The sequence below is a fragment of the Flaviaestuariibacter flavus genome (assembly GCF_004337505.1).
Taxonomy (GTDB): Bacteria; Bacteroidota; Bacteroidia; order Chitinophagales; family Chitinophagaceae; genus Flavisolibacter; species Flavisolibacter flavus.
Window position 1 is genome coordinate 115344 of sequence record NZ_SJZI01000052.1, and the last position, 57671, is coordinate 173014.

The window sequence follows — 57671 nt, forward strand, 5'->3', positions numbered from 1 at the left end:
CTTCAGTTCCTTCAAGGGGGAGGCGCAGGGGAGTATCATCCGCATCCGGAAGCCACCGACCTCTTTTACCCTTGCCCTCCGGGCACCGGTGCTGCAGGGAGCGCGGCAAGGCGAGCGCGTGCAGTTATACTGGGAAGCCTCCGGTGCCGGCAGCGGCAGCACGCAGGAGCTACTGCGCTCGGAGGATGGTCGCCGCTTTACCGTTGTGCACCAGCTCCGCGGCATTGATGGGCAGGCACGGTACCAGTTCAATGACCGGGCGCCAGGGGCCGGGCCGCTGTGGTACCGGCTTACCCTGACGGAAGCCTCGGGGCAGCAGGTGAGTTCGGTTCCCGTAGAAATACGGGACGGCGGAAGCCGGTCCGCGGGGCTGTTTCCGAACCCCTGTGCCGAACACGTACGGGCAAGTCTGCCGGGCGAATATTCGGGTGCCGTCTCGGTGGCAGTGACAACCGCTTCGGGTGCTCTTCTTGCGCCGATACACCTGCAGGCACGGGCGGGCGCGGTGGAGATTCCAACCCAAACGCTCGCAGCAGGCATGTATCTGGTGGTGGTGCGGGACGCGCGCGGCACGGTGCTTTGCTCGGGGGCGGTGTTACGGGCGGGACGCTGAAAACCACTGGCGGCACGTCTTTTACGATTCACATGTCCCGTCCGGCCGTTCGCAGCATCGCATTTGTTGTACAAACAACTATTTAGCTTCTTTGTTACAGAGAGCGTTCACACACTGTCACTCCCTATGAAAACTGCCGGTATCCTATGAAACCGATCCGATCCTTTGAAAGACCAGAAGATCATTCTATCCAGGAAAAACCACAACAGCCACCATTGCTTGCTGCCTTGGCCATACTCCTGACAGGATCCTAACTGAAGAATGATTTTTGAAGAAGCACCATTTTGGTGCTTCTTCTTTTTAACCCCCGATCCACTTTTTGAAATCAGGCACTTTGTCGCGGCTTACGAATACCTCTTCGCGGAAAGGCGGCGTCAGGTTGAGCCGCAGCCGGTTGGAGTAATGCAGCGTGATGCCGGAAAGCGAACGGAACGATACGAGGTGCGACCGGTTGATGCGGAAGAACTGCTCCGGGTCGAGCAGTTGCTGCAGGTCGGTAAGCGAAAACTCCACGATGTAGCGCTTGTCGTCCCAGGTTTTGATAAAGGTGATATTGTTGTCGACGAAGAAGTAGGCGATCTCCTGCGCTTCCACCGGGATCAGCCTTTCGCTGATGCGGATGAGAAAACGTCGCTTGAATTGGTCCGCGACGGGACGGCCCGTAGCCCGAACGATCTCTGGGTGTTCCATGGTGGTGGTCTTTGTTAGCTGGTGCAATATGCGATAAATGTCAGGCATCCCTCCGGTGCCGTGGCTGTACTGTAAAAGGACAACACTGAATGGCCTTTTTTGAACCATGAACTGCAGGAATCGCACCGGCAACAATGCGATCGCGAGCTAACGTGCCCGCACAAACGAAAAATCCCCGCACAAGGCAGGGATTTTTTCTATAACCCGAAAAACGAAACTTATTGGGCGCGTTCCACCTTGTTTTGGAGCTTCGGTACCGTCTGCAGGTAGGCCCAGATGGCGCGTACCTCGCTGTCGGTAAGCATTGCGTAAGGGGTCATCGGCTCACGAAGCGCACTCTCGCCGTGCGGCAACTGCCCGGTCTTTACCGCCTTTATGAAATCGTCCTCGCTCCAGCGGCCAATACCGGTTTCTTCGTCCATGGTAATATTCAGCGACACGATCTTTTTGCCGGATGAGTTCGCCATCTCGTTGCCGCCGCCGAAAAAGCCGGGCGACTTCTCCGGGTTGAAGTAGTCGTTCTTCGCGAAGTCGCGCGAGTGACAGGCAAAGCAGTCCAGCTGCCCGAGCGCGATGTATTTACCCCAGGCCACCTTGTTGTTGGTGTCGGGCAGCGCAATGGGTTGTTTCGGGTAAGGGAAGGGCTTCATCAGCCCGAGGCCGGTGATCATCTTGGTCAGGAAGGAAGGGGAGGAGGGCGGCACCACGGTCGGGTCGGCCTTCACCCAGGGATGCTCCGAGCGCAGGAAGGCAATGATGGAGTAAAGGTCTTCGTCGGCGAGGTGGGGCAGCTTGGGCATATAGGGCGGCAGGTAGGTGCCGTCCGGCTTCAGGCCCGTGCGGAGCAGGTAGGCGATCTGGCCGTCGGTCCAGTTGCCGATACCATGCTGCTTGTCTCGCGTGATGTTGCGTGCGTAGATGGTGCCGAACTGTGGTATGTCGTCCATCCGGTGACCGGTAAAACGGCCCGTGTTCTGGTCGAAATGGCAGTTGCGGCAAAGCATGGTAGCCAGCTTCTGGCCCTGTGCAATGCGTTCGGGAGTGGCGCTGACCGCGAGCTCGATCTTTTCGGCTTTGTAGGAAGGAATCCCCCGTACCGCGATCACGGCGGCGAGAATACCTACCAATACGATGATCACCAGCACCGTGATCCCGAGGTAGCGGAATACTTTTTTCATGACAGTAGTTTTCGGTTGATTTACACAGTGAAACTAGCGTTTCCGGCTACCAGCCGTCGACGGGGCTGCATGAACTGCGATATTTCGTGCCGCAAATGAAAAAAGCCCCGAACGGGGCTTTTTTCATTTGCTTAGTGAACCAACAGGATCCGGTCGATCCGCTTTTCATTATTAACCCATGTTTCGAGGTAGTATACCCCATTGGCATAAGGCTGCAGGTTGAAGCTGCGGCTTAGCGTTCCGGTCGCCTGTTGCGGTAGCGTTTGCTGGAGCAGCGCACCATTACCGTCGCGCAGTACAAAAGAAACGCGGCGCATCGTGGCAAGACGCACACGCACAGTGACGAGCCCCCGGCTCGGGTTCGGTGCAACACTCATTTCGTCCACGCCGCTGATGCTGCTCACAGCGGTGGTGATGCAGCTGACCGTCGTGCTCGCGGAGCTTACCGAGGCTGGGGTGGCACAGGCGGCGGAGGAAGTCAGCTGCACCTGCACCTGCATACCGTTCACGGCTGCCGGAATGGAGTAGGTAGGGCCGCTTCCAGCCTGGGTACCGTTGAGCAGCCAGGTGAATGACGGGCTGCCGCCTCCGTTGACCGGATTGGCGGTGAAGGTGAGATTTGCCGAAGGACAGCCACTGGCCGTAACCGTTACCGAAGGGATCACGGTAGGAATGACCGTCAGGGTGATCGTACGGGTAACACCGCAGCCACCGGAAGTGCTGGTCACCGTATAGGTTGTAGTCGCCGCCGGAGTTGCGGTTACGGTCGTGCCGGTTGTGGCACTGAGACCGGTTGCCGGCGACCAGCTGTAGGTGCTTGCACCGCTGGCCGTAAGCGTGGTGCTGCTTCCGGAGCAGAGCGTACTGCTTCCCGCGCTGACATTCAGGTTCACTCCGTTGACGGTAAGCGGCGTTGGTACCATAAAGATGTTGTTCACTTCATTGCTTTCCGTTACCTCCGAAGCGCCATCGCCTGCATAGAAAACATAATAGCTGCCCGCGGCAACCGTACAGGGCACCGTAACCGAGTAGTTGGTAGCGGTCGCGATAAATCCCGGTGACAGCGAAAAGGAATTGTACTGGCCGATCAGGAGGTCGCCGTTGGCACCGGGTGTGAGGTTGTTGTCGGGAGAAAGGTAGATATACACCTTATGTGTTCCGGTAGCCACCCCGCCCTGGTTGATTTCCGAAGAGGTGGTGCTGAGCGGGCTGCCGGCATTGACCGAGGCGGGGCTGAAGCTGCCGGCGCGGAGCACGATGTCCGGCTGGATGCCGCTGCAGCTGCCTGCCGGCAGTACGGTGATCTTCACCGAGTCTTTCACGCTGCACACGCCCGAAACCGGATGCGAGCGCGAGGCGGTAACATAGTAGGTTGTCGTAGTGGAGGGAGTAGCGGTAACCAGGGTGCCGAAATTGTCACTTACCGTGGGGTTCCATACATAGAGCGTGGCGTTTCCCTGCACCTGCAGGTTCACCGTTGTGCCGCTGCAGATGGTGATGGGACCTTGAAGGATATCAGCCACCGGGGTGGTGCCTACCGTAACGTTTCGGGTCGCGGTTTTGGTGCATCCATTGGCGTCGGTGCCGGTAACCACGATGCTAAAGGTGCCTGCAGTGGCAGGTGTATAAATTACGGGGTTCCCGGTAGCAGCGCTCAGGTCACTGCCGCTCCAGGCGTAGGTGCTGGCGCCGGCTGCAGTAAGCGTGTAGGAACTGCCGACGCAATAAGTGGACGTGGCGGAGCCCAGCGTAACATTCGGAAGCGTATTGACGGTAACCACCTGGCTTGCGTTGCTGGTGCCGCAGCCATTGGTGACCGTGGCTGTATAGGTGCCCGCGGTGCTCACGGTAATACTGCTGCCGCTCGCGCCGTTGCTCCAGGTTACTACACAGCCCGCGCAATTACCGGTGTTGGCGGTAAGCGTAACGGGCGTGCCGGCGCATACGGTGGCCGAGGGACTTGCCCCGATGACCGGGGCCGGCGGCGTGGCGCTACCGGCCGCTACGGTGAAGGCTACCGGCCGGCTGTTATTCGCCTCGTTGATCTCGGGGATCGCGGCCGCGGCATCGGTAACCACAAAAAGTGTGTAGTTGCCGGCAGCCAGCGCGCAGGGCACATTGAAAGTACCTGTAACCGGCGCCGAGGTGGCACCGGCGGCAAGCGCGCCGGCAATGTTCACCTGGCCTGCCAGTACATCGCCGTTGGCACCAGGCGTCAGCACGTTGTCGGTGGAAAGGTAGAAATACACCGCATGCGGGCCGGCCGCGGCCGTGCCGTTATTGGATTCGGTAAAGGTGACCACCGCGGGACCATTCGGCGCCGCGCCGGCAGGGTTCACCGTTGCCGATGCCACTACGAGGTCAACGAGCGGCGCAGCAAGGCGGGTGCCACCTGAGCCGCCACCGAAGTTGCGCACATAGTATTCGGCGAAGAAGGTGCTTGTATCGGATTGCGTCCAGGTCCAGGTGCGCAGCGTTGGCGTGCTTCCGTGATTGAGCCCGTTCCATGCAGTGGCCGGGATGCTCCCATCGAAGGGTGCCTGGCTGTTGTTGTTGGCGAAGAACTGCAGATCTGTGTGGGCGCCCAGCGCCGGGTTGCTGCCCCGGAGGTCGCTCCAGTCGCGGCTGCTGTAGGGGAAACGCACGAGGATGGAGTCGGGTACCGCGGTGGTTGGTGTGATCTGGAAGAAGCGGTTCATGGCCACGAAGGGCGTACCCGCGCTGTTCCAGGCGGCGCCGGTAAGATCGCTGCCCGCGCCGGAAGACCACGAAGTAGTGGTGCCCACCTTTACCCGGAAGGTTCCTGATCCGACGGTGCCGATATTGCGGCCGTTCTTCCTTACCGAAAGCAGGTACCGGCAGTCCTGGTAGTAGTGGGTCCAGCCATCGGCGGTGGTATACTCGCGGTTGGCGATGAGCGAGTCGTTGGCGTTGAGCAGGAGCGGCATGCCGGCCGGGTTGCCGTCAAACTCGTAGGCACCGAGGTCGGGCTTGCTGCCGATGGTGCGCGGGCCCGACAGCAGGTCGGTGGGGTTGCCGGTGACGGCGCTGGTGAGGCCGATATTGACCAGCGGCGAGCAGGGCTGAAGGCGCAGGCCGTCGTCGGCCGTACCCCATTCATCATCCGGGCCGTCACCATCATTCTCATTCACGAACAGCGGCTCGGAGCGGAAGTTGACATCGCCCGAATAAAAGAAGAAGGGCTGAACGCGGTTGTACGTGATCGAGCTGCGCGGGCATCCGATAGCGGTAGATACGCAACCGTCGTCGTAAATGTCGCTCCAGTAGCGGGCCGTGTCGCGGCTGTTGCCTTTGAAGATGTTGTTGGTATACTTCAGTAATGAAGAATTAATCGAGGTATTCAGGCGCGCGTAGATAGCAGAGCCGAGCGTGTCGCCGGCCATGTTCTGAACAAAGGTGCTGTTGCTGATATTCATGTCCGATGCGACAAAATAGCCATAGACAGCCCCGCCGCCGCGACGTGATTCGTTCTTATAGAAGACTGAGTTCTCAATGCGGACACCACCGCTATAGGCGAAGATGGCGCCCCCATCGCCGAAGTTGCCGCTGTAGGCGCGGTTGTTGGCAAAGATGCAGTTCCGGAAAGTATTGCCCTGGTTGTCGAGCCGCGAGCACACCGCGCCACCCCATTGTCCTGCCCAGTTATTGAAGAAGCGGCAGTTGTCGAAGTTGACGCGGCTGTTCTGGTAGTAGACGGCACCGCCATTCAGGTCGGCACCATTTTCGGAGAAGGTACAGTTCCGGATCGTTGCTTTCGCGTTGTAGATATAGATGCCACCTCCATTGGAGGCAGCCGCCGGGAAGTCTGTCGTGTTGGTGAGCGGGATCCAGAAGGCCTTGCCGCCGCGTACGTGGAAGCCATCGAGCACCACAGCGGTATCGGTGCTGAAGATCTTCACCACACCGGAAATATTATCACTTGTATCACCCACGACGCCGATATCACCGTCGAGGATGGTCTTGTAGCGGAAAGGGGCGCGCTGTGCGTCTGTCGGGTTGCCCGTAGCCGGGTAGCCGCCGAGCAGCACGCGGTTGCGCTGCAGGAAGAAGCCGCTGTCGCGGTTGTGTACCGCCGGCTTATACACGCCTTCAGCAACCTTGATGGTATCGGAGCAGGTGTTGTTGATGGCACTCCAGAGCGAAGTGTAGGCACTGTTCCAGGAGCTGCCGTCATTGGCACCGGTGGCCGCCGCGTTTACGTATACGGTACGGGTCTGGGCCGGCGCGCCCTGGAACTCGTAAGGACCCATATCAATCGTGCCCGAGCTGCGCGGGTTGGCCATGATGTCGGTCGGTTCGGTATTGATGCCGGCCTGTCCCGCGTTGATGGCGGGAGAGCAGGGCATGAGGCGGATGCCATCGTCGGATGTCATCCAGATATTATCGGGGCCCGCCGGGCGGTAGTAGTTCACCAGGCGCGGGTCGCTGCCTTTGAGGTTGCCGTTGACGCCGGCGGTGCCGTAAAACTGGGTGATGCTGTTCTGCAGCACCACTACCGAGGAGTCGTCGGCCTGGGCGCCGCCCAGCTTTTCAATTTCCACAGGCGGCGCATTGATCGCCCACAGGTAGTTGGCCCAGAGAATGCTGTTGCGCAGGTAGAGCCGCGCGCTGTCGGCATTGCTGATCACGCGGTCGGTGCCGCCCGCCTGGAAGACATCGAAAACGTTGTTCGTGGTGTAGTTGCGGACGATGGTGCAGTTAAGCAGGTCGGCAATGCTGTGCCGGTTGCGGAGCACCGTGCCGCGGTTGCTGGCCAGCACCGAGTTGGTGAAGTTGAGGGTACTGTTGTTGCTGATATAAAGCACCGGCGCCTGGCAGCTGTCGAACACGCAGGATACGAAGCTGGCCTTGCTTGCGTCGCTCATGAAAGCGCCACCGCTGTTTGTGTTGGCGCTAAGCTTCCGGAAGGTGGTAAAGCGGAAGGTGCTGTTGCTGTTATTGAACTGGTAGAAGTTCTCGTGATCGCCGCCGTTTACACTGTCGCGGAAGCTGCAATATTCAAAGGAGGCCGTGCAGGAATCGTTGTAGAAATCCTGGGCGTGGCTGCCAGCATTGTTGTGGTAGACGGCGCAGTAGCGGAAGGTCATCCTGCTCTTCGCGGCAAAGAAGGCGCCGCCATAATAGTTGGCGCGGTTGCTGCGCACCAGCACCGAATCGAAGCTGACATCGGCACTGCGCAGCACGGCACCGCCGCCATTGTAGCCTGCGATGGACGCATCGATAGTTGTACTGTTGTTGCTGAGCGAGCCGCGCCGGAAGCGCAGCGTAGACGAATCGATGAAAAAGCCGGTGCCGGTATTGCCATCCACGTAGCTATCCGTGAGCAGAACGCTGCTGCCGCGACGGGCAGTAATGCCGCTGCCTTCATTGGCAGTGATGCTACAATTGCGTACCCGGAGCCCGGCTTTCTCGGCCAGGGCGATACCGCCTACGATCACATTAATTCCTACCGCGCTGCTTTTTGCATCGCGGATTGTGAAGCCGTCAATGATGGTGCTGGTATCGCTGTTGCGCGTTAGGATAACGGCGGCACGCACCGATGTTGCTGATTCGCGGCCGGAGAGGATCGTTGGGTTGGCCAGCGGTGCGCGTTGTGCGTCGGTGGGCGTGCCGGTAGCGGGATAGCCACCCAGAAGCACCCGTCCCTTTTCCAACTGGAAGCTGGTGGAATAATATCCTGCGGGAACATAGGTGCCGGCGGAAATCTTGATGGTGTCGCCGCAGGCATCGAGTGCCTTCTGCAGGCTCGTGAAGGCATTCGTCCAGCTGCTGCCGTCGCCGCTGCCGGTGGCCCCGGCGCGCACATAAATGGTATTCGGTGCCGTGCCGGTGCTTCCCTGGAATTCATAAGCGCCAAGGTCGGGAAGGCCGATGCTGCGGGGCGCACCGGTGATATCGGTGCTCAGCCCGTTCAGGAAGGCGCTGTTGCCTGCGTTGAGCGCAGGGGAGCAGGGCGCCAGCAACTGGAGGCCGTCATCAGCAGTGAAAAAGAACCCGTCGGGGCCGGCCAGGTTGGCCGTGTCGCGGAAGCGCGGGTTTACCGAGATCTTCAGGGCGGTGCCCGGATGATCCACGTCGAAGAGCGTGTTCGCGATCACCGCGGTGCTGCCAGCCAGCTGTATGTTCTGCTCCGAATTGAAATAGCCCGGCGTGAGGCCCAGCCCGTTTTCATAAAAAATCGAGTTGCGCACCTTGAGTGTGGCGCCGCCCTCCGCACGAACCGTGTTGCTGGCATTGTGGAGGAAGGTGCAATGCAGCACTTCGGGGCTGCCGCCGTTGATGGCGATCGCGCTCCCGGTCCAGTCGTTGCTGTTGGTTTTGGCAAATACGCAGTTGCGCACTTGGGGACTGCTGCCCGTGGTAACAAGTGCTGCCTTGAAATGGTTCCGGAGAAAGATGATGTTTTCCAGCACAGCGTTACTGCCGTGCAGCGAAACACCGCCTTCGTTATTCCGGATGATGAAGTTGCGCAGCGTTGCCTGGCTGGAACGAAGGGCGACGGGACCGGTGGTAATGGTGTCGCCGCCTTCGCAATCCTGCACCACGAAGCCGTCCCATACGGTGCTGGCGTTGCTGCCTTGCCCATACAGGATGGTGGCGATGCGCTGGTGCGGGCTGGAGTTGCCGGTGATGCCGCTCAGGATCGAGGCATTGCGGCGCCAGTCGCGGGCCTGCAGGGTGTCGGTGGCCGAATAGCCGCCCAGTACCACCGTGCCGTTGGGCATAAAAAAGCGTGAGGAAATAAAGATGCCCGGGACATAGGTGCCGGCGGCCACGCGCACCGTGTCGCCCGCAAGGGCCACATTCAGGCCGGCTGTAAGGCTGGTGTAAGCGTGGAGCCAGGAGCTTCCGTTATTGTTCCCGGTGGCATTGGGACGGACGAAGATGGTGCGGGCCTGAACGTTCAGGAGCAGCAGGCAGCCAAGAAGGCTCGCCAGAATGCGGATTTTCATGCAGTCAAGGTTGATACTGCTAAAATAACGCTTCCGGGGCCAAGTTGAGCTGCCTACGTAGAAATACGATAACCTAGGCGGCCTGGGCCAGTTGTGTCTCGGCGCGGGCGATCCGGATCACGCCGAAACGGGCCAGCATCCGGATAATCGGGTAGCAGGGGTCGAACTCGCCTTTGTTGGTGGCGAAGTTGGGACGCGAAGGATGTACGTGGTGGTTGTTGTGATAACCTTCGCCGAACATCAGCCAGTCGATGCGGAACAGGTTCTTCGAGGTGTTGTCGGTCTCGAAGTTGACATGGCCGTATTTATGGGCGTACCAGTTGATCACCACACCATGCAGGGGGCCCATTATCGCGTGGATGGGCACCAGGAGCAGCCACCAGAGCGAGGGGGCAAACATCACGTACAATGCCGTATAAATGCCGATCCAGAGCAGGCGGGAGAAGCCCGAGGAAGCAAAGCGGTCGAAACCGCGCCATTCCGGGATATTCTTTTTGAAGCGCTCTTCCACCGGCACTTTATCCTCGAGGATATTGGTGAAGATGGTCTTGGTGCGCCACATCATGGCAAACAGGTTTTTATCGTAGGCCGGGCTATGCGGGTCGAGCTCGGTATCGGTATAGGCATGGTGAATGCGGTGCATGATGCCATAGGCACGCGGGCTGAGGTAAGACGAGCCCTGTGTGAGCCACGTGAGCACAAAGAAAAAGCGCTCCCATCCTTTGCTCATCGTAAAAGAGCGGTGGGCGGCGTAACGGTGCAGGAAAAAGGTCTGTGTGAAAAGCGACAGGTACCAATGTGCAATAAACAAGAGAACAATAACAAGAACAGCCATGAGCGATACTTAGATTTAATGAGTCTGACGCGCAAAGATCGGGTAAAAAGGCGTTTGCGACCCGATGAGCTGGGCGCATTAGCGTGGATTTAACGGCCCTGCCGGAAGGTTGGCGGTGCGCAAATGCACCCTTTTCGGAAGCGCATGCAGGTCGGGCCAGGGGCCGGTACTGGCTGTGAAGGCAAGTACAGCCCGTTTCCAGGCTGGCCGGGTCCTACTTTTGGCGAACCCATTTTTCACCCAAGACCTTACACCATGACCCGTTTGTTTTTCCTGCTTTTCCCGGTATTGGCTGTCGCCTGCGGCAACAACACGGTAGCATCCGGCGGCTCCTCGTCGGGCTCCGGTACCAGCGACACCACCGGTGCACCGGTAGAAACCCGCAGCCCCAACACGGATTACCGCCCGGCATTCGCGGGGCAAACCCGTGTGCGCGGCGTACACACAGCTACTGCCTGGGAAGGGCGGGTGCTCAGCCGCGACCTGAAGCGCCCCTGGGGCATTGCCACGCTGCCCGATGGCCGGCTGCTGATCACCGAGAAGGGCGGCACCTTCCGCATCGCAAAGACCGACGGGACGCTCAGCGGCGCTATCGGGGGGCTGCCCCCGGTGAATGCGTCCGGGCAGGGCGGGCTGCTCGGGCTGGCCATCGACCCCGAATTTGCCAGCAACCGCACGGTGTTCTGGGTATTCTCGGAGCACCTGCACGAAGGCAACCTGACGGCCGTGGCCCGGGGCAGGCTGTCGGCCGACGAGTCGCGGATCGAAGGCGCCACCGTCATCTACCGGGCCACGCCGGCATACAATGGCAACCTGCATTATGGCGGGCGCATCCTGGTGGACCGCCAGGGCTATCTTTTTATTAGCACCGGCGAGCGCTCCGACCTCGTTACCCGGCCACAGGCGCAGCAGCTCAATTCGGCCCTGGGCAAGATCCTGCACATCACCAAAGACGGCAAGCCGGCACCGGGCGGACCCTTTGCCGGCCGTGCCGACGCCCGTCCCGAGATCTGGTCCTACGGGCACCGCAACGTGCAGGGCCTGGCCTTTCATCCCGTCACTGGCGACCTGTGGGAGAACGAGTTCGGGCCCCGCGGCGGCGACGAGCTCAACCGCATTGAGGCGGGAAAGAATTACGGCTGGCCGATCATCACCTACGGTTACGAATACAGTGGTGCCCGCATCGGCGAAGCGCTGACCGGGAAAGCCGGGCTGGAGCAGCCGGTGTATTACTGGGACCCGGTGCTGTCGCCAAGCGGCATGACCTTTTACAGCGGCGCCGGCATTGGCGAGTGGAAGCACGACCTGTTTATCTGCGGCCTGAACAGCAACCACATTGCGCGCCTTGTTATCCGCGACAACCGTGTGACCGGGGAGGAGCGCCTCCTGCGGAGCGAGGGGCAGCGCTTTCGCGATATCACAGAAGGAAAGGACGGTGCGCTTTATGCCGTTACGGACGAGGGCAGGCTTTACCGCATCGCGAAAAAGGGTTAACCGTATAAATACGTAATCAAAAGGCGGCCGCATGCGGCCGCCTTTTGATTTTCAAATCGGCTTGTTAGTGAACGATGCGGAAGCGCGCTTCGCTGCCGCGGCCCTGGAGCAGTATCAGGTACTCGCCTGCCGGCAACCCCGACAGCGGAAGGATGAGACTACGCTGGCCCGTGATGTTTCTTATGAGAATTGTACAGCCATCAGCTGAAAGTAGCTTCAGGTGCTCCCATTTGTCTGAAAGACGCAGCCCGGACATATTGAGCTGCGTCCGCGCCGGCACGGGATACCACGAGATTCCGTATTCCGCGGCTGGTATGCCCGGGAGCGCGGTGGTGCTGCCAACGATGAAAGTGAGCGTATTGCTGTAAACCGTCGCCGGCGATGCGCAGGTCGCATTGCTGGTGACCCGGCAGCGCAGCCGGGCGCCGTTGACGGCGGGCGCATACGTGACCGACGCAGCCGTGGCTCCGCCTATGTCGTGCCAGCCGGTCGCGCTCGTGCTGTCCGACCATTGGTAGGCCGGCGAAGTGCCGCCGTTGACCTGTGCGGCGCTGATGAGCGTGCTATTGCCCGGAGCCACCGTGGTGTTGCCGGTGATGGTGGCCGCCAGGGGCTGCGTTGGATTGATGGTCATTACGATCCGCAGGCTCGTGTCGCGCGAGTACGACGTGCAGCGAAACGAGTCGTTGTTCGTGATCTGCGCTTGGATGATGGCGCCGTTGCCCAGGCTGCTGGATGAAAATACGGGGCTGCCCGTGGAGACATAGTTGCCGTCGACAAACCATTGGATGAAGGGGTTGCTGCCCCAGTTGCTGCCGGAAGCGGTAAAGGTGACGTTGCTGCCCGAGCAGGCCGTAGTGGCGCTCGCGCTTACCGTAACTGCCGGCACCGGGTAGGTCCGGAGAGCGAAACGGGTTCTGGCGCTGTAGCGGCTGCCGTCGACCAGGCAACGGAAGCGGGCGCCGCCCCAGGTCGCGGGGAAGCGGGTGATCGTAAGCGTCCTGGCGGCAGTGCCGGTAACGGTGGCGCTAGCCGGCACGTTCGCATAACCCGAACCGCTATCCACCTGCCATTGGTAGCTCGTGCCGGTGAGGTCAGAAAGGAGTTCGGCATACCCGTTCACACACAGCTCGCGTTCGTCTACCCCGTTGAGGTTGTTGGTGAAGATCGAAAACCGCTGCTCGGGCGAGGAAACGCCGATGTCGATATGGCCGTCCAGGTTGAAGTCGGCGGCGCAGATATCGTACATCGCGGTATTGTTCGGGTATGGTTCGGTGATGGAGACCGTCGGGTCGACGCTGATTTGTCCCGGGGTGGAAGTGTTGCGCACCAGGAACAGCGTGCGTCCGCCCCAGGAACAGACGGCCAGGTCAGGCTTGCTGTCGCCGCTCAGGTTCTCCACCAGGCCGCGGTTGAAGGAGCGGGCATCGTTGACGTGGAAAGCGCGCGCGAACGAAAGGGCACCGGCGGTGCTGGTGTTGCGGAAGATGGTGATGCTGTCCGACCCGTTCAGGATAATGTCTTTTTTTCCGTCGCCGTCGAAATCGGCGACGTTGATGGTGCGGCCGTTGCCGGTCCAGTCGTTGATGCCCGGCAGGTCCAGGCGGGTGGCGAAACCGATGTTTCCAGTCGTGCTGGTGTTGCGGAATACCGAAACCACCGTCACCAGGCTGTTATCGCTCATTACCACCACATCCGGCTTGCCGTCGCCGTCCATATCGTCCGTGGCGAGGCCTACGCCCGGCCCGGGAAGCACAAAGTTGCCCGGGGCGCCGAAGGAGATCCGGCCGGGGGCGCTGGTATTGCGCAGCACCGACAGCCTGGAGTCGCTGAAGCAGGCAATGGCCAGCTCCGGACGGCCGTCGCCATCCAGGTCGATGGCGTCGGTGCCGTGCGTGGAGGTAGGCGTGCCGAGGTTGAGCGGCTCGTCGAAGGCAATCGTTCCCGGCGTGCTGTTGTTCCGGAATACGAGAACGGAGTCGGAATTGGTGGGCGAGATAAGGTCTTGCCGGCCGTCACCGTCCACGTCGCGCAGGTAGAGATCGCCGAAGTTGAAGGCCAGGCTTTTCCGGATGAATACCGGCGGCGCGAAGTCGAAGTTGCCCCCGGTGCTGCGGTTCCGGTAAACGAACAGGGAGTCCGGTGACGACTTCAGGGTCAGCAGGTCGGGCTTTCCGTCGCCGTCCACGTCCCCGGCCGCGGCGCCCTTCGAGCCGATAGGGTAGGGGAAGCTGAAGCCGTAGGCATACCGGAAGGATTGTGTATTGAAATTGCTGCTGTCGGGGCGGGTCACGGCAAAGCGCTTTTCGGTACGGGTTTGTAGCCCGTTGAGGGTGTTGAGCACCGTGATCGGTCCGAAGGAGGCACTCACCGGTACCTGGCAAACGATCTGCGTAGCGGTGGCGGCGCTCACCGTGGCCTTCATGCCGCCGAAGTAAACGATGTTCCCCGCAGGCGTGGGCGCAAAATTATTGCCGGTGAGGGTGACCTGCGTGCCGACGGGGCCCGAGGCCGGGCTGAGGGCCGTAACAACCGGGGCGGCCGCCGATGGCGGCGCGATATAGGTAAAGCCCGGCGCGCTGATCGTCCCGTAGGCATTCACCAGCGATACGTTGCCGGAGCTGCCCCCGGCGACGATGGCATCGATGGTATTGTTGTTGAGTATCGTGAACGAGGTGGCGGACAGCCCTCCGAAGCGCACCGAGGTTACCGTGTTGAAGTTGTCGCCCTGGATCCGGACCCGTGTGCCGGTGCTTCCCGAGGCCGGGCTGAAAACGGTGATAAAGGGAATCGGCGGTACGTAGAAATACAGGATCTGCTGCAGGGTGTCGGCCTTCTGGCCGTTGCTCACGATCAGCTGCACGGTGTCGGAGCTCCGCGCCACGGCATGGCTGTAGGTGGTGTTGTACGAGGTGCTCACCTGCGTGCCGTTCACGATCCAGCGGCTGGTGTAAAAACGCTTCGAGTAATTCTGGAGCCGCACGATGCCCGTCGACAGCACGCCGAGGGTATCGGCAGTGAAGGCCGCGCGCGGCAAGGGCGTGCCGCCGCCGTTGGTGCTCAGCTGCAGGTGATCGCGGCCGCCGCCCACCCAGAACTGCTGGGGCGTGAGGCATTGGACGTCGTTGTTGCCGTAGCCGAGGTAGGAGAAGTTGTTGTCGCGGGGCAGGGGTTCCCATACCTTGCCCGAGTCGCTGGTGCGGTACACATCGTACATATACAGGGCATAGCCGGTGCTGTCGTTGACGAACTCGAACTTGCCGCCGTGGAAGGGCGTCACCAGCTCGTTGTTCTGAAGCGTCCAGCTGCTGCCCCCGTTGCCGGTGTAATACACAAGCCCGTTCTGGTTGTAGTTGTACACGCTCATCCACCCCTTCTGGGCGGTCAGGAAATGAATGTACCCGAGCTTCGAGGTCGAGTTGTTGTTGTTGGGAATCGTGAGCGCGGAGAAGAATTGTCCCCCGTTGGTGCTCCGGAAGGCGCGGCTGTCGCCATACACCTTGTTGAAGGCGATAACGGTATTGGCATCGGGCGCTTCGAGGTGCTCGAGGTAAAGACCCGCCGTCACCTGCGCCGTGCTCCAGGTCTTGCCCCGGTCGGTGGAGCGCAGGATGCGGTCGGCGTCGACGGCAATGCCGGTGCTGCCGCCGCCGGGAAAGATCATGTCCATCACCCCGGTGCGCAACTGGAAGTTGTTGAACTGCGAATGGTAAACAAGTTTGAAGGTGTTGCCCCCGTCGACCGAGTAAAGGATCGCCGGGACGAGGCCGTAGTCGCCATAAGCGATCACCGTATCCTGGCTGAAGGCATGCACCCCGTTGACCGTGAAGCCGAAGGTGAGGTTGACGGGATACCCGTTGAAATCTACGTTGGTCAGGGTGATGGGCTTGCGTACGAAGCTGTGTCCGCTGTCGGTGGTATACCCGATCCAGTCGGGCGCGCCCGACGAGGCGATATAACCTTTGGCGGGCCCGAAGAAGGAGAGCTTGGAGATGTTATTGTCGGTGGTGGACAGGTCAACATAAACCTGGCGGAGCTGGGCCGCCGCCGTCCCGGCCGCCATTACGAAAAGCAGCAGGAGGGCACTACGAAAAAAGCGCATAAGGATTGTGTTTTGGTCAGCATCGTGCAGCTGGTCGTATAAAATTAAGGAATCGGGGCGAATGCCCCCACTCCCGTACCCGGAAGCGGCAGTCCATACCGCCTCCTGCTCAACTAAGGCAGAAGCCCCTGGCCCCGGCGCGGCTATGTATACTGGAGCAGGGGCTGGCACCGCCTGGAATGACGAACCGCAAGGAGCCTGGGCCGCCTGCTATACTGTGTTTTCCGGCGCCCTGATGGGAGCTTCGGAAGAGGCCATAGCCGCCTGATCGGGCAGATTTGCTATATTTAGCCAAATTATTGCATCATGAAATCGCTTTCCAAGCTGGCGCTCCTGGCCCTTGCCCTGTATACCACCGGAGCCGTCCAGGCCCAGGGCACTGCCCGCAAAGCGGCCCCGCAGGCCGCCGCCGCTCCCGTAAAGAGCCCGGTTAAGAATTATTATGTGGTACAGCTCTGGAATCCTTCCGAGCCGCCCACTGCGCAGGACGAAGCCTCCCTCAACGCCATCCGCGCCGCCTATAAAGGCAAGAAGGTGGAAGTATTTTCGATGCGCTGGAGCAGCGAGCCTGAACTCCGCGGCATCCTCGGCAAGTTTTTCGGAAAGAACGTACAGGTGGACGCCGGCAACGAGCACAGCTTCGTACTCAACGGCGTTCCCTTCGACATGCACAGCCTGAAGGCCACCCTGCTGATCGGCGACGATAAGCTGCTGGTGTCCAATGTCGGGAAGAGCGACGAGAGCATCAGCAACTACCTCAAGACCGCCGTTAAATAATTGATCGGTTCCGTATTGCAGCCCCGCATCCGCGGGGCTTTTTTGTGTGCCATCTCCCTGGCGACATTTGGCACTATTTTTACGACATTTTTCCTAACTTTGGCGAAACGCACTGATATGGCACAACGTTCATCCGCGGGCCGGCGCAGCAAAGGAGCCTGGTATTCCCTGCTTCCGATCAAAGGCGGCAAGTCGCCGGCTGACGGCACCATCGCGCACCTGTCGGACGATGATAAGAACCTGCTGGCCATCATTGAGCTGGTGCGGGCGGGCGTATCGGTGCATGATTTCAACGAGATCTCCAAGATCACCCCTTTTTCTCAGGCCGAGTGGGCGGGTTACCTGCAGGTGTCGGAGCGCACCATGCAGCGCAACCAGAAAGAGCAAAAGCCCTGGCCCGCCATTCAATCGGAACGCATTATCGAGCTGACGATGCTGTATCAATACGGTGTGTCGGTATTCGGCGACCAGGACGCGTTCAATACCTGGCTCGGTGAGCGCAATATCGCGCTCGGCGGTTATGTGCCGAAGGAATTGCTGGATACCAAATTCGGTGTCACCCTCGTTAAAGACGCACTCGGGCGCATCGAACACGGCCTCTTCGCATGATCGTTTACCGCCTCAGCAAGGGTGCTTTCAAGAACGACCTTTCGGGTAAAGGCGCAGAGCTTTATGGCGGTCGCTGGAACAGCCGCGGAACGGCGCTCCTGTACACCGCTTCCTCGCGGGCGCTTTGCATGGCCGAACTCGCTGTAAACCTGCCCTATGGGATCGTGCCGAAAGATTACCACATGGTCACCATCCAGTTTCCCGACAAAGCGGCAATTCATGAAATCGACCCGGCGACGCTGCCCGCCGGGTGGAACGACTTCCCGCATGCCGACGCGACACAACGGGTGGGAGACGCCTTTGCGCGCGAAGGCAGGTTCCTGGTGTTGCGCGTGCCATCAGCGGTGGTGGAAGGTGATTTCAACTACCTCCTCAACCCGGCGCATACCGACTTCGGAAAAGTGATCGTAAAAGCCACGACGCCGTTCTCATTCGACAAGCGGCTGTTCCGGAGGTGACATCCGCACGGAGCGGTCCTCATTCTATGCTAACCCAAATCAGTCCTTGATCTCGATCCATACCGGCGCATGGTCCGAGGTCTTTTCCCAGCCGCGCACATCGCGGTCTACACCACCGGATTTCAGTCGTTTTACCAGGTCTTTGCTGAGCAGGAAATGGTCGATCCGGATGCCCGCATTGCGCCCGAAGGCGTTGCGGAAATAGTCCCAGTAAGTATAGATCCCTTCTTCGGGGTACAGGTGCCGGAGCGCGTCCGTCCAGCCGCTTTTCAGCAGGGCGGCATAGGCCGCGCGCGATTCGGGAAAGAAGAGTGCGTCGGTAACCCAGCGCTCGGGGCGGTAAGCATCGATGTTTTCCGGGATCACGTTGTAGTCGCCGGTAAGCACTACCGGGCCGCCCTTTTTCAGCAGACTTGCCGCATGTTGGTGGAAGTGCTCCATCCACGACAGCTTGTAGTCGAATTTGGGCCCGGGTGCGGGGTTGCCGTTCGGCAGGTAGAGGCAGCCGACCGTGATGCCGCCAACTTCCGCCTCGATGTAACGGCTATGCTCGTCTTCGTCGTTTCCGGGAAGGCCTTTCCGTATTTCTACAGGATCGCCGATGCGGGAGAGGATCGCCACCCCGTTCCAGCTCTTTTGTCCGTGCCACACGGCGCTGTAGCCCGCGGCGCGGATTGCTTCTTCCGGGAATTTTTCCTGCGGTGCTTTCAGCTCCTGCAGGCAGGTGATATCGGGTGCCGTTTCTTCCAGCCAGCGCAGCAACACCGGCAGGCGGGCGGAAATCCCATTGACATTGTAAGTAGCGATACGCATGGTCGGGTTTTCTTAGGCCGACAAGCTAGCAATTTTTCGCTTGCGGTCGACAGTCGGGTATTTTGTTTACTATATAAATTTTGTAGACTAAAAGGCCTGTCTTATTTTCGGCGCCTGTCGGGCGATCGCCGTCGCCTGATTATTACCGTAGAACTACAATACTCGTTCAAAAGTGCATAAGCCGACAAGTCCATCATCGCCCGCAGGCAAAAATCCCTGGCAGCTACTGGTGCAATACCTTTTGGTGCTCCTGCTCATTGGCCTGCTGCTCCTGATCGGGGCGCCGCTCAACCTGCTCAAAGCCTGATGCCGGCGGTCGCTTGTTAAAGCCGTCGCCCCGGGTCGTACCCGCAGCCGGTGGATGGGGACCATGAATATTTCGGCTTTATCTGAAAGAATGTGCCGGTAATGGCGGATGTCGCAGCAGGCTGCCAGCCGGTTTGCAGGGTGCCGCTTCATTTTAAGAATCTCTTTGCATCTCCTGTAAAATAAAAGCGCGCGAATCGGGTTATAAGCCTAAATCCTTCCTGATGAAAAGAACCTCCCTGCTGTTGCTGACCGCCCTGGTCGCCTTTTCTTCTGCATTTGCCGCTCCCCGCAAGCACAAGACGTCCGTACGAACGGGCCGGACCGCTGCCGTGGTGTTCCCGGTAGCCGGTAAAAAAAGCATCATCCGTGATAAATGGGGCGCAAGCCGTGATGGCGGTATCCGCCGGCATAAAGGGATCGACATTCATGCCCGGAAAGGGACGCCCGTAGTGGCGCTCACCGATGGCCGGATTGTGGAGCGGGCACAGATGCCGATCGGCGGGAAAACGCTTTGGCTCAAGTCGGCCCACCAGGGATGGACCGCTTACTACGCCCACCTCGACAAGCAATACGTGCGCGAGGGGCAATGGGTGCACAAGGGCCAGGTGATCGGGACGGTAGGCAACACCGGCAATGCCCGCACCACGCCGTCACACCTGCATTTCGGGGTTACGAAGGGCAGCCATTGGGTAAACCCGCTGCCTTATGTTAAGGGCGCACCAAAAGTGCTGGCGGCTGCACCATCCTCCAAAAAGAAGTCGAAAAGAGGTCAGGCCTGACCCGATAAAGGAAAAACGAATCAGCGAAGCCGGCAGAAGTTGCCGGCTTCGCGTATTTTGGAGCCGGAAGGCCACCCGGGCGATGCTGCTGCCGGCATCGATGTAGGGAGGCGCCTGCGCCGCATGAAAATCTTCAAAGTCCTTTATATACAGGTGTTGATCGGCATTGCCCTGGGCATTCTCACGGGCTGGCTTTTCCCTTCCTTCGCACCGGCGGCAAAGCTGATCTCCGAAACTTTCATCAACGCGATCCGTATGGTGATCGCGCCCCTGATTTTTATTACGATCGTACTCGGTATTGCCGGGGCGGGCGACGTGCGGAAGGTGGGCCGCGTTGGCCTCAAGGCGCTGGTGTATTTCGAGGTGGTCACCACCCTGGCGCTGCTTATCGGGCTGGTAACGGCCAACTGGATCCGGCCCGGCGCGGGCATCGCCCCGCCCCATGCGGCGGCTGCCGCTGCAACTGCCGTAAAAGCGGGCGCCGATATGAACTGGGGCGAGTTCTTTTCGCACATCGTGCCGGCAAACATCGTCGAGGCCTTTGCCAAGGGTGATATTCTCCAGGTGCTGTTCTTCAGCGTGCTTTTTGCTCTCGGTCTGCGTGGGCTCGGTCTTGCCGGGCAGCCGGTGCTGCAGGGCTTCGAGCTCATCAATAAAGTGCTTTTCAATATCCTGAAGATGATCATGAAGGTGAGCCCGCTTGGTGCCTTTGGCGGGATGGCCTTTACGATCGGCAAGTTTGGCTTCGGCACCCTGGCGGTGCTGGGCAAGCTGCTGCTGACCTTTTATGCCACCGGCCTGCTGTTCATCTTCGTGGTACTGAACCTCGTGTGCCGGTATTACCGCATCAGCCTCTGGAAGCTGCTGGTTTATATAAAGGAGGAGATCCTGATCGTGCTCGGCGCGTCCAGCAGCGAGGCCGTGCTGCCATCGGTAATGCAAAAGCTGACCGACGCCGGCTGCCGCAAAGACGTCGTGGGCCTGGTGATCCCGACGGGTTACAGCTTCAACCTCGACGGAACGACGATCTACCTGAGTATGAGTGTCATCTTCCTGGCGCAGGTCTTTGGCGTCGACCTCAGCATTGGCCAGCAGGCAACGGTTATCGGGATCCTGCTGCTGACGAGCAAGGGGGCCGCGGGGGTTACCGGCTCCGGGTTCATCGTGCTTACCTCCACGCTGGCCGCACTCAAGGTGGTGCCGGTAGAAGGCGTGGCGATGCTCATCGGTGTCGACCGCTTTATGAGCGAGGGCCGCGCCCTGATCAATTTCATGGGCAACACGGTGGCCACCGTTGTGATCGCCCGGAGCGAGAACGAGGTAGACCTTGTGCGCTACCGTGCCGTAGTGGAAGGGCACCGGCCGCTAAGCGATACCTATAGCGATGCGGCCGCGCCTCCGGGCGGACCGGTTGTATAGCAAAATGACGGAGCGGCTTTGGCCGCTTTTTTTTTGACAGCGGTGAGTAAACAGAAAAGGCAGCCCGACAAGGCTGCCTTTTCTGTTGTTGCGCTGCATCTTTATTTCCGGTCGTCGGAAGGGGTGCGCTTGCCCTGGTGGGGCTCCTCATTGAAGCCCCTGCGATGCGTGCCGCCACCGCTCTGACCGCCGGTCTGCGTGGTTTTCGGCGCACCTTGGGTGCGGCTCTTCGTTGACGGCTTGCTGCCTTCATTTTCACGGCCCGGGTTGTTGCCGCGGTTGTTATTATTTGCCATAAATGGTAGTTTGGGAAAACGGCGCGAAAAGAATGCCATAAGTGCCGCGAAATTTTTTAACCACCCCGTGTTAGGGAAGACGGCGCGGCAATAGCCCGAGCTCGACCGTGAAGACGACCCGGTGCGCGCGATGGATCGCTACCTGGATTTTCGCACCCGCTTCATCCTGAAGTATCACCAGTTATTGGAACACCTCAAATCCTTTACCCCTCAAAATATGCCGGAGCAAGGGCACGGCTTCTGATTTACAAGCGAACTCCTTTGAATGGCTGAAGTAAAGGAAGGTCCTGCTGATAGATGAAAAACACGAAGGGAAGCTACGGCTTCCCTTTCTTGTTGTGTACAGTAACTGCGATGCTTATTGCTTGCGCACGTTCATAGCCAGCAGGCCACGATCACCCATCCGCTTGAGGAAGGTAACCTTGTCGCCTTCCTGAATGGGGAAATTGCACTGGTCTTTGTGAACGAAGATGCGCTCGCCGGTGGTGCTGTCTTCGATAAAGCCGAAGCCTTTCGATTTTCCGAAGTACTGCACGGTGCCGTTGTGCAAGGAATCGTCCGCGAAGAACTGCTCTGCCTTGGGCACAGCATCGGGGATCTCCTCGAGCTTGTACACTTTTTTCTTTTTGTAGTCGATCGGGGTAGTAGTGAGGTTGCCGTTCTCATCGAGGTAGGCAATCATGTCGTCAAAGGATTTTGCGGGCTGCTCTTTGCGGGCTGCCATGCGCTCCTTTTTTTCCTGGCGCTGCTTGCGCTTTTTGTTTTCTACTTCGCGCTTGCTGAAGGTTTCTTTTGATCTTGCCATTTATTGTTTTTAGAGGTGACGGAAGTGCCGGTTCAAAAGGGCCGTACGCTCCCGGTTATTGTTTAAAACAGAAGGCCTCCCGCAGGAGGCCTTCACGGGTATCTTACCAGCGACCACCGCGGCCGCCGCCATTGTTGCTGCGCTCCGGGCGATCTTCTTTCGGACGGGCTTCCATCACGCGGATGGTGCGGCCGTCAACAGAAGCGCCGTCGAGCTCGGCGATCGCCTTGCGGGCGGCTTCGTCGTCGCTCATTTCAACGAAACCAAAGCCTTTGCTTTTGTTCGTGAATTTGTCCATAATAACTTTTGCAGAGCTCACTTGGCCATAAGGCGCAAAAAAGTCTCCCAGATCTCCATCCTGGATGCCGTAGCTCAGGTTTGAAACGTAGATGTTCATACGTGTAGTGTTGAAAATTCAGAAAATTATCTGAGTAAGGCAAGGAGTAAGTGAATAACTAAATTGCGGAGGCAGAGGCTGCGTTGCAGGATAATTAGCCGATACTAGATGCGAGGCTCAAATTTTAACCCTGTAAAGGTACGATTTTACCGGCAGAATAGTGCCAATTATTTGCAAAGGCTCGGGCCTTGCCGGGGTTGTTCAACACTTTCGAACCGGCTTCCTGTTCCTATCTTCGGCGCCAATCACAGCCATGAGGCGATCGAGGGACTTTTTTCATAATTTCTTCCACAGCGAGAAAGTGGCGGGCGGGCTGCTCGTCGTTTGCACCCTCGTTTCCCTGCTTATCGCCAACGGCCCCGGAGGCGCAGGGTATATTCATTTCTTTCACCAGGAACTGGGTCCCGCCGGCGCAAAGCTCCACCTCAGCATAGAGCACTGGGTCAACGATGGGTTGATGGCGATCTTTTTCCTGATGGTGGGCCTCGAGGTGGAACGGGAGCTTTATGTGGGTGAGCTGGCCAGCCTGCGCAAAGCCGTGCTGCCGCTGGTCGCTGCCGTCGGTGGTATGGTGGTGCCGGCGCTTATCCACTTTGCACTGAATCGCGGCACATCCACCCAGTCGGGCTTTGCCATCCCGATGGCCACCGATATTGCTTTTGCGCTCGGCATTCTCTCACTTGCGGGTCGTCGCGCACCCGTCGCCGTGAAAGTGTTCCTGGCAGCCCTGGCCATCATCGACGACATCGGTGCCATACTGATGATCGCTTTCTTTTACACCAGGACGATACAGTTGGCCTACCTGTTAGGAGCACTTGGCATTTTCGCCGGCCTGCTGTTGATGAACCGGCTCCGCGTACGGCAACTGCTGCTGTACCTGGTACCCGGCGTGCTGCTGTGGTATTGTCTCCTGCAATCCGGGGTGCACGCCACTATTGCCGGTGTGCTGCTGGCCTTTGCCATCCCGTTTCACGAAGTCGATGACCGCAATATATCGCTCCGGCTCCAGCACTTCCTGCACAAGCCGGTGGCCTTTTTGATCCTCCCGGTATTTGCGCTTGCCAATACGGCGATTGCGCTGCCCGCCGATATCATGGCGGCACTTTCCGGCCGCAACTCGCTTGGAGTTATCCTCGGACTGTTCGTAGGAAAAGTGACCGGTATCCTGTTCGCGTCCTGGCTTGTGTTGCGGCTGCGTATCGCCGACCGGCAGGAGGGGCTCGGCTGGCGCGCACTGACCGGGGCGGGCTTCCTGGGCGGTATCGGTTTTACGATGTCGATGTTCATCGCCAACCTCTCCTTTACCGACGGCGCGCTGGTTACCGCGTCGAAGCTCGGCATCCTGCTGGCTTCCACATTGTCCGCACTTATAGGGCTCCTGGTTTTCTACCTTCGGAAGCCCGCGGCTGCAGCCTGATCAGGCATCACCGGCCCGCTGCAGCAGCTGCTCTTCGATCACCTGCTGAAACGCATTTTTGGGAATGGCACCTTTCTGCATCATCGGTGTCCCTTCGGTCGGGATGAACAGCAGGGTAGGGATGCTCTGGATTCCAAAAACAGCAGAAAGCTCCTGCTCGGCTTCGGTGTCTACTTTATAAATCAGCAGCCGGCCTTCATATTCCGCCGCCAGCTCTTCCAGCACCGGGGCAATGGCCCTGCAGGGACCGCACCAGTCGGCGTAAAAGTCGATGATCGCCGGTAGCGCGCCCTTATACTCCCACTCTTTGTCTTCCTCGTAATTGAATACTTTATCCTTGAAATCCTGCGTGCTCATCCGGATCGTTGCCATAGATACTTTTTGTGCAACAGAAACGCCAAGGCCGTGCCAGTTCCACGGAGGGAAACCGGCACGGCCTTGCGCGTCTTCGTATTATTTTTTTACAAGAACGACAATACCCATGGGGGCAACCCGGGCGGTGCGGGCAGCTTTGCCGTTGAGGGCATCGCGGAAGCCACCGCCCGCGATCCGCGGATGGGTAAATTCTACCGGCTTTGCACCGCGGTTGACGGCCACCACCACTTCTTCATTGCCCAGCTTGCGGCTGAAGGAATAGACCTGTCTTGCATCATCCGTAACCAGGGTTTCATAAGAGCCGGTGCGGATCGCCGGGTATTTCTTGCGCAGGCCGATAAAGCGCTTGTACCAGGAGAAAAGGTCCGCATCGAAGGCCACCGCATCGGGGGCATGAAGACTCTGGTCGGGGTTGTGCGTTTCGGGTGAATAAGAAAGCTCTTTCCAAACCATGGGCTTGCGGCAGTCGGGATCGTTGGCGCCCCACATGCCGGCTTCGTCGCCGTAATAGATCATCGGCGCGCCCAGGTAAAGCAGCTGAAAGGCCGCGATGAGCTTTTGCTTGCGGCGCTGCTCCGGGGTAGGCTTGCGTGCGTTGTAGCCCTTATTGTTGCTCTTCTGGCTCCAGTTGAAATACTTGCCCCAGTCGCCAAAGCGCCTGCCGTCGGGGTTGGCCACGGCGCTCGCGATGCGGGTGGCGTCATGGCTGTTCATGAGGTTTTGCATATTCAGCGCAACGCCGTTTCCGAATGCTTCGCGCAGGGCCTTCAGGCGCTGGTCGAAGGCACTTGCTTTGATCGCCAGGCTGTCCTGCACAAAAAAGTCGTGCATGATAAAGGCGAAGTTGTAGTTCATCGTCGCGTCGAATTCATCACCCTGGAGGTAGGGCCGTGTTTTTTCGATGGGGTCTACGAGCTCAGCGGTCATATAGGCCTGCGGGTTGATGGAGCGGACGTGCCTGCGCCAGTCTTTCCAGAACGCATGGCCTACGTCGTAGGCCACGTCGAGACGCCAGCCGTCGATGCCATGGGCGATGCCCTTGTTCATCGGGTTCATCCAGCGTCGCGTGGCGTTGAAGATGTATTGCTTCGGACCGGCCACGATGCCGCCGCTGTCTTCGCGGAACTCGGGCAGCGTGCGTACCCCGAACCAGCCTTTGTAGCGGAACGGTGTGCCCTTGGCCGAGTCGCGGAAGCTTTGTACGATGAACCAGTCTTTGTAGGGCGAGGCCTCCTGGTTTTTCTCCAGGTCCTGGAAGGCGAAGTTGCGGATGCCCACGTGGTTGAACACCCCGTCGAAGATGATCCGCATGCCTCGGCGATGCACTTCATCAATGAGGCGCAGGGCAAGAAGGTCGGCCTTTGTCCAGCTCCAGGAGGCTGTGTCGAGCGGGTTCTCCCGTGCGATAAGCTTTTTGTCGCCTTCGGGGTCGGGACCAAAGGTGGGGTCGATATGGTGGTACATCAACGCATCGTATTTATGCGATGAAGGCGACCAGAAAAGCGGCGTTGTGTAAATAGCTTCCACGCCCAGCGTCTTCAGGTAATCGAGGCGGTCGATCATGCCCTGGAGGTCGCCGCCATAGCGGCGGCGCTGGATGTTGAACCAGATGTCCTTTCCGTTGGCTTTTTCGTAGGGTTGCAGTTCATACCAGTCGCTGGTCCACGGGTGGATGCTGAAGGCCGAGGTGTCGTCGAAGGGATAGGCGCCGCCAAGGTCGGCCCTGGTGGGGTCATTGCCCCGGTCGCCGTTTCGGAAGCGTTCGGGAAAGATCTGGTACCATACAATGCCCTTGCTCCAGCCGGGTGTATGGTCGGCCTGCGCGGTGGCAGCAGAAACGCCGGCCACCGACGCCAGTGCAGCGAGAAGAGCGCGTGAAATAATTTTCCGGATCATGATTTCGATTAAGGTTTGAAGCTTTTACAAGCGAAGCGGTGGTTATTGATTTTTCAGCACGAGGTATTCGTAAGCACCGAGCGATACAGACGGCGGCAGCGGCACTGCTGCGCCGGTGAAGGCATTGATCCAGTTGCCGGCCAGCGCCGCCGGAACCGTATAAGTACGGGCACCGTTGCGCAGGTTGGCGATCACCAGTACGCGCTCCGTGCCCTGTTCGCGGGTGAAGGCAGCCACGTCGGTGCTATGATAGGTGCTGAGCGTGCCGCGACGGAGCGCGGCGCTGCTGCTGCGGAAAGCGAGCAGTTGCTTGTATTGCGCCGTCACATCGGGATTGATGCCCCAGGTGATGGTGGGGCCGGTGAACGGGAAGGTGATCCGGTTGGGGTAAGCGGCTTCCTGACCGTTGTAGATCATCGGAACGCCTTTCATATAGGCTGTCACCACAAAGGAAGCCAGCGAGCCAGGAATGCCGCCAAACAGCTGCTGCGGTGTGCCGTCCGACCCGTTCACGTCGTGGTTGGTGAGGTAGCGCACTACCTGCTGCCCGTTGGTGGCGCCGGAATATTCTGAGCTATTCAGGTTATCGAGATTCGTTACTGGCTGCCCGCCCTGTACGATGCTTTTAAGGCCGCCATAATAGCTGAAGCCGAAGATATAGTCGAAGCCGGAGGCGAAATGGTCGGCGCGGTTGCCTTCTGCAAGCAGCAGCAGGTTGTGCGTGGTGATGGCGCGGAGGCTGTCCACGGCCTGGCGCCAGAAGGTAGCCGGCGGGCCGTCGGCATAATCAAAACGGAAGCCGTCAACGTTTGCGGTATACACCCAGTATTTCATGCTGCGGATCATCTCCAGGCGCATGGCGGTGTTGTTGAAGTCAAGTTGCGCCACATCGTTCCAGCCGGTGCCGGGCGGGCTTACGATTGCGCCGCTGCCGTTCTTCAGGTACCAGTCGGGGTGCGCCGAGATCCAGGGATTATCCCAGGCCGTATGGTTCGCCACCCAGTCGAGCAGCACGGTCAGGTTGCGGCTGTGGGCGCCGTCTACCAACGCGCGCAGGTCGGTAAGCGTGCCGAACTCGGGGTTTACAGCGCGGTAGTCGCGCACTGCGTAGGGTGAGTTCACCGAGTTGACGTTGCCTACCGGGTAGATCGGCATCAGGTAAACCACGTTAACGCCCAACGCCTTGATGGAATCGAGGCGGGCCAGCACGCCCTGGAAGTTCCGCGTGCTGCTGAAGGCGCGCATATTCACCTGGTAGATGACCGCGTCGCGGCGGTCGGGCACCGCCTGGAAGGGCGTTCCGTACTGGGTGAAGTTGGGATCCTCGTTAACGGCCAGCGGCACCGAGCAGGACTGGGTGCCGAATACGATATTGAAATAGGCGAGACCTGCCGACGATGGCGTGCCGGTGATATTGAATACCAGGCTGCCGTTTCCGCTGGCCAGGGTACCCGCGGGCAGCGTGGCACTCAGCCCGGTGACACCGGTGGAGGCGATGGCCGTGCCGGCCGGGTAGGCCAGGCCGTTGCCGCCGCTATAGGGCATCGTGATTGTTCCCGTGTAGGAAAGACCGGCGGTTGCCGCCGTACTCACCGCGGCCGACGAGCAGCCGAATGAGCCGACTGCCGCAGCGGTCGGGGAGGGGGCCACGGGCGTCGGGGTGGGCGTTGGCGCCGGCGATTCTTTTTTCGAGCAGGCCGTGAGGCAGAACACGAGCAGCAAAGAGAGCAGTTTGCTGCGCAGGAGTGCAGATCGGGACATGGATACGTTTTTGGGCGGGTTGATTACCGTTGGTTTCGCAATGTGTACTTAGTACAAACTTAATTAATATCCAGCGCTCCCTTCCGATTCATTTGTGTCCCGGTGCGCCCCCCATCGCCTCCTCTTTTTCCGGCCCGGGATCGGGCAGTTTCTTTTCAAGGCAAAGCTTTTGCTAGACGTGCGGGTATGCAACAGGCGCGCGCAACCGCATTTTATTCAGGCACCAGCAATATCCTGGTGCCGCTCAAGCAATCCGAATTTCCGACCAGCTTCGAAGGCGCGAGCCGGCTTACCTATTATGCTTCGCTTTTTACGTCGCTGGAGGTCAACTCCTCGTTCTATAAGTTGCCGCGGCCGGCCACGGTAGCGAAGTGGCGCGACAGTGTACCCGAAGGCTTCCGGTTCACCTTCAAGGTTCCGAAGTCGGTCACCCATGCAAAGGGCCTGCAGTTCATTAGTGAAGATGTAGCGCGCTTCGCCGAAGCGGTTGCGGAGGCCGGCGATAAAAAGGGGTGCCTGCTGGTGCAGCTGCCGCCCTCGCTGAAACGGGATCATGAGGAAGAACTCGAGGGACTGCTGGAAACCCTTGCGGGCGATACTGCCGGGTGGCACATCGCGGTGGAGTTTCGTCATGTTTCGTGGTACCACAGGGAAGTGTACCGGATGCTGCAGCGCCACGGGGCAGGTATGGTGGAGCAGGATATGCCCGCCTCGGCCACGCCGCCCGCAAATGTGTCGGAGCGCTTTGCCTACCTGCGCTTTCACGGTCCGGGAGGGCGCTACCGCGGCAGCTACGACCATGAAGTGCTCGAGGCATATGCCGCCCGCATTGCCGGCTGGCTAGGGGCGGGGAAGGATGTGTATGCTTATTTCAACAACACCATGGGCGACGCGCTGGCCAACCTGCAAACGCTCAACGGGCTCGTGGAGCGCAGCCCCGGAAAGAAATAGCGAAGCGTTTTTGCAGCCCTTTGGATTTCAGTGTCCTGGCTATGTTATGCACACCCCTCCTTACGCGGCCGTAGCGCGTTGAAGAAACGGGAGGCGGATAAGTAAGCTCCGAAAGCCGCTATAAAAGCCGGTAACTTACCATCGTGCGCAGAAACGTCGGAACCGGAAAGGTTATTGAAAGAGCAGGCCGTAACGGGCAATCTCCTATTTGAAACCACTCCCCGGCAGTGGTCGCATGCAGCCCGTCACAAGTCACAGCGACCACTTCGGGGTTTTATCAGAAGTCATCACCGTTCGCCCGCATCTGCTTTCATTGAATCGTAAAGAAATGATGCAACTACTGGGCTATATCAGTCTTTTTTTGGAGGGCGCGGTTGTTCCGTACAAGTTGTATTACCATCCTTCCGACCGCAAGTATCATTTCCGGCCCGAGGCCGGCATCACGCGTTTCCCCTGCGTGGTAGCCTGGCAGCTCGAGTGCAGCTGGATCTTCGAAGGTGCCGTTCCCGAATCGCTGCGGCAGCAGCACTGTTCGCACCTGGATGCCATTTTGCTGAAAAATGCCGGTCCGCTGCTCTAGGCGTTCAATGGCGCACCGCTCCCGTTGCTTCCGTGTTGTTGCCTGCCACCCACAGCACGGCCGCCACATTGCCTTCTTCGTCGGGCACCGGCACGAGCGCGATATCAACCGGGTGTGCGGGATCGCCGTCGCCGGAAAGATGCACCGTCTCGCCCTTCAGTGCCCGCTTGAATTCCTGGTAGCCCGGGTCGTCGATAAAGCCGGGTGCTACCTCCAGCAGGTTGTGGCCCAGCACCGCACCGCGGGAAAGGCCGTAGTGTTTTTCGCAGGCTTCGTTCCATACCTGGTAGTTCATATGCCGGTCGAGCACGATGATCCGCTCGGGCACCGCGTCGGCCAGCTTTTCGGCCAGTTGCACGCCGCCGGCTTCGGCAGGCGGAGACGCTTCGCGCAGCAGGTGCAGCACCGCCGTCACGCAGCCCGACCCGTCGGCCACGGGCACCACATGATGGGTGCCGCCCGCGTCGCCCGGCAGCAGCGAAGGCATGGCGCCCGAAACGCCTTTGAGTGCGCGGTTCAGCAGTTCCTGGAAGCCGTGCGCCCTGAGGCGCGGAATGACCTCGAAGAGGTTTTGTCCCACCGCGTTTTTCCCGCGACCCTGCAGCCATTTCTGCGCCCCGTCATTGATCCGCGTGATGGTGTGGGCCCCGTCGGTAATAAGCAGCTTGCCGGTGAAGGTGTTGGCCAGCACCGCCAGGAGGCGCTCGCGTTCGGCCCCGGCATGCTGCTCTTGGCGCAGTGCCGTCTCGTCGTGGAAGGTGGCAACGAAGTGGGCGCCGGCAGTCTCCCGCAGCACCTGGAGATGTACGTTGAGGTAACGCAGGCTGTCTTTGGTCTGGAGCCGCAGCTGCAGGTCGGCGGCGCCCTTGGTTTGCAGTACCGTATTGACGTGTTCGCTGAATTTCTTGCGGTCGTCGGGGTGCAGGAAGCTGCTCAGCAGCTTTTGCGTCAGCGGGAGCGAGTTGGGTTTGTAGCCGAGGAGCTCGTAAAAGCCCGGGCTCCATTCCATCTTGTCGTGCCTGATGTCCCAGGTCCAGGTGCAGCCGGCGGCGGCGCGTTCGCCGAGGTGCTGCACCTCCTCGCGCAGGGCCGCCGTTTCGCGCCAGCGGGCTTCCCGCCGCTCCAGGGCATGCTGCAGGGTGATGTCGCGCACACTCCCGATCAGCAACAGCTCGCCCGAGGGCAGCAGCGCGGTGCGCCCGCGCAGCTGCAGGTGCCGCACCTGCCCGTCGTTGCGCAGGGCGCGGTACTCGAGCTCGGGGCTCACATGCTCATCCTCGAAGCGGCGGCAGGCTTCGGCGAGCATTTCGCGGTCATCGGGGTGAACGTATTGCAGCAACAAGGCGTCCGAAGGTTCCACCGAGCGCGGCTGCAGCCCGAGGAGGCGGTAATAGTGGTCGGAAAAACTCCATTTGCCCGTGTGTGCATTCAGCGCCCAGCTGCCCAGGTAGCCGAGGCGCTCCGCGGCGCACAGGGCTTCGTGCCTTTCCTGCGCCCGGTCGTTGGCTTCCGCCAGCTGCTCTTCCAGCGCCGCCTGCTCCGAGCAGTCCTGCAGGAGGGCGTATAAAATGTCGGCGCCGGCCTCGTCCTGGCTCCACGACGTGCACAGGCGGATGGAGCGCTCCTGGTGGCCCGCCGTCTGGATGCGGTAGGTGATGTCGAGGGGCAGGCGCCGCCGGTAAGCGCGGTCGAAGCTGTCTTCCACCGTGTGCGCGTCGGCCGGGTGCACATAGGCGGCGAAGGTGAACAGGTGCGCGTTGCTGCTCTGGGGCTGCAATCCGTGAAGGCGGTAGCAGTTGTCGGAATACCAGGCTTCGCCGGTGCCGGCGTTGTAGTACCAGGTGCCGGTGCCGCTTTGCCGCTCGGCCAGGTCGGCGGCGGTGGCGCGGTAGCGCAGGCGCGCGGCTTCTTTCTTTTCCGTGCTTCGTTCTTCCGCTTCGCGCCAGGGCGGCACGGGCTCCGGCGATTGCTCCTGCCCGGCTGCACTTGCGTTGACGGAAACACCTTCCACCGGCAGCACGCTGCCGTAGGTAGTGATGAGGCGGAAGCGGACGCGCAACGGCTTCCCGTTTGCCAGCTCGAGGGCGGTGCGCAGCGAAGCCACATCGTCGGGATGAAGAATGCCGCGGGTGCCTTCGAAAAACTCCGGCGCTTCGGCGGCAACGTCGCTGCCGAAGAGGGCCGTGCTTGCCGCAGGCCATTGCCAGCGGCCTTCCAGCTTCCAGGAATGGTCATCAAGGAACAGGTATATAACGCGGCCGGCGTCGGAGTCGTTGGACGAATGGGAATGATGCACAGGCTGCTGCTTTTCCGGTAAAAGAGATAAGCTAGGCTGTAGATGCGTGGTGAAAAGACACTCCTTTCAGATCTACACTTTTCGTGCCGCCCTGCCTCAGGCCCGGGCGTCCGGGAAGGTGTTCAAAACCCAAATGAGGCGCATGCTGCGGGCTTTTCCTAAATTGCAGGGTTCACCGCATGGCGCATTAATTGGGCACAAATGAACATGGAGAATACGGCTTCCGCACCCCCCCCGGTACCAACATCGAAACCCTACCCGATTGTAGCCATCGGCGCTTCAGCAGGAGGTATCGAAGCCATCAAGGAGCTGCTGGCCTACCTGCCTCCGAAGACCGGGATGACTTTCGTGTATGTACTGGATGTGGAGGAATACCTCGAGCAGAAGTAAGTGATCGTTTGGCAGTGGCGATTGTGATGCGTCGGGCGGCAGCCCCGTTAACCGCGCCTGCGCTAACCCGATAGATCCCGATGCGGGCATCGGGATGACAAATCCTGGGTATTTCAGTGGGCGGCCCGGGCGGCAGTTGCGCGGCCGGGAGGCACACTACGGGCCGCCCCGTTATCTCTTTCAAGCCCCTGTCATCCCGATCGCAAGCGATCGGGATCTTATTTTTCGCTGCTGCGAATACACTTAGAAAGGATTCCTGGCAGGAAACCGGGATTATTTTTCAGCGCTATAGTCCGTTATGCTTCGCGTCTTCGTGAAAAGGGGCGCCAGCCCCGCAAGCCGCGCCTGCGCGGCTCTTATTACCTGGATAATACGTATCACTACGGGCGGTAACGACGCCTTCCGCAGCTTGTCATCGGGGCGGCCTTCGTCGGCGGCCGGCTGCCCGGCGAAAAGGATCTCCTTGAGGCGGTCGATGTGCGTCCGCATCTCGGCTTCGCGCTCGCGCTTCCGGGCGGCGCTGCGCGTCCAGCCTTGGCTTCTTCCTCCTCCGCCATTTTCTTCAGCGGCAGCCGTCGCACCTCCATGATCGGCAGGGCCACCAGAGCGTGCCTTCGAGCGATTGGGTCATGGTGAACAACAGGTCGCCCTCGGTAAAGGAGTGCCCCACGTGTCCCGAATGCCCGTTTCCTGGTTTTCTTTTTTTCCGAAAGGAGTATTATCTTGTTGCTACCAAAACCAACGCGCTATGCCGCAACCACCCGCAACGGCAACACATCGCAGCTTATTTCATCAACCCGGTGCTTCCGGCCCGCCGGCGGACACATCCACATCCGAAAGAATCATCCCGGCAATTTCTTTACTGCCGGCTGCGACCGCAGAAGGTCTTCCCGGAAATCCCGGAACCCCTTCCGCGACCAAAAATTGCTTTTCCGGAAATCCCGGAAGCCTCCCTGCGCCCGAAACAACCCTTCCGGCATTTCCCGGACGCCTCCCTGCGTCTGAAAAGACCTTTCCGGGAATTCCGGCTGGCCTCCCGTCGCCCGGATCCACCCTTCCCGGAATTCCCGCAATCCCTCGTGCGTACGCGGGCACCCTTCCCGGAATTCCCGCGGCACCTGCCGCGTTCGTGGCTCCCGATCCCGGATTTCCCGTAAGGTTCCGGACCGGTAAAACACCCGCTCCCGGCGAACCCCTGGCTCCGTCCTGATCCGTTCAACGCACTGTTATCATTCTTTAACCCACAAATACCAAAACGATGAAAAAACAGTATTTCTTTTTCGGGAACATTTTCGCCACCTCCGCCGCCCTGCAGCTGCAGAAGTTCGGGCGGAGCTCGATCGGCCGCCTCGCTGCCGATCACCCGGCGCGCTCGGCCCGGCTGAAGCCAAAGCTGGAGGCCTTTGAGCAGGAGGCAGGACTGGGTGACAGCGCCGAGCGCGACAAGCAGGGCCATGTGGCCTCGGCCGACGAGCAGCTGGCAGGCTTCCGCAAGTACGTCAAGGTGGCCGAGGGCGCCATCCGCTACGCCGCCGGCGAGGGCTGGAAGAAGTCGGAACTGTACCGCGACTTCTTTCCCAACGGCATGACGGAATATGGCGATGTGAACAAGACCACCATGGCCGGCCTCGCGGAGCGCCTGCGCCTGGGGGCGGTAAAGCACGCGGCGCTGCTGCCGGCGGAGGTAACCACGCGCCTCCAGCGCATGGGCGCCGACTGGGCAGCCGCCTTCAACCGCCAGGAGAGCGGCAAGGAGCAGGTGGAGGAGCAGAAGGCCGAAACGGGCGCCGCCCGCGCCGCCCTGGAGCTGGCCCTGCTCACCGAGATGCACGAGGTGGCGGCCCTGCATCCCGGCGACGTGGCTGCTTGTTCAAGGTATTTCGACCTGCGCCTGCTGAAGGCGCGTACGGCAGCTTCCGAGGCGGCGGGTGCCGCGCCGGCGGTTTGACGCGGTTGTGCGCTGACGGTAGCTCCGCATTATGAAAGCCCCGATCGGGGCTTTTTGCGTCCGGACCCATCCCCCGGCGCCTTCGCAAGGAGAAGGGAGCGATACCGCCCGGGAAAGGCAGTTGAACTTTAAAAACCAATGATTTGGTATGGATACCGGGATAACCCCGGGGCGCACTCATCCTGCGGCAGGCCGCCAGCGGGCTCCGTGATAAAGAGCTGTTCGCCGTCTGCGATCATATTGAAAAACACTCGCAGCGACAGGTTTCCTGGCTGCTCACCCGCATGAAGTCGGCTGCGCCGCAGACACTCATCGCTGCGTAAGTATTTTTTTGGTATAAAGACAACCCGGCTGACCGCTTGTTTGTTCACCCGCCGTCCGCATTCCGGAAATCAATCCGTAAATTTTCAGGCAATTGCAAAAACAGAAAAGGAGCGCGAAGCTCCTTTTCTTTTCGGCGCCTGGAAAGGCGCTGTAAACCAAAACAACTGCTGATGAGAAAACGGTTGATTAAAACGCGTACTTAAGACCGACTTCCAGGCCGGTGGTCATGTTATAGGTCTTTGCGCGGCTGCTGTTGTAGCCGGGATAGGAGTCGCTTTCTGCGTTGGTAAAGTCGTGGTCGAAGCGCGCAAGCGTGTTCAGCGAAAGGCTCTTCGACAGGCGGAAGCGCACTCCGGCGGCGGCGGCGGCACCAAAGGTGGTGTTTTCAAAAGCTCCTTTCGTATCGGAGATAATGTCGTTGCCGTTGCCATCGGTAACCTTTGACCCGGTGAGGATGCCCAGTTGCGGGCCAACTTTCGCGGTGAACGAAATCGCGCTGGCGGGAGCTGCTGTGTACGCGAAGTAGACGGGGATCTTCACGTAGTTCACCTTCTGGAAAGCGGTATTGTTGCCGCTCTCGTACTTCTGGCCCTGGAGCCCGTAAAGCAGGTCGAGGCCGATGCCATACCTGTCGCTGAAATTATAGCCGCCCGAGATGCCGAAGGCAGCGTCGAAGGTAGCCTTGCGGTTGATGCTGCTGTTGTCGTTGTCGTTTTTGTTCTGGAGAAAACTGAACTGGGGAACCGCGGTTACGCCGAGCGAAAAACCTTTCTGGGCGTGGGCGGAGGAGGTGCCGAGGATCGCTGCAAAGCCAAGTGCAGCCACTATTGTCTTTTTCATTTCCTGATGTTTTTTGATTGTTCTTGTTTCGGTTTGACAGGGCAAAATTGGCTGCGGGGCAGCGCGGGGGCAATGTCCATACGGCTCCAAAACATACCTGATTTTCCCTTTTGAAGGGAAGCGGCATTTTTTCAATGTACCGGAAAAGAAAAGCGTCCGGAAAGGGACGCTGTTGATGACTTCGTATCAGTTGCTTTCGCGGTAACCGGTGGGCGCGATGCCGGTTTGTTCCTTGAAGAATTTGCTGAAGTGAAACGGGTTATTGAAGCCCAGCCCGTTTGCTACCTGCTTGATGGAGAGATCGGGATCGTCGAGCAGTGCCTTCGCTTCCTGGATGACCATCCCGTCGATGATCGCGCTGCAGGTATTGCCGGTCACTTCCTTCACGCAGCGCGAGAGGTATTTGGCGCTCACGTTAAGCTGCGCGGCATAGAATTGAACGCTGCGTTCGCGGAGCACATGGGCCGGCACCAGTCGGAGAAACTGGTAGGTGAGGTGCTCATTCCGGTGGGAGGGATTGACGTCGGTGCCGCTGCGGCGGCCCAGGCTGGCCGCCACCTCGAAAACGAACAGGGCGAAGGCATGCGCAACCGCTTCTTCGTAGTAAGGCGAGCGCTGCGGCATTTTACTTTTCTCCTGGAGTATGTCGAGCACGTTCTGCATCGTGCCCGCTTCCGACGGGTCGAGCTGGATCACCGGTGCCGCCTGCGCCGATAGAAAGGACAGGGCTTCCAGGTGCTTTTTGTGAATGGAAGAACGGCTGATCAGCTCCTGGGTAAACCCGAAAACGCGCACCCGGCAATCGGCGCTGAAGTGGCGTACCTGGATGACGGCGTCCTTTGTCCGGAGCAGCAGCGAACCCGCACCGAGTGTCAGGGTAGCCGTATTGTGCCGGAGCGTCAGCGTTCCGCTGTCGACAAATAAAACATAAAGTCCCTGCGATTTGAAAGGTCGCAGCAGCGACCGGCTCATGGGTTGTTCCAAAGAGTCGGCGACGTAGAAAAAATCATTTTCAAGACCGAGGTAAGCAAGCATCTGCCGGAAGCCGACTTTGCGGATATTGATTTCGGCAGGCAGCGTAGCAGGTATGCTGGTTGTTAATCGACTGGTGGTTTTTGGAGGGACTGCTTTTTTGGTGGACTCGGTGGCGTTCATAGGTTTAAAACAATTTTTTCAGGATCAGCACGGGGCGCTTTGTATTGCGGCAGATCGCCTCCGAGAGGGAGCGGTGCGTGAGCTGGTACAGGAAGCTGTATTTCCCCGGCAGGGCAATGATCAGGTCGGCCGCATTTTTTTCCACGAAAGCCGAAATGGCTTTGAGGATTTCCTTCTGTTCCGAAAAATATAATGCGTGGCGCACGTTTTTCAGCGTCTCGTCCTGTTGCCTGGATTCATCCCGGGTCGTATCGCGGCTCTCATTACGATCGCCGGCGGCGTTCAGGATATCGAATTCCACATCCCGCGACAGCGGGTTGGCGGCAAGCTGGTCGATCAGGTTCAGTGCCGGTCTCGAGTAGGTATCGATGGGGATCAGCGCGTGGCGGATCGGGCGGAACAACTGGCCCGCCGGCACGATGAGCACGCTCACGGTGCTGGCTTTTGTTATTTCGATGATGTGGCTGCTCACGTAGCTGTCGCTGTCGTATTCCCGGTTGTCGCTTCCGACCAGGATCAGCGACGGGCTTTCCCGGGCCACCAACTCCAGCGTTGCCCTCACGATCGGGCGCTCGCTCAGTATGGCTTCCACTTCGAGTGCCGGCTGCGCGGTCTTCAGCTGACGGGCCATGGCTACGAGTTGCGCTTCGGCAGCTTCGCGGTCCTGCACCCGGTATTCGGCATTGGTGGTCTGCAGCTCCGAGCTGAGCACCATTTCATCGAAAAGCGTATCGTATAAAGATTCCAGCAGGATGACGCGTTCATAACCCAGGTAGGAGACGAGCGCCGCCGCGTAACCCACCGCATTCTGTGCTGTCTCCGAACGATCGACCGGGATGAGGAGCGTTTTCATTTTTCAGGCTTTTGGATCCGACGTGCCGCAACAATTTCTCCATCGGCAGCTTGTCACGGGCAGGCAAAGCGGGCTGCTGCAGCACAAAGGTATCACCCGGACATTCAGGATTCCCCGGGCAACCGGGCGGCGCGCTGTTTTTTGCACCCTGTCAGCGGAGATCGGCCCCGCCGTGGTGCCGGTGGCAGGCTGCCTGGCAACGGCGGCAGGCCTCCGCGCAGCGTATGCAGTGCTCGTGGTGGTGCATGCTGCATTCTTCTCCGCAGAGACGGCAGGCTTCTTCACAAACACGCAGGTAGGCATTGGTAAGCTCCGAATCGCGAAGCAGGAGCTTTGCCCCGATGAAGCATACCTCCGCACAGTCACGATCCAGCTCAATACAATGTGCCATCATGGTAACGTCCTTTTCTTCCAGGCAGGCCGACATGCATCGTTCGCAGGCCTGGGCGCACTCCAGCAGCGTATTGATGAGATCGATGTGCGGGTGGCCCGAATGATGGTGGGCGGGATTTTGATGAATCATCGTGTACTGTTTCCAACAAAGCCGCAAAAACGGCACCCAAATGGCAATGTGCCCCACTCGCCGGCAATGACGGGCTCGGCTTTTGCTTGTTGCTCAACGGCAGAAGCTACCCGATAAATTCCCGCCGGACATGGAAAAAATAAGGATCAATCTCGACATACTGCTTCCGGAAGTTCCCCATGAGCGGGACGAATGTGTTGCGCGGATCATCCGCCAGCTGCAGTTCCGGCGCGGTATCGACCGGATCCATGTCGTTACCCACGGCGACGGGCAAAAGGCGCAACTGTGTTTTCACTACGACCCGTCCGTTACTTCGGTACACAAGGTAGAGCAACTGGCAAAACAGGCGGGTGCGGCGCTGACGGAAAACTTCGGGCACCTGCTGGTTGAAACCACCGGCGTAAGACATCCCCGCCATGCGCGGCTGATTGAAGGTGAGCTGAGGGGGCAAAAAGGCGTGAAGACCGTTTCTGTTTCGGGCACCGGCTTTATCGAGCTGGAGTATGATAAAAAGGCCACATCGGATACCGAAATGCTGGACGCCATTGAAAGGTCGGGGCTCCGGGTCGGGAACGTGGAAGATTTTCGCCGCCACGACCGCGGCGAAATAGCCGCGCAGGAGTATGCCGGCGAACACGAAGAGGCGCATCCGCAGCACCACGGGCCGCACGATCACGCCGGCCATGGTCATGCGCACGCGCACGGCGGCCTTTTCGGGAAATACACCGAAGTTATTTTCGCCCTGGCCTGCGGCATTTTATTAGCCCTCGGCTTTGCGTTGTCGTTCGCGGAGCGGCTGTCGCCTTTTGTATCCATCGGTTGTTATATCGGCGCTTATTTCTTTGGCGGCTTTTACACAACAAAGGAAGCCATCGAAGGCATCCGCAAAGGGCGCTTCGAGATTGACTTCCTGATGCTGGTTGCGGCGGCAGGTGCGGCGATACTTGGTCATTGGGCGGAAGGTGCCTTGCTGCTTTTCCTGTTCAGCCTCGGCCACTCCCTGGAGCATTATGCCATGGAGCGGGCGCGGAAGTCCATCGCAGCGCTGACGGAGCTGGCCCCGAAAACGGCATTGGTAAAAACGAGTGGTGACGTCCGCGAGATCAGCATCGGTGAGTTGAAGCCCGGCGACATCATCGTGGTGAAGCCCAATTCGAAAATATCCGCCGACGGCATCGTGGTAAAAGGAAGCAGCAGCGTCAACCAGGCGCCGATCACCGGTGAAAGTATCCCGGTGGACAAAACAGCGATTGAAGACCCGTCATTCGACCTCGAAAAAGCGGGCAGCCTTGATGAGAAGCACCGCGTGTTTGCCGGTACCATCAACGGTGGTGAAAACCTGGAGATTCGTGTGACGAAGGTAGCCGCCGACAGCACCCTGGCCCGGTTGGTAAAACTGGTCAACGAAGCACAGACACAGAAATCGCCAACGCAAAACTTCACCGACAAGCTCGAGAAGTATTATGTGCCCGCCGTGCTGATTCTGGTAGTGCTGCTGCACTTTGCCTTCCTGGTGATCGATGAGCCGTTCAGCAAAAGCTTTTACCGGGCAATGGCGGTGTTGGTAGCGGCCAGTCCCTGTGCGCTTGCTATTTCGACACCCAGCGCCGTGCTGAGCGGCGTGGCCCGGGCCGCGCGGGGTGGGGTGTTGGTGAAGGGTGGCGCGCCGCTTGAGGATTTAGGCGCGCTCACCGCCATTGCCTTCGACAAGACGGGGACGCTGACCGAAGGCCGGCCCAGACTCACGGGTGTTTACCCACTCGACGGCATTCCGGAGGAGCGGCTGCTGGAGACCGTGGTTGCGGTGGAGAAGCTGAGTGACCATCCGCTTGCGGCCGCCATTGTAAAAGGCGGCACGGAGAAATTACAGCGCGATATTCCGGCGGCATCGAACGTAACGGCGATCCAGGGCCGTGGCATCCGGGCCGAACACGGGGGAGCGGTGGTGCATGTAGGCAACAAGGAACTGTTTGCGGAGCGAAACGGCGAACTGTCCGTAGAAATACGGGGCCGGGTGGAAGCGTTGGAAAAGCAGGGGAACACCACCATGCTGGTACAGCAAAACGACAAGCTGGTCGGGATCATTACACTGATGGATACCGCCCGGGGCGGCGCGGGTGAAGCCCTGACCCAGCTGAGCGGCGTCGGCATCCGGAAGATGATCCTGCTCACGGGCGACAACCAGCAGGTTGCCGAGGCGATCGCAAAACAGATCGGGATCACGGAGGCCCGGGGCAACCTGTTGCCGGAACAGAAAGTGCAGGCCATTGAACAGCTGCGGGCGCAGGAGGGACGGGTGGCTATGGTCGGCGACGGCGTCAACGACGCCCCCGCGATGGCCCGCAGCACCGTCGGCATCGCCATGGGCGCGGCGGGCTCTGATGTGGCGCTGGAGACCGCCGACATCGCCCTGATGGCCGACAACCTGGCGAACCTTCCTTTCGCTATCGGGCTGAGCCGGAAAGCGCGCAGCATCATCCGCCAAAACCTGGTGATCAGCCTGGGCATGGTGGCGCTGCTGGTGCCGCTGACGATATCCGGCATCGCGCCGATCGGGCCCGCAGTGATCGGGCATGAAGGGTCCACGCTGGTGGTTGTCTTCAACGCCTTGCGGCTGCTGGGATACCGCCGTTAGCAGCCGCGTGCACACTTTTACCAGCTTCTTTTTGTGAACGCGGAAACCGGTCATTCAAGCAGCGGATTTTTAGTCTGCCTGCTGCAGCAAATCACCGATATCGAGCGGGTCGGTCGTAATATTCAGCGAGCCGTCCTCATTACGCGGCCACTGCGCTTCGGGCCGGTCGCAATACAACTCGATGCCGTTTCCATCCGGGTCGGAGAGATACAGGGCTTCCGATACACCATGGTCGGATGCACCGGCGATAGGATAGCCCGCCGCGTGTAAGCGTTTGAGGATATCAGCGAGGTCTTTCCGCGTCGGATACAGGATGGCTACATGGTACAACCCAACGCCGCCCCGGGAGGCGGGAGGAGCACCCTTGCTGTGCCAGGTGTTCAGGCCGATATGATGATGGTACCCGCCTGCCGAAACAAAGGCGGCGCTGTCGCCGTAGTACTGCACGAGCTCGAAGCCGAGCAGGTCGCGGTAAAACCGGAGTGCCCGCTCAAGGTCGGACACCTTCAGGTGCACATGGCCGATCCGCGTTGCGGCGGGTATTTTATATGCAGCATCCATCATTGTTCTGTTTTTATTGCGCCAGCCCGATCTGCTTCATCATCGTCTGGTTGTCCCAATGCAGGTACTCCTCGATCATCTTCCCGTCTTTCCAGTGCCCGATGGTCGACATGGTGAGCTTGAACTTCTTGCCGGTTGGCTGGATGACCTTTCCATTGCCCAGGTTCATCGGCTTCGAAAAAGTGCCTTCCATCTCACCGATAACCGCCGTCCAGTCGCCGGTACCAAACTTCACGGGGTGACTGGTTATTTTGGTGTCGGGTGCAAAGGCGAAGAGCGGCGTCAGCATGTTGATGTGCTGCGGGAACAGGCCGGTGGTCACCGTCCCGTCGGGGTAGATCACCCGGATATTTTTATCGTGGCTGATGGCAAAGCTGTCCCACTGCTGGTGACTGTAGAATTGAAAATCGAGGCTGTCAAAACGCCGCAGCCGCTCCTGTGTCAACTGCTCATTATTGGGCGGAGTGTTTCCGGTGGTTGCGGTTTCCATTTTATTAACCGGCTCCCGCTGCGTGTTGTTACAGGCTGTCATCGGAACCAAAAAGAGGGCAGCAAGCGCAAAAACCATTGTTTTCTGTTGCATATAGATTCATTTTGGTGAATGATCAAAGCGTTTTTATTTCCGCCGGTTTTCAAAGCGCACAACTTCCGCAAAGCACTTGTCGGTTCAGGTTAGATTCTATTCAAGTTAGTGAATTTCTGAATACGACTTTTGGCTTTTTACCGCTCTTGCAGCGCGCCGGCAACCAATGGAAAGCCCCGGTAGAAACCGGGGCTTGTTGGCGAAACACGGCCATGCCCATGGCAAGGCAACGGCCAATCACACACAGCATTCGTGATAGTGTAGCGGCCATACGCGGCAGGAGTCTTCACCGCTATTGGGGATGGGACCGAAAGCCGCGCGGCCACAGATTTGTAATGGCCAGTGCGAAGCCAAGTAAGAGGATGAGTATCAGTGCGAACCGGGGAACGGTAATGCCGAGCCCTTCAGAAAGCAGTGTGCCGCCGATAAGCGCCCTCGCGCCCGGGATCAGGATCTTGAAGAGCACGCGTTTGTTCAGGAGGCGGCCGACCGGCCCTGATGCTAACAGGAGTATCCCGGAAGCCACCGCTACCGCGCAATACATAATGCCGGGGTCGCGGGTAAGCCCAACTGCCGTCATCGTGCTGGCGACGGAAAAGATCAGGTTGATCGCAAGTACCTGCATGGAAACACCGGCCAGCAGCCGTTTTTCGCTAATGAGCACCAGCAGGGGCGCCGGCGCGAGCGCGCCGCGTATTTCTTTTATCGACTGGTACAGGAGAAAAGCGCCGCCGGAAAGCAGAATGATCGTCCACAACGGAACGGCCGCCCCATCCGGTAGAAATACGGAACCGTCCGGGGACATTACCGCCGAGAGCCCGCCAAGAAAAAGAAACCGGAAACAAAGCGCCAAAATAGTCCCGGCCCACCGTGCGCGGATGCGCCGCCTTCGCGGCAGCCTTTCGGTAACCATCGTAAGAAAGGCCATGTTTTCCAGCCCCAGCGCCAGTTCCAGAAAAACCAGCAGCAGCAGCGATGCCATCCATTCCATAAAAATCCATTTAAGTTGTACTACGGAAACGTGAATCAGGAATCCTTGTTCCTGTTTCTTTTTCCCGCGATCATCGCGATGATGAACACGGGAACGGAGATGTACAGGAGTTGGTACCAGGCCGGTCCGCCGGTTAGCCCCGCTGCCAGCACCGCGCCGTTCACCAGTGCGAGCATCAGCGTTACCGTGCCGGGTACAGAAACTTCCTTCCAGTTTCTGGACATGACGCCGATTTTTAGAAAGTGATCAGGAAAAAATAGAAAGCAGGCCCGAAACGCCTGTGCTTATGCAGCGACCTTGAAGTGCTTGAGGCTGGAGTAGTAGAAGAGTTCCGCGCAGAACGGAATGAATTCGGGGAAAGACCAGGTATAACAATCGCTCATATCCAGAACCAGTGCCCGGACGATCGTTGGACGATGCGTATTTATATGAGCCGATACCATTGTTGCAAACATAAGGAGGAAACTTGTGTAGAACGCCCTGGTGGATTTCCGAAACGTTAAAACTCCCGGCTGCTAACACAACCCGCCTCCGCGAACGACGATTACTTCCCCGGATTTCAGGTATGTTTGTATTCGTGCAAACGGCCGTACACCATATCGTTTCCGCATCTTCGGTGAAGCATCTCGTGCTTGACCTGCAGGATTGCTATACCTGGTCGTTTCCAGAGTTTCTTCCTTTTTGTACAGACCTGTACTATATCTCCAGCTTTAAGATCTACAAGGCGGCTTCCCTTCGCTGAAGGATGTCATTGTAAATGCTTGCTGCCTGCGGCTTTCGCTGCATCGTAGCCGGTTCCCGTTGTTTCCTGTGATAACATGAATGGTCCTATGCCGGAAAGCCCGGGGCTGCGTCTTTTTTCCTGACATGAAGAAGGCCAGCCACGGTGCTGCCCGGATGTTCCGTTCGGTACAGGGTGCGTTTGCTATTGCTGAATACAACCGGCATCGTAAAGCTTTCTGATCTCCTTCGATGGACGCTCCAATAATTTTTACAAATAATAATCTGACGATGATGTGGAAAGAAACAGTCCGGGTTCCGGCCCGGGCAATAATTCTCATTTTGATTTTTATCGCTAATGCGCTCCTGGCTGCACGGGTACTATTCAGCGGCGCCGGTGCCTGGTGGCTTTGGCTGACGGTGCCCTTGCTGGCGCTTGCGGTTTATGATATACTCCAGAAGCGGCACGCCGTGACGCGGAACTACCCCGTGCTCGGGCACCTGCGCTACCTGTTTGAGGCGATCCGGCCGGAGCTGCGCCAATACTTTTTCGAATCGGACCTCGACGGCAAGCCCTTCAACCGAAGGCAGCGCTCCGTCGTTTACCAGCGGGCGAAAAACCAGCGCCAGACCGTTGCATTTGGTATGCAGGCCAACCCGTCGGCGCCGGGTTATGAATGGGCGGCACACTCGATCTACCCGGTGGAGATACCGGACCGTGACCTACGCGTGCAGATCGGCAACGCGCAGTGCCTGCAGCCTTACAGCGCCAGTATTTACAATATCGGGGCTATGAGCTATGGCGCGCTCAGTAAAACCGCGATCGCCGCCCTCAATGAAGGCGCACGCATGGGCGGCTTTGCCCACAATACCGGCGAGGGCGGCATCAGCGAGCACCACCTGGGCGGAGGCGACCTCATCTGGCAGATCGGTACCGGTTACTTTGGCTGCCGCGATGCAGAAGGCCGATTCAGCGCAGCGGCATATCGCAGGAATGCGTTGCGACCCCAGGTGAAGATGATCGAACTCAAACTTTCGCAGGGCGCAAAGCCGGGCCACGGGGGCATCCTTCCGGCCGCGAAGAATACCGCCGAGATCGCAGCGATCCGGTTGGTAGAGCCCGGCACCACGGTGCATTCGCCGAAGCGGCACGCGCAATTCGATTCGGCCGAAGGCCTCGTGGAGTTCCTGCAGCTGCTTCGGGTGCTGAGCGAAGGCAAGCCCGTCGGCTTCAAGTTGTGTATCGGGAACCAGCAGGAGTTTGTAGAAATCTGCGAGGCGATAACAGCCACCGGGATCATACCGGATTTTATCACCGTCGACGGCGGCGAAGGCGGCACCGGCGCGGCGCCCCTTGAGTTCACCGACCATCTTGGTATGCCTATTTATGATGCGCTTGCATTCGTGCACCAGACTTTGAAAAAGTATAACCTGGCGGAGCGTATTACGGTGATCGCTGCCGGCAAAATCATCACCGGTTTCGACCTGCTCAAGGCCATGGCCCTTGGTGCCTCGGTTTGCTACAGCGCTCGTGGAATGATGATGGCGCTCGGTTGCATCCAGGCCCTGGTTTGCGACAGTGGACGCTGCCCCGTGGGCGTGGCGACGCAGAACCCGTCGCTGTACAAAGGCCTTGACCCGGCCGACAAAGCGGTGCGGATATACAATTTTCACCGAAAGACGATCGAAGCAACCTGCGAGCTGATGGAGGCCTGTGGCTTCCTCCAGGGAAACGAGGTGGATCCCGCGCACTTTTTCCGGCGCACCAGCGAGCAGGAGGTCCGGACTTTTCACCAGATCTATTTCAACAAGACAGGGGGCCTGCTGAAACCTTTATTCAAAAACACTTTAAACTGATAGGTAATGTCACAGGAAAACAAAGGAATCACAATGACGCGGGAGGACCATGCGCTGATACACGCGCATCTCCGGCTCGCTACGGGCCGCTTAGGCACGCGCCAGGATGAAAAGGACGATCTGGAAGAAGAGCTCCGGAAGGCAGTCCTGGTGGAGCCGGGTGAAATCCCGCCCGACGTGGTTCGGATCAACTCAGTTGTAGTAATACAGGAAGAAGGACGCCAGCCGATCCGACTGACCGTAGTCGCACCGGCTAAGGCCGACGCCTCGCGGCGCCTGATCTCCTTCGTTTCCCCGATGGCCGCCGCGCTGATCGGCTACCGGAAAGGGGATATTGTAAGTTGCCGGCTGCCCGGCGGAGTGCGGACCTTTGAGATTGTCGACGTTCAACAGGATGCGGGTATCCACGAGTAACTCCTGGCTGCCCGTCCCAATTGCGAACCATTCCCGGTTGTGTTTTGCAGTTTCAATAAAGCAGCAACGAAACCAAGAAATAAAAAGCCCCGAACTTTTGGTCGGGGCTTTTTTATCGAAAGCAGGAACATCAGTTTGCGCTGCTGTATCCCTTCTTTTCAATCCGGGTCTATTCGTGCGGGTCTGTGGTCAGGTGAACGCTTGCCGTTGAAAAGCTGTCCGCTTTCGGCCCGCGTTGCTTCTTAGCCGTGGCCTTGCTGATCAGCACGAAGAGCACCGGCACCACGAAGATGGCCAGCGTCGTAGCGCCGATCATGCCGCCGAAGACCGTCCAGCCGATGGTGCGGCGGCTCTCCGCGGCGGCGCCCGATGCAAGTGCCAGTGGCAGCACACCGAGGATGAAGGCCAGCGAGGTCATCACGATGGGCCGCAGGCGCAGGCGCACGGCCGTAAGCGTGGCGGCGATGAGTCCCGCGCCGTGGTCTACCCGCTCCTTGGCATATTCCACGATCAGGATGGCGTTCTTCGCCGAAAGCCCGATGAGGGTGATCAGCCCGATCTGTGCGTAAATATTGTTGGTGAGGCTGGGCATCAGCGTCAGCGTAATGATCGAGCCCAGCGCCCCGATGGGTACGGCAAAGAGCACCGAGAAGGGGATCGACCAGCTTTCATAGAGTGCCGCCAGGAACAGGAACACGAACACCAACGAGAGGCTGAAGATGTACACCGCCGAGGAGCCGGCCTTGATCTCCTCCCGGCTCATGCCGGAGAACTCGTAGCCATAGCCGGCGGGGAGCGTCTGCGCCGCCACTTCCTTCAGCGCATTGATCGCTTCTCCGGAGCTATAGCCCGGCTTTGCGTTGCCGTTGATCTCGATGGAGCGGTAGATATTGTAATGCGACACGAGTGCAGGTGCTTCCACCTGTTTGGTGGTGATGAGCGATGTGAGCGGTACCATACCGCCGCCGCCGTTTCGCACGTAATAACCTCCAAGTTGGTCCACGCTCGCGCGGTAGGAGCTGTCGGCCTGGGCCATCACCCGGAAGTTGCGGCCGTACAGGTTGATGTCGTTTACATAGCTCGAGCCAAGCAGCGTCGACAAGGTGCTGTAAACCGACGCGATATTAACATTCAGCTGCCGCGCCTTTTCGCGGTCAACGTCGATCTTGTACGTTGGTGTGCGCGCATTGAAGAAGGTAAAGGCCTTTTCGATTTCCGGCCGCGCGTTGACGGCTGCCAGGAACTTCTGCGCCACCTTTTCAAACTGGCGGATGTCGTCGGTGCTGGTAGTTTGCTGCAGCTGGAAATTGAACCCCGATGACTGCCCGAGACCGGGAATGGCAGGGGGCAGGATGGCCAGCACACGCGCTTCGCGCAGGTCGGCCACGGCGGCGCGGATCTTGCCGGTAACGGCCTGCACGTGGTGCTCGGCGCCCTTGCGGTCGTCCCAGGGATGAAGCATCACGAACACGGTACCCACATTGGTCTTGTTGGAATACGAAATGATGTTCAATCCAGCGATGGCACCCGCTACGCGCACTTCGGGCAGCTGCCGGATACGGGCCACGATCTCATTGGCCATGGCCACGCTGCGGGTGGTGGAGGCAGCTTCGGGCAGCTCATAGGTCACCAGCACGCGGCCTTCGTCCTCGGTGGGAATAAAGCCGGTGGGCTTGTTCTTAAACAGAATGCCGAGGCCCACGAACACCACCGCCAGCATCACCAGTACGTAGGGTGTGCGGCGGATCCAGGAAGAAACGCCTTTGCTATAGCCGATCGTAAGGCGGTAAAAGCCCCGGTTGAAGCCGGCGAAAAAGCGGTCCATGATTCCATCGCGCGAGGTCGCTTGGGCCGGGCGCAGCATCAGCGTGCACAGGGCGGGCGTCAGCGAGAGGGCAACGAAGGCGGAGATGAGCACCGATACCGCGATGGTGATGGCAAACTGCTGGTACAGGCGGCCAACGATTCCGGGGATGAAACCCACCGGTACAAATACGGCCGCCAGGATGAGCGCGATGGCGATCACCGGGCCCGAGATATCCTTCATGGCCGCACGCGTTGCCTGCTTCGGCGTCATCTTGAAATGATCGATATAATGCTGCACCGCTTCCACCACCACGATGGCGTCATCCACTACGATGCCGATGGCCAGCACAAAGGCGAACAGCGTCAGCGTATTGATAGTAAAGCCGAAGGGGATAAAGAAAATGAAGGTGCCGATGAGCGATACCGGGATGGCCAGCACCGGGATGAGCGTGGCACGCCAGTTTTGCAGGAAGAGGAACACCACCAGCACCACCAGCGCCAGCGCTTCCAGCAGGGTGTGCAGCACCTCGCTGATGGAGGTCTTCACCACCGAGACGGTTTCGAGCGGGATGAGAAAGTCGATATCGGCGGGGAAGGTTTTGCGGGCTTCCCCGAGTGCCTTCATCACGCCGTCGTAGGTATCGAGTGCATTGGCACCGGGCGCCTGGTACAGCAGCAGGAAGGAAGCCGGCTTTCCGTTGACAAAGCTGTTGGACGCGTAGTCGAACACACCGAGCTCCACACGGGCAACATCCCGGAGGTAAACCAGGCTGCCGGTGGCCGTAGAATTACGGATGATGATATTTTCGAACTGCTCTTTTGTATTGATACGGCTGTTGGTAAGCACACTGTATTCAAAGCTTTGCACGTTGGGCTGCGGGCTGCCGCCAACGGCGCCGGCTGCCACTTGCAGGTTCTGCTCCGAGAGCGCGGCGGTCACATCGGCCGGTGTCAGGTTGAGCGCGGCCAGCTTTCGCGGGTTCATCCACACGCGCATGCTGAAGTCGGTGGAGCGCGATACGATATCGCCCACGCCCTTCACCCGCTGCAGCGCGTCTTTCATGTAGATATTGGTGAAGTTGCCGATGAACTTGGCGTCGTGCGTACCCTTGGGCGAATAAAAGGCAAGGGCCACCATGACGCTGGGGTTGCGTTTGCGCACCGTAAGACCGAGTCGCTTGACGGCGTCGGGGAGCGTCGGCTGGGCCACGCTCACGCGGTTCTGCACGTCGAGGGTGGCGATGTTGATGTCTGTGCCCACATCGAACGTGGCGGTGATGGAGCTCTGGCCGCTGGCCGTGCTATTGGAGCTCAGGTACGACATGCCGGGCGAGCCGTTGACCTGCGTTTCAATTGAAGTGGTCGTGGTTTGCTCCACGGTTTCGGCATCGGCCCCGGTGAAGTTGCCCGAGATGGATACGGTAGGCGGGGTGATGTCGGGGTATTGCGCCACCGGCAGCGTCATCAGGGCGATGGCGCCCACCAGCACGATCACGATGGAGATGACGATGGCGGTGATGGGGCGTTTGATAAAAGTTTCTGCGATCATGGAAAGTAGTTGCGGCGAAAGCCATGAATAAATCGGTAGGTCGGCGGTGCTTACTTTTTCGGCGCCGGGGGCGTTGTGGTGTAGACCGCACCTTCCTTAAGGTTCTGCTGGCCTTCGGTTACGATGCGCTCGCCGGGTTGCAGCCCCGAGCGGATGATGATGCCACTGCCTGCGGGGCGTCCGGGTTCCACCTTGCGCTGCAGGGCCTTGCTGCTGTCGCCGGCAACATACACGTAGAATTCTCCGAGCTGCTCCACGAGCGCTTTGGCAGGGATCACGATACCGCGCGTGCCGCCGGTGTTGCGTACCCGCACGGTGGCGTTCATGCCCGGGCGCAGCAGGCCTTTCGGGTTGGCAAAAAGCAGGCGTGCTTTCAGGGTCCCGGTCTGCGGGTCCACACCACGGTCCAGCAGGGCCAGGCGGCCGGGCACCGGGTACAGGTCATCGCCAAAGGCCAGCAGGAAGGTGCTGTCGGCCGCTCCTTTTTGCTGGAGCGTCGTAAAGCGGAACACATCTTTCTGGTCCACGTTGATATCAACCGCTATCGGGTCGTTGGTGGATACGGTATTCAGCAGCGTTTGCCCGGCTACCACCGCCGTTCCCGATTTTACCTGCGAGATGCCGATGGTGCCGGTGAATGGAGCGCGGATAACCGAAAAGCTTACGTTGGCCCGCATGGCGGCCACTCCGGCGCGGGCGGCAGCCACCTGCTTGCGGGCTGCTTCCAGCGCGGCGTCGGCATAGTCTACCTGCTGCTTCGCCACCGCATCCTGGCGATCCAGCTCGTGGTAGCGGTCGGCGTCTTTCTGTGCCTTGAGCAGGTTCGTTTCCTGCACCTGCTGGGCCGCGACAGCGCCCTGCAGGTTGGCGGCGTACACCTGGCGGTCGATGGTGTACAGGGTCTGGCCCTTGGTCACCACGTCACCATCCCGGAAGTGCACACCGGTGATATAGCCGCTCACCTGCGCGGTGAGGCGCACCTCGTTGAGCGCGGTAAGGGTGGCGGGGTACTCATCGAAAAAAGTAGCGTTCCCTTCCTGCACGGTATCGATCCGTACAAATACGGGTGGCGGCGCCACGGCGGCGGCAACCTTGTGTTCGCCGCAGGCACTCAGCAGGGCGGCGGAAGCAAGCAGGAGGGAGGAAAGCGTAAGAGCGGTCGTATTCATAAAATGCGTTGATGGAGGAGTTGTTGGTTAATAGCTGTATTGACCGAGTGCGCGCTCGGCGTCCACTTTGGCCGAAAGCACGGCGTTAAGGGCGTTGAAGTAATTGATCTGGGCGGTGTGCAGGTCGGTTTCGGCGCTGATGACTTCGAAATAGGTTTTGATACCGGCCCGGTATTGCAGTTGCAGCACTTCAAAGACGTCGCGCGCCAGCTGCACATTTTCCTTGATGGCCCGGTAATTCGCCAGCTGGCCCTGGTAGGCGGCGAGCGCGGTGGCAAACTGGCTGCTCACCGTGTTCCGGACGTTTTCGATTTCGAAGTCGGTGCGGGCCAGCGACAGCTGCGCGGTGCGGATAGCGGCCTTGCGGCGACCTCCCTGGAAGATGGGCAGCGCGGCGCTGATGCCGAAATAGGAATTCGGGAAATTGTCCGCATACAGCTTACCGATCTGGTTGTTCAGGTAATTGAGGTTATAGACGGCGCTGGCCGACACCGCAGGCAGGTAGCTCCAGCGCTGGTAGCGCAGTGCCGTTTCCTGGAGACGACGCTGGGTGCTCAGTTGCTGGAATTCGATCCGCTGTGCCGCGTCGGGGCGCTGCAGGGTGTCGAAGGCGATGTCGCGCTCGAGGCGGGCGCTGTCGTACGCAATGGCGAGCGGCGCGCCCTCAGGGTATCCCAGCAGGCTGCGGAGCACCGCGATCCGGCCGTCGAGTGCCGTTTCATTGGAGCGCCGTAGCGCCAGTGCGTTGTTGAGCGCGATCTGCGCGCGCTTGTAGTCGGTCTTGTCCGACACACCGCTGCGGTAGCGCTGGTAAGCGTCGTTATAGCTCTTTTGGAGGCGTGCGATGTTCTCGTCGGTCACACGCACCTGTTGCTGCGTGGTGAGGATGTCGTAAAATGATTTGCTGACGGCTACCGCGAGGTCGATCTTACGCGCCGACGTTGCCTGGCGTGCCTGCAAACGCAGGTCGCCCTGGCTGCGCAGGGCCAGCAGCACATCGCGGTTGAAGAGCGCCTGGTTGAGATACAGCTGGCCCGTAGACGAATTGGCGGTGCCTACCGGTACCGGGCTCCCGTTGAAGACGCTTGTAGGCCGCTGGAAGTTGTGCTGCAGGCTCCAGGCCGCGCCTACCTGCGGGTACCAGTCGGCGAGGCGTCCACGGATATTGGCCGCCGTGATTTCTTCGTCGGTAGCGGCGCCGGCGATCAGCGGCTGGTGCGTGAGGGCATAGCGGATACATTGGTCGAGGCTGGCGGGCGCGGCAAAAGAATCGCGCGGTTGCTGCGCATAGGTGGCCGCTGCCCCGGTGAGGGCAATAAGAAGGAGGACGATCTTTTTCATTCGAAAAATCGGTTTCAGTTTAAAAAGCGCAAGCGATCGTTAAGGCTGTTTCCGGCGGTGGCCATCACACCCGTGAAGGCGCGGTTCCAAAGGCCTTCTTGAAGGCAAAGGAGAAGTGCGACAGGTCTTCGAAGCCTACTTCGAGGTAGACATCGGAAGGCTTTCGCCGCTTGTCGTGAATGAGGTGCCAGGCCTGCTCCAGCCGTTTCTGCTGCAACCACCGGCTTGGCGTGGTATGGAAGGTCTTTTCAAAGTCGCGTTTGAACGTGGCGAGGCTGCGGCCCGTGAGGTAGGCAAAGCGCTCCATGCTGACGTTGAAATGAAAATGACTGTGCATGAACTCTTCGAGGTTGATCTTGCCCGGCTCGGTGAAGTCGAAGAGCACATCTTTCAGCCAGGGCTGCGTGCGCAGCAGGATGAGCACCGCTTCGCGCACCTTCACCTCCAACAGCGGGTCGTTGGCGGCCGTTTCCATGTCGAGGTAGGGCTGGAGGGAGCGGAAATAATTCCCGTAAAGTTCATGGGCCTCCAGCTTCAGCATCGGCGGTCCTTCAAAATTGCCCGAGGCTTGCAGGCCGAGCTCATGGCTCATGCGGCGCAGGGTTTCCTGGTCGAGGAGCACGCCGAAAGCCTCGAAGGCCCCGCCGGCCGGCGGCTGCTTTACAAAGCGGGCCAGGTGGTTGCGGCGGCTGAACCGGAAGTGACCCGGCCCAAACACATAGCTCTCCCGCCCGTCCTGCACGGTGAGCTCCCCCGACACCTGCAGGATAAAGCGGTGGTCGGGGATAAAGTGCTCGCCTTCGTGGCTCATGTTGGTGTAACAGGAGCTCATAATGCGGGAGATCTTGGTTTCGTTCGCGGCCATGGATTGGTTTCTGCTGCAAAGGTGCGGGGAATCAACCGGTGCTGCTTTGCTGTAAAGCTCATTTTAACTTTGTTAAAAAGCTCAGCAGCCTTTCCCCGAAACGTGCCGCATTGGTTTCCGGGCGGAAATATCCCGCAGGCTGAGGCCGCAGATCTTCACCCCGGTTGGCTGGAGACTGATAAAAAAAGCCCGCCCATTTCGCGCTACCGGCACACCGCGCTACATTTATCACTGCTTAACCAGGTACTCCCAACTTCCCACATGAAAAAACTCTTTGTCTTACTCTTCATCACCCTGGCCCGGCTTCCGGCTTTTGCCCAGGCCGACTCTATCGCCATCATCCCGGAACCGGTTTCGGTAAAAAGAGGCAATGGTCAGTTCATTCTTCCGAAAAGCATCGTGATCGAAGCCCCGGCCACGGGTGAACTCCAGAGCACGCTTTCTTTTCTAAAAGAGCGGCTTTCGATACCTACGGGTGCGGAGGTTGCTATTGCTGCAAAGGCGGCTTCCCCCGCCATCCGGCTGGTTTTGAACAAGCCCGCAGACAACGCGCTTCCGAAAGAAGGCTATGCATTAAGCGTTGCGGCAAAAGGGATCGTCATTCGGGCCAATGATGCCGCCGGGTTGTTTTACGGGGCGCAAACCCTGGTGCAGTTGTTCCCGAAAGAGATCGAATCGCTTTCGCCGTCGGCCCGCACCCGGTGGTCGGCGCCCGTGGTCGAGATCCGCGACTACCCGCGCTTTGGCTGGCGGGGACTGATGTTCGATGTGACCCGCCATTTTTTCACGAAGGAAGATGTAAAAAAGTTTATCGACGGCATGGTCCGGTATAAATACAATATCCTGCACCTCCACCTTACCGACGATGAAGGCTGGCGCATCCAGATAAAAAGCCTTCCCCGGCTTACGGAGGTGGGTGCCTGGAACGTTAAAAAGGAAGGATACTTCGGAACCTTTTCAAAACCCTCATCCGAAGAGCCGCGCAACTTCGGCGGATTCTATACGCACGAAGACATCCGGGAGATCGTTCGGTATGCAAAGGAGCGCTTCGTGAATATCCTGCCCGAAGTAGACGTACCGGGGCATAGCCTGGCTGCCATCGCATCTTACCCGGAACTTTCCTGTACCGAAGGAGCGGACCGGTACGCGGTGCGCTCCGGCGAACCGATCATGGACTGGTCGCGGGGAGCTCCGCCGATCGCGCTGGTAGATAATACCCTTTGTCCCGCAAACGAAAAAGTTTACGAATTCATGGACAAAGTCATTACGGAAGTAGCGCAGCTGTTTCCCTTCGAATACATCCACGTAGGTGGTGACGAGGCCCCGCATAATTACTGGGAGCAGAATGCCCAGGTGAAGGCGCTCATGCAGCGCGAAGGACTGAAGACAATGCCGGAGGTTCAGGGATATTTTGAAAAACGCCTGGAGAAGATCGTGCTGTCAAAGGGCAGGAAGTTCATGGGGTGGGACGAGGTGATGGAAGGCGGTGTGTCGCCGGGCGCGGCCATCATGAGCTGGCGCGGAATGAAAAACGGCGTGGAAGCTGCGAGGCAGGGACATGAAGTGGTGATGAGCCCGGCTACGTATGCGTATCTCGACTACATGCAGGCTGACCCGGTGATTGAAACCCGGATTTACGCCTCGCTGCGCCTGAGCAAGGCATACCAGTTTGACCCCCAGCCCGACACGGTGCGCACGACCAACATCAAAGGCGGCCAGGGCAACCTCTGGACCGAGCAGGTATACAATCTCCGCCAGGCCCAGTATATGCTCTGGCCGCGCGGCCTGGCAATTGCGGAATCGGTATGGTCACCGCGGGAGAAGAAAAACTGGAAGCATTTTTTCAGCAAGGTAGAGACCCATTTCGGCCGCTTCGACGAGGCGGAAATCAAATATGCGCCCAGTGCCTACGATCCCATTTTTACCGTGACAAAAACGAGGGACAGCCTGGTGCGGGTGGAGCTGAGTACCGAGGTGGAAGGACTGGACATTTATTACAGCTTCGACAATTCGTTCCCCGATCGTTTTTACCCTAAATACACTACCGCCCTTACCCCGCCCAAAGATGCCGTTATGCTGAAGGTGGTAACCTACCGGGGCAAAAAGCAGGTGGGCCGTTTCAACAACATGCCGGTGGAGGAGCTGAAGCGGCGGGCGGGACTGAAGAAATAGTCGCGGCAGCCGGGCACGAGGTCGCTGCTTCATCTGGCCGGGCTATCTTTCAGAAAACGTCTGCCTGCTTAGCATTCCGAATAATCCGACCGGAAGATCCCGTTGATGGCGATCACTTCGTTGAGGGCGATGCGTTCACCGCCGGTGATGCGGAAGGCCGTCCGGTCGGGCGCTGTTTTATCTTCTTCCACATCGGTGATGGTGCCTTCCATACGCGTAAGCCCGGCGCGGTCGAGCAACAAGCTGGCTTTTGTTTTTGATTGTTGAATGCCGGAGACAATGTTTTTCAGCTCGTCCAGGCTGGCAAAGGTGAGTCGGTGGTCCATAGCTCAGGTTTTACAGATATGATCAAATAGAAATCAGCGGTAGCAGTAAAAGCCACAAGCATCGTACCGGCCGGTATTGTCCGGATTAAAGTAACTTATGCTTCAAAATCCCGCACTATGGATCGCAAAGCCTTCCTCCAAAATGCATCGATCCTCGCAGGCGCTTCCATCCTTCCTGCTTCCAGCGTCTTTGCCCATCCCTTCGAACCTGGTGGCGGCGGCCTTGACCGGCTGACGGATGCACAGGGTAACTTCATACTCAACCCGCTGCCGTACAGCGAAAGCCTGCTGGAGCCTTCCATGGATGCCGAGACGCTGCACCTGCACCACACCTTTCACCACGGCGGCGCGGTGAAAGCGGCCAACAAAGACCTGGAGATGATCCGCAGGGCGATGGATGAAAACAACCTCGAAACGGTAGACTACTGGACCCGCAAACTGGCTTACCATTTCTCCAGCCATGTGCTGCACACGATCTTCTGGACGAACCTCACGAACAGGAAAACAGAGCCGAGGGGCGAACTGCTGCGGGAGATCGACACGCACTTCGGCTCTTATGACCGGCTCAAAGGTTATATCGCGCAAACGTCGAAGAACGTGGATGGCTCCGGCTGGGGCATTCTCGGTTACCAGCCCTATGCGCGCAAGCTGACCGTGCTGCAATGCGAGAAACATGAAAAGCTTACCCAGTGGGGCGTCATTCCGCTGCTGGTGATCGACGTGTGGGAGCACGCCTACTACCTCAAATACAAGAACAAACGCAGCGACTTCGTGGACGCGCTGTTCCCGATCATCAACTGGGATAATGTGGCGGAGCGCCTGGAAGTAGCTAAGAAACTGGTGTAAATATCTCCCTGGTTATCGCTGAGGGCCGGCCTACTCCATACCATTTAGCAATTTATAAAATGCCTCGGCGTAGGTGTCGCTAATGGGGATCAGCTGTTCGCCGATCCGGATCCGGTTCTTTTCGATGTGGTCGATCTTGTCGATCGCCACCAGGAAGGAGCGGTGTACACGGGCAAACCCGCGGGCGGGCAGCATATCCTCGAGCCGCGCAAAATTCAGCAGCGTCATGATGGCTTCGTCCCGGGTGTGTATCCGCAGGTAATCCTTCATGCCTTCTGCAAACAGGATATCCCGGGTCGCGATTTTTTGGATACGGTGGCCCACTTTCAGAAAGATGTGTTCCTGCCCGTCTTTGGGTGCCGGTGTTGTTTCCTTCGGTTCCGGCCCGGGCCGCCCGCTTTGTTCCTGGTACAGGCGCAGTACACCCTTGTAGAATCGTTCGAACAAAATGGGCTTCAGCAGGTAATCTTTCACCTCCAGCTCAAAGGCTTTCAGCGCATACTGGTCGTAGGCAGTGGTGAGGATGATCATCGGCTTCGGGTTCAGCATCGGGATGAAGCTGAGCCCGTCGAGGTCGGGCATGCTGATGTCGAGGAAGAGCAGGTCGGGCCGCGACTCCCGGATGGCGCCCGCCGCTTCCAGCGGGCTCATAAAGACGCCCTTCAGCTCCAGGAAGGGCACCTTGGCGATGTATTCCTCCAGGATCTCCTGCGCCAGCGGCTCATCGTCAATGATGAAGCAGGTGAGCTTTTCTTTCATGAGGCTGAGGTTGAAGACCGTGAATGGTAAGCACGACTGTAAAGGTTTCGCCCGTGTTGTGAATTGCCAGGTTGTGCTGACCCGGGTAGAGCAGCGCCAGTCTTTTCCGGACATTCGGCAAGCCGATACCGCCCGCATCTTCCAGGGCCTTCACGGGTTTGCCGCCCACCGGGTTCTGCACGCTGAAGGTAAGCGTATCGCCAGTCACCGCTACCCGCACCTTAAGCTCGCCCGGTGCAAGGCGGGCGGTGCTGTGTTTGTAAGCATTCTCCAGGAGGTGAATGAACAGCAACGGCGCAATGTGGATGCCTTCGGCAACGCCTTCAGTGCTCAGTCCGGCCACGGGGCTTTGCCTGTACCGCAGCTGTTGCAGGCTCATATAATCCTGCAGGTATTTCATCTCCCGCGTCAGCGGCACCGTGGGTGCGTTCGACTCGTAGATCATGTACCGCATGAGTGAAGCGAGCTGCATCACGGCGTCCGGGGCGGTGGCGGCCTGCTTGTACACCAGCGTATGAATGTTGTTGAGCGTGTTGAACAGGAAGTGCGGGTTGATCTGCGACTTGAGGTAGTGCAGCTCGGCCTCCGCGGCCTGCTTTTCCAGCTGCTCTTTCTTTACGGTGTTGATGAACAGGTTTTCGGTGAACCGTGCCAGCCAGCCCAGGAAGGTAAACGGGAGAACGATCGACAGGAGCGCGACGATATAATTATCCAAAAAGCGCGCCGCGGATTCCGGCAGGCGCGGATGCAGCACGAGATACAGCAATGGCGCGGTGAGCAGGATCGCTGCCAGCCGCGAATAGTAAGGCCGCTTCTTTCCCTTGCCCGGATAACGCGTGAGCAGGATGAAATGAGTATAAAAAACATACAGGCAGGTAAGGACGACCGCCGTGGTCAGGCGCGGCCAGTACGGACCTTCCTGGCTCAGCTGAAGGGCCGCCATCAGGATAAACAGCGTCCAAAGGACGATGTGTACCACCCGGAATGCCTTTTTGATCCGATTCATAGGGCAAAAGTATCCGATCCTGCTACACGGGGCCGGCCTGTTCGACTGTGGACGGCTTCCGGTCTGCGAAACACCGGTTCGGATCTGCCGGTGATCCGGCAGGGGCGAAGGAGGCACTCGTCGATTTCTTCCCGGCACCGGCATATCTCATTTTCTCCTGCGGACCGGCACGCGTTGCTTTGTAGCGAACGAATTTCTAAACCTACATTATGAA

47 protein-coding genes and 1 pseudogene (2 of these 48 cut by a window edge) are annotated in these 57671 nt (G+C 59.2%); 19 read left to right on the top strand and 29 right to left on the bottom strand.

Features of this window, described 5'->3' with window-relative positions:
* Positions 1–613 carry the end of a hypothetical protein gene (locus EPD60_RS16050; protein WP_165871586.1) on the top strand. It extends 1169 nt beyond the left edge of the window, so the window shows 613 of its 1782 coding nt (coding positions 1170–1782); the start codon falls outside the window, past its left edge; it ends in the stop codon at positions 611–613.
* Between the two features lie 300 nt (positions 614–913).
* Here the strand turns inward: EPD60_RS16050 and EPD60_RS16055 are convergent, their stop codons facing one another.
* The 4 genes from EPD60_RS16055 to EPD60_RS16070 all read right to left on the bottom strand — a co-directional run bounded on the left by EPD60_RS16055 (position 914) and on the right by EPD60_RS16070 (position 10290).
* Positions 914–1303: a LytR/AlgR family response regulator transcription factor gene (locus EPD60_RS16055; protein ID WP_165871587.1), complete on the bottom strand. Its 390-nt coding sequence runs from the start codon at positions 1301–1303 to the stop codon at positions 914–916.
* 218 nt (positions 1304–1521) lie between these two features.
* Positions 1522–2481, bottom strand: coding sequence for a c-type cytochrome (locus EPD60_RS16060; RefSeq protein WP_131450545.1), 960 nt, complete (start codon positions 2479–2481; stop codon positions 1522–1524).
* A 131-nt stretch (positions 2482–2612) separates the two neighbouring features.
* Entirely contained in the window at positions 2613–9455 is a 6843-nt protein-coding gene (locus EPD60_RS16065) for a right-handed parallel beta-helix repeat-containing protein (RefSeq protein WP_131450546.1), read from the bottom strand.
* 73 nt (positions 9456–9528) lie between these two features.
* Entirely contained in the window at positions 9529–10290 is a 762-nt protein-coding gene (locus tag EPD60_RS16070; RefSeq protein WP_131450547.1) for an acyl-CoA desaturase, read from the bottom strand.
* Positions 10291–10545: 255 nt separating this feature from the next.
* On the opposite strand from EPD60_RS16070, the gene EPD60_RS16075 reads away from it, so the two are divergent.
* On the top strand, positions 10546–11784 hold the full coding sequence (locus EPD60_RS16075; protein ID WP_131450548.1) for a PQQ-dependent sugar dehydrogenase: 1239 nt from the start codon (positions 10546–10548) through the stop codon (positions 11782–11784).
* 64 nt (positions 11785–11848) lie between these two features.
* On the opposite strand, the gene EPD60_RS16080 is transcribed toward EPD60_RS16075, so the two are convergent.
* A complete protein-coding gene (locus tag EPD60_RS16080) occupies positions 11849–15886 on the bottom strand; it encodes an FG-GAP-like repeat-containing protein (RefSeq protein ID WP_131450549.1) in 4038 nt (1345 codons plus the stop codon).
* Positions 15887–16192: 306 nt separating this feature from the next.
* Between EPD60_RS16080 and EPD60_RS16085 the strand changes: the two genes are divergently transcribed.
* The 3 genes from EPD60_RS16085 to EPD60_RS16095 all read left to right on the top strand — a co-directional run bounded on the left by EPD60_RS16085 (position 16193) and on the right by EPD60_RS16095 (position 17730).
* Positions 16193–16663 carry a hypothetical protein gene (locus EPD60_RS16085; protein ID WP_131450550.1) on the top strand — a complete coding sequence of 157 codons (471 nt, stop codon included), beginning with the start codon at positions 16193–16195 and terminating at the stop codon, positions 16661–16663.
* 117 nt (positions 16664–16780) lie between these two features.
* Complete coding sequence (gene parS, locus EPD60_RS16090) at positions 16781–17272, top strand: type II RES/Xre toxin-antitoxin system antitoxin (protein ID WP_131450551.1); 492 nt, start codon at positions 16781–16783, stop codon at positions 17270–17272.
* On the top strand, positions 17269–17730 hold the full coding sequence (locus tag EPD60_RS16095; protein ID WP_131450552.1) for an RES family NAD+ phosphorylase: 462 nt from the start codon (positions 17269–17271) through the stop codon (positions 17728–17730). Before parS ends, EPD60_RS16095 begins: the two co-directional genes overlap by 4 nt.
* A 39-nt stretch (positions 17731–17769) precedes the next feature.
* Here the strand turns inward: EPD60_RS16095 and xth are convergent, their stop codons facing one another.
* Positions 17770–18543, bottom strand: coding sequence for an exodeoxyribonuclease III (gene xth / locus EPD60_RS16100; protein ID WP_131450553.1), 774 nt, complete (start codon positions 18541–18543; stop codon positions 17770–17772).
* 172 nt (positions 18544–18715) lie between these two features.
* Between xth and EPD60_RS17315 the strand changes: the two genes are divergently transcribed.
* The 3 genes from EPD60_RS17315 (at position 18716) to dctA (ending at position 21050) form a co-directional block, all read left to right on the top strand.
* On the top strand, positions 18716–18850 hold the full coding sequence (locus EPD60_RS17315; RefSeq protein WP_262708850.1) for a hypothetical protein: 135 nt from the start codon (positions 18716–18718) through the stop codon (positions 18848–18850).
* Between the two features lie 223 nt (positions 18851–19073).
* Positions 19074–19631: a M23 family metallopeptidase gene (locus tag EPD60_RS16105; RefSeq protein WP_131450554.1), complete on the top strand. Its 558-nt coding sequence runs from the start codon at positions 19074–19076 to the stop codon at positions 19629–19631.
* Positions 19632–19754: 123 nt separating this feature from the next.
* The gene (dctA, locus tag EPD60_RS16110; RefSeq protein WP_131450555.1) at positions 19755–21050 is read left to right on the top strand and encodes a C4-dicarboxylate transporter DctA; all 1296 of its coding nucleotides are present in this window, start codon (positions 19755–19757) and stop codon (positions 21048–21050) included.
* Positions 21051–21151: 101 nt separating this feature from the next.
* Here dctA and EPD60_RS16115 read toward each other — a convergent pair whose 3' ends face one another.
* The 3 genes from EPD60_RS16115 to EPD60_RS16125 form a co-directional block, all read right to left on the bottom strand.
* Complete coding sequence (locus EPD60_RS16115; RefSeq protein WP_131450556.1) at positions 21152–21346, bottom strand: hypothetical protein; 195 nt, start codon at positions 21344–21346, stop codon at positions 21152–21154.
* Positions 21347–21704: 358 nt separating this feature from the next.
* The gene (locus EPD60_RS16120; protein WP_131450557.1) at positions 21705–22151 is read right to left on the bottom strand and encodes a cold shock domain-containing protein; all 447 of its coding nucleotides are present in this window, start codon (positions 22149–22151) and stop codon (positions 21705–21707) included.
* Between the two features lie 103 nt (positions 22152–22254).
* The gene (locus tag EPD60_RS16125) at positions 22255–22548 is read right to left on the bottom strand and encodes an RNA recognition motif domain-containing protein (protein WP_131450558.1); all 294 of its coding nucleotides are present in this window, start codon (positions 22546–22548) and stop codon (positions 22255–22257) included.
* Between the two features lie 253 nt (positions 22549–22801).
* Between EPD60_RS16125 and nhaA the strand changes: the two genes are divergently transcribed.
* Positions 22802–23965 (top strand): Na+/H+ antiporter NhaA, encoded by a 1164-nt coding sequence (gene nhaA, locus EPD60_RS16130; RefSeq protein WP_131450559.1) that lies wholly within the window; start codon positions 22802–22804, stop codon positions 23963–23965.
* Here nhaA and trxA read toward each other — a convergent pair whose 3' ends face one another.
* The 3 genes from trxA to EPD60_RS16145 form a co-directional block, all read right to left on the bottom strand.
* The gene (gene trxA / locus EPD60_RS16135; RefSeq protein WP_131450560.1) at positions 23966–24337 is read right to left on the bottom strand and encodes a thioredoxin; all 372 of its coding nucleotides are present in this window, start codon (positions 24335–24337) and stop codon (positions 23966–23968) included.
* 81 nt (positions 24338–24418) lie between these two features.
* Positions 24419–26236 carry a glycoside hydrolase family 13 protein gene (locus EPD60_RS16140; protein ID WP_131450561.1) on the bottom strand — a complete coding sequence of 606 codons (1818 nt, stop codon included), beginning with the start codon at positions 26234–26236 and terminating at the stop codon, positions 24419–24421.
* A gap of 42 nt (positions 26237–26278) precedes the next feature.
* Positions 26279–27997, bottom strand: coding sequence for an alpha-amylase family glycosyl hydrolase (locus tag EPD60_RS16145; protein ID WP_207896715.1), 1719 nt, complete (start codon positions 27995–27997; stop codon positions 26279–26281).
* A gap of 186 nt (positions 27998–28183) precedes the next feature.
* Between EPD60_RS16145 and EPD60_RS16150 the strand changes: the two genes are divergently transcribed.
* Positions 28184–28948, top strand: a complete 765-nt coding sequence (locus tag EPD60_RS16150; protein WP_131450562.1) for a DUF72 domain-containing protein — start codon at positions 28184–28186, stop codon at positions 28946–28948.
* Positions 28949–29276: 328 nt separating this feature from the next.
* On the top strand, positions 29277–29528 hold the full coding sequence (locus EPD60_RS16155; protein ID WP_131450563.1) for a hypothetical protein: 252 nt from the start codon (positions 29277–29279) through the stop codon (positions 29526–29528).
* 4 nt (positions 29529–29532) lie between these two features.
* Here EPD60_RS16155 and EPD60_RS16160 read toward each other — a convergent pair whose 3' ends face one another.
* Positions 29533–31824: a PAS domain-containing protein gene (locus EPD60_RS16160; protein WP_131450564.1), complete on the bottom strand. Its 2292-nt coding sequence runs from the start codon at positions 31822–31824 to the stop codon at positions 29533–29535.
* A gap of 201 nt (positions 31825–32025) precedes the next feature.
* Here EPD60_RS16160 and EPD60_RS16165 point away from each other — a divergent pair, with 201 nt between their 5' ends.
* Positions 32026–32214, top strand: coding sequence for a chemotaxis protein CheB (locus tag EPD60_RS16165; RefSeq protein WP_131450565.1), 189 nt, complete (start codon positions 32026–32028; stop codon positions 32212–32214).
* Positions 32215–32487: 273 nt separating this feature from the next.
* On the opposite strand, the gene EPD60_RS16170 is transcribed toward EPD60_RS16165, so the two are convergent.
* On the bottom strand, positions 32488–32703 hold the full coding sequence (locus tag EPD60_RS16170) for a hypothetical protein (RefSeq protein ID WP_131450566.1): 216 nt from the start codon (positions 32701–32703) through the stop codon (positions 32488–32490).
* 769 nt (positions 32704–33472) lie between these two features.
* On the opposite strand from EPD60_RS16170, the gene EPD60_RS16175 reads away from it, so the two are divergent.
* Entirely contained in the window at positions 33473–34162 is a 690-nt protein-coding gene (locus EPD60_RS16175; protein WP_131450567.1) for a hypothetical protein, read from the top strand.
* A gap of 510 nt (positions 34163–34672) precedes the next feature.
* Here the strand turns inward: EPD60_RS16175 and EPD60_RS16180 are convergent.
* From EPD60_RS16180 to EPD60_RS16195, 4 genes are all read right to left on the bottom strand, one after another.
* Positions 34673–35326, bottom strand: coding sequence for an outer membrane beta-barrel protein (locus EPD60_RS16180; RefSeq protein ID WP_131450568.1), 654 nt, complete (start codon positions 35324–35326; stop codon positions 34673–34675).
* Positions 35327–35512: 186 nt separating this feature from the next.
* Entirely contained in the window at positions 35513–36481 is a 969-nt protein-coding gene (locus tag EPD60_RS16185; protein ID WP_131450569.1) for an AraC family transcriptional regulator, read from the bottom strand.
* A 4-nt stretch (positions 36482–36485) separates the two neighbouring features.
* Positions 36486–37334, bottom strand: a complete 849-nt coding sequence (locus EPD60_RS16190; RefSeq protein ID WP_131450570.1) for a universal stress protein — start codon at positions 37332–37334, stop codon at positions 36486–36488.
* A 151-nt stretch (positions 37335–37485) separates the two neighbouring features.
* Positions 37486–37857, bottom strand: a complete 372-nt coding sequence (locus EPD60_RS16195) for a four-helix bundle copper-binding protein (RefSeq protein ID WP_207896717.1) — start codon at positions 37855–37857, stop codon at positions 37486–37488.
* Positions 37858–37987: 130 nt separating this feature from the next.
* Between EPD60_RS16195 and EPD60_RS16200 the strand changes: the two genes are divergently transcribed.
* Positions 37988–40492 (top strand): heavy metal translocating P-type ATPase, encoded by a 2505-nt coding sequence (locus tag EPD60_RS16200; RefSeq protein ID WP_131450571.1) that lies wholly within the window; start codon positions 37988–37990, stop codon positions 40490–40492.
* 69 nt (positions 40493–40561) lie between these two features.
* On the opposite strand, the gene EPD60_RS16205 is transcribed toward EPD60_RS16200, so the two are convergent.
* From EPD60_RS16205 to EPD60_RS16220, 4 genes are all read right to left on the bottom strand, one after another.
* Positions 40562–41056, bottom strand: coding sequence for a VOC family protein (locus EPD60_RS16205; protein WP_243647858.1), 495 nt, complete (start codon positions 41054–41056; stop codon positions 40562–40564).
* 10 nt (positions 41057–41066) lie between these two features.
* The gene (locus EPD60_RS16210) at positions 41067–41636 is read right to left on the bottom strand and encodes an ester cyclase (RefSeq protein ID WP_207896719.1); all 570 of its coding nucleotides are present in this window, start codon (positions 41634–41636) and stop codon (positions 41067–41069) included.
* 292 nt (positions 41637–41928) lie between these two features.
* Positions 41929–42627: a TerC family protein gene (locus tag EPD60_RS16215; protein WP_131450572.1), complete on the bottom strand. Its 699-nt coding sequence runs from the start codon at positions 42625–42627 to the stop codon at positions 41929–41931.
* A gap of 35 nt (positions 42628–42662) precedes the next feature.
* Positions 42663–42851: a hypothetical protein gene (locus EPD60_RS16220; protein WP_131450573.1), complete on the bottom strand. Its 189-nt coding sequence runs from the start codon at positions 42849–42851 to the stop codon at positions 42663–42665.
* 838 nt (positions 42852–43689) lie between these two features.
* On the opposite strand from EPD60_RS16220, the gene EPD60_RS16225 reads away from it, so the two are divergent.
* Positions 43690–45204, top strand: a complete 1515-nt coding sequence (locus EPD60_RS16225) for an FMN-binding glutamate synthase family protein (RefSeq protein WP_243647859.1) — start codon at positions 43690–43692, stop codon at positions 45202–45204.
* A gap of 33 nt (positions 45205–45237) precedes the next feature.
* Positions 45238–45618 (top strand): GreA/GreB family elongation factor, encoded by a 381-nt coding sequence (locus EPD60_RS16230; protein WP_165871589.1) that lies wholly within the window; start codon positions 45238–45240, stop codon positions 45616–45618.
* A gap of 169 nt (positions 45619–45787) precedes the next feature.
* On the opposite strand, the gene EPD60_RS16235 is transcribed toward EPD60_RS16230, so the two are convergent.
* The 4 genes from EPD60_RS16235 to EPD60_RS16250 all read right to left on the bottom strand — a co-directional run bounded on the left by EPD60_RS16235 (position 45788) and on the right by EPD60_RS16250 (position 52348).
* The gene (locus EPD60_RS16235; protein ID WP_131450576.1) at positions 45788–48973 is read right to left on the bottom strand and encodes an efflux RND transporter permease subunit; all 3186 of its coding nucleotides are present in this window, start codon (positions 48971–48973) and stop codon (positions 45788–45790) included.
* Between the two features lie 50 nt (positions 48974–49023).
* Positions 49024–50142 (bottom strand): efflux RND transporter periplasmic adaptor subunit, encoded by a 1119-nt coding sequence (locus tag EPD60_RS16240; protein WP_131450577.1) that lies wholly within the window; start codon positions 50140–50142, stop codon positions 49024–49026.
* A 27-nt stretch (positions 50143–50169) separates the two neighbouring features.
* Complete coding sequence (locus EPD60_RS16245; RefSeq protein ID WP_131450578.1) at positions 50170–51483, bottom strand: TolC family protein; 1314 nt, start codon at positions 51481–51483, stop codon at positions 50170–50172.
* A gap of 64 nt (positions 51484–51547) precedes the next feature.
* Positions 51548–52348 (bottom strand): helix-turn-helix domain-containing protein, encoded by an 801-nt coding sequence (locus EPD60_RS16250; protein ID WP_131450579.1) that lies wholly within the window; start codon positions 52346–52348, stop codon positions 51548–51550.
* A gap of 261 nt (positions 52349–52609) precedes the next feature.
* Between EPD60_RS16250 and EPD60_RS16255 the strand changes: the two genes are divergently transcribed.
* Complete coding sequence (locus EPD60_RS16255) at positions 52610–54520, top strand: beta-N-acetylhexosaminidase (RefSeq protein WP_131450580.1); 1911 nt, start codon at positions 52610–52612, stop codon at positions 54518–54520.
* A gap of 68 nt (positions 54521–54588) precedes the next feature.
* Here EPD60_RS16255 and EPD60_RS16260 read toward each other — a convergent pair whose 3' ends face one another.
* Positions 54589–54846, bottom strand: a complete 258-nt coding sequence (locus tag EPD60_RS16260; RefSeq protein WP_131450581.1) for a hypothetical protein — start codon at positions 54844–54846, stop codon at positions 54589–54591.
* A gap of 117 nt (positions 54847–54963) precedes the next feature.
* Between EPD60_RS16260 and EPD60_RS16265 the strand changes: the two genes are divergently transcribed.
* On the top strand, positions 54964–55692 hold the full coding sequence (locus tag EPD60_RS16265) for a superoxide dismutase (protein WP_131450582.1): 729 nt from the start codon (positions 54964–54966) through the stop codon (positions 55690–55692).
* A gap of 30 nt (positions 55693–55722) precedes the next feature.
* Here the strand turns inward: EPD60_RS16265 and EPD60_RS16270 are convergent, their stop codons facing one another.
* Both EPD60_RS16270 and EPD60_RS16275 read right to left on the bottom strand, forming a co-directional pair.
* Positions 55723–56451, bottom strand: coding sequence for a LytR/AlgR family response regulator transcription factor (locus tag EPD60_RS16270; RefSeq protein WP_131450583.1), 729 nt, complete (start codon positions 56449–56451; stop codon positions 55723–55725).
* The gene (locus EPD60_RS16275; RefSeq protein WP_131450584.1) at positions 56420–57457 is read right to left on the bottom strand and encodes a sensor histidine kinase; all 1038 of its coding nucleotides are present in this window, start codon (positions 57455–57457) and stop codon (positions 56420–56422) included. Before EPD60_RS16275 ends, EPD60_RS16270 begins: the two co-directional genes overlap by 32 nt.
* A 209-nt stretch (positions 57458–57666) precedes the next feature.
* Here EPD60_RS16275 and EPD60_RS17320 point away from each other — a divergent pair.
* Positions 57667–57671, top strand: a pseudogene (locus EPD60_RS17320) (ATP-binding cassette domain-containing protein); it runs 903 nt beyond the window's last position.

Bases quoted from the DNA above. Each gene is read 5' to 3' on its own strand.
- EPD60_RS16150 (WP_131450562.1), top strand. From the start codon at position 28,184: ATGCAACAGGCGCGCGCAACCGCATTTTATTCAGGCACCAGCAATATC.
- EPD60_RS16145 (WP_207896715.1), bottom strand. From the start codon at position 27,997: ATGTCCCGATCTGCACTCCTGCGCAGCAAACTGCTCTCTTTGCTGCTC.
- EPD60_RS16245 (WP_131450578.1), bottom strand. From the start codon at position 51,483: ATGAAAAAGATCGTCCTCCTTCTTATTGCCCTCACCGGGGCAGCGGCC.
- EPD60_RS16265 (WP_131450582.1), top strand. From the start codon at position 54,964: ATGGATCGCAAAGCCTTCCTCCAAAATGCATCGATCCTCGCAGGCGCT.
- EPD60_RS16125 (WP_131450558.1), bottom strand. From the start codon at position 22,548: ATGAACATCTACGTTTCAAACCTGAGCTACGGCATCCAGGATGGAGAT.
- EPD60_RS16235 (WP_131450576.1), bottom strand. From the start codon at position 48,973: ATGATCGCAGAAACTTTTATCAAACGCCCCATCACCGCCATCGTCATC.
- EPD60_RS16230 (WP_165871589.1), top strand. From the start codon at position 45,238: ATGACGCGGGAGGACCATGCGCTGATACACGCGCATCTCCGGCTCGCT.
- EPD60_RS16260 (WP_131450581.1), bottom strand. From the start codon at position 54,846: ATGGACCACCGACTCACCTTTGCCAGCCTGGACGAGCTGAAAAACATT.
- EPD60_RS16200 (WP_131450571.1), top strand. From the start codon at position 37,988: ATGGAAAAAATAAGGATCAATCTCGACATACTGCTTCCGGAAGTTCCC.
- nhaA (WP_131450559.1), top strand. From the start codon at position 22,802: ATGAGGCGATCGAGGGACTTTTTTCATAATTTCTTCCACAGCGAGAAA.
- EPD60_RS16240 (WP_131450577.1), bottom strand. From the start codon at position 50,142: ATGAATACGACCGCTCTTACGCTTTCCTCCCTCCTGCTTGCTTCCGCC.
- EPD60_RS16255 (WP_131450580.1), top strand. From the start codon at position 52,610: ATGAAAAAACTCTTTGTCTTACTCTTCATCACCCTGGCCCGGCTTCCG.
- EPD60_RS16070 (WP_131450547.1), bottom strand. From the start codon at position 10,290: ATGGCTGTTCTTGTTATTGTTCTCTTGTTTATTGCACATTGGTACCTG.
- EPD60_RS16085 (WP_131450550.1), top strand. From the start codon at position 16,193: ATGAAATCGCTTTCCAAGCTGGCGCTCCTGGCCCTTGCCCTGTATACC.
- EPD60_RS16155 (WP_131450563.1), top strand. From the start codon at position 29,277: ATGATGCAACTACTGGGCTATATCAGTCTTTTTTTGGAGGGCGCGGTT.
- EPD60_RS16075 (WP_131450548.1), top strand. From the start codon at position 10,546: ATGACCCGTTTGTTTTTCCTGCTTTTCCCGGTATTGGCTGTCGCCTGC.
- EPD60_RS16210 (WP_207896719.1), bottom strand. From the start codon at position 41,636: ATGCAACAGAAAACAATGGTTTTTGCGCTTGCTGCCCTCTTTTTGGTT.
- EPD60_RS16205 (WP_243647858.1), bottom strand. From the start codon at position 41,056: ATGATGGATGCTGCATATAAAATACCCGCCGCAACGCGGATCGGCCAT.
- dctA (WP_131450555.1), top strand. From the start codon at position 19,755: ATGAAAATCTTCAAAGTCCTTTATATACAGGTGTTGATCGGCATTGCC.
- EPD60_RS16105 (WP_131450554.1), top strand. From the start codon at position 19,074: ATGAAAAGAACCTCCCTGCTGTTGCTGACCGCCCTGGTCGCCTTTTCT.
- EPD60_RS16065 (WP_131450546.1), bottom strand. From the start codon at position 9,455: ATGAAAATCCGCATTCTGGCGAGCCTTCTTGGCTGCCTGCTGCTCCTG.
- trxA (WP_131450560.1), bottom strand. From the start codon at position 24,337: ATGGCAACGATCCGGATGAGCACGCAGGATTTCAAGGATAAAGTATTC.
- EPD60_RS16115 (WP_131450556.1), bottom strand. From the start codon at position 21,346: ATGGCAAATAATAACAACCGCGGCAACAACCCGGGCCGTGAAAATGAA.
- EPD60_RS16175 (WP_131450567.1), top strand. From the start codon at position 33,473: ATGAAAAAACAGTATTTCTTTTTCGGGAACATTTTCGCCACCTCCGCC.
- EPD60_RS16275 (WP_131450584.1), bottom strand. From the start codon at position 57,457: ATGAATCGGATCAAAAAGGCATTCCGGGTGGTACACATCGTCCTTTGG.
- xth (WP_131450553.1), bottom strand. From the start codon at position 18,543: ATGCGTATCGCTACTTACAATGTCAATGGGATTTCCGCCCGCCTGCCG.
- EPD60_RS16140 (WP_131450561.1), bottom strand. From the start codon at position 26,236: ATGATCCGGAAAATTATTTCACGCGCTCTTCTCGCTGCACTGGCGTCG.
- EPD60_RS16195 (WP_207896717.1), bottom strand. From the start codon at position 37,857: ATGATTCATCAAAATCCCGCCCACCATCATTCGGGCCACCCGCACATC.
- EPD60_RS16165 (WP_131450565.1), top strand. From the start codon at position 32,026: ATGAACATGGAGAATACGGCTTCCGCACCCCCCCCGGTACCAACATCG.
- EPD60_RS16095 (WP_131450552.1), top strand. From the start codon at position 17,269: ATGATCGTTTACCGCCTCAGCAAGGGTGCTTTCAAGAACGACCTTTCG.
- EPD60_RS16250 (WP_131450579.1), bottom strand. From the start codon at position 52,348: ATGGCCGCGAACGAAACCAAGATCTCCCGCATTATGAGCTCCTGTTAC.
- EPD60_RS16215 (WP_131450572.1), bottom strand. From the start codon at position 42,627: ATGGAATGGATGGCATCGCTGCTGCTGCTGGTTTTTCTGGAACTGGCG.
- EPD60_RS16270 (WP_131450583.1), bottom strand. From the start codon at position 56,451: ATGAAAGAAAAGCTCACCTGCTTCATCATTGACGATGAGCCGCTGGCG.
- EPD60_RS16080 (WP_131450549.1), bottom strand. From the start codon at position 15,886: ATGCGCTTTTTTCGTAGTGCCCTCCTGCTGCTTTTCGTAATGGCGGCC.
- EPD60_RS16060 (WP_131450545.1), bottom strand. From the start codon at position 2,481: ATGAAAAAAGTATTCCGCTACCTCGGGATCACGGTGCTGGTGATCATC.
- EPD60_RS16185 (WP_131450569.1), bottom strand. From the start codon at position 36,481: ATGAACGCCACCGAGTCCACCAAAAAAGCAGTCCCTCCAAAAACCACC.
- EPD60_RS16055 (WP_165871587.1), bottom strand. From the start codon at position 1,303: ATGGAACACCCAGAGATCGTTCGGGCTACGGGCCGTCCCGTCGCGGAC.
- EPD60_RS16190 (WP_131450570.1), bottom strand. From the start codon at position 37,334: ATGAAAACGCTCCTCATCCCGGTCGATCGTTCGGAGACAGCACAGAAT.
- EPD60_RS16120 (WP_131450557.1), bottom strand. From the start codon at position 22,151: ATGGCAAGATCAAAAGAAACCTTCAGCAAGCGCGAAGTAGAAAACAAA.
- EPD60_RS16170 (WP_131450566.1), bottom strand. From the start codon at position 32,703: ATGCGGACGCACATCGACCGCCTCAAGGAGATCCTTTTCGCCGGGCAG.
- EPD60_RS16220 (WP_131450573.1), bottom strand. From the start codon at position 42,851: ATGTCCAGAAACTGGAAGGAAGTTTCTGTACCCGGCACGGTAACGCTG.
- parS (WP_131450551.1), top strand. From the start codon at position 16,781: ATGGCACAACGTTCATCCGCGGGCCGGCGCAGCAAAGGAGCCTGGTAT.
- EPD60_RS16180 (WP_131450568.1), bottom strand. From the start codon at position 35,326: ATGAAAAAGACAATAGTGGCTGCACTTGGCTTTGCAGCGATCCTCGGC.